The sequence below is a fragment of the Solirubrobacter phytolaccae genome (genome assembly GCF_027587195.1).
In the GTDB taxonomy this organism is placed as follows: Bacteria; Actinomycetota; Thermoleophilia; order Solirubrobacterales; family Solirubrobacteraceae; genus Solirubrobacter; species Solirubrobacter phytolaccae.
Genome location: NZ_JAPDDP010000012.1, coordinates 1 through 57,671, shown reverse-complemented (window position 1 = coordinate 57,671; position 57,671 = coordinate 1). Strand labels below are relative to the sequence as shown.

The window sequence follows — 57,671 nt, the reverse complement described above, 5'->3', positions numbered from 1 at the left end:
TTGTCCGCACCGATCGCTCCGAGCGCTCCCGTCACCTGCAGCTGCCGGATCAGCCGGGGGTTGTCGGTGACGACCATCAGGCGGCTGGCTGCCGCGTCCAGCGCTGTCGCGTAGCGAGCGAGGACGTCGGTGAGCGTGGCGCCGACGTCGTCGACGCCACGCAAGCGCAGGATCACCACGCTGCGGTCGGTGTCTGCCGTGACGTCGGGCAGCTGGTCTTCGAGCGCTCGTGCGGTCGCGAAGAACAGACTGCCGTACGGCTGCAGGACGACGATCTCCTGGCGGCCGATCTCGGCGGGAGGTTGCTGCTCGCGCATCCTGCCGTCGTCGCTGAAGACGAGCCGGCGCGTGGCCAGCCGTACGGACTGGCGGGTGATGTGCAGGAGGATGGAGGTCGCCACGCCGGCGACGACCGCGTACTGCACCGGTAGCACCACGGTCAGGGCGAAGGTGGTGATCAACACGGCGAGTTGGACGCGACCGGCCTGTGCGACGTTCGCGATCTGGTTGGGCTTGATCGTCGTCGCGCCGGCGACGATCAGCAGCGCCGCGAGCACCGGCATCGCGACCTGGGTGACCACGTCGCCGAGCACGACGACGACGAACGCCATGACTGCGGCGCCGATGACCAGTGCGAGCCGGGACCGCGCCCCGGCGGTCACGGCAAGCGATGTGGCTGACATCGACCCACCGACCGGCAAGCCCTGGAACACGCCCGAAGCAAGATTTCCGGCGCCTTGGCCGACGAAATCCTGCGAGCGGTCGCCGAACGAGCCGTCGGGGTTCGGCACACCGGCGGAGACGGCGGCTCCTTGGACGAGGCCGACGAACGCGAGCGACAGCGCGGGCACGAGTAGTCCGGGGATCTCGCCGAGCACCGGTAGCGTCGGCGTGGGCAGCGCGTTCGGGAGGTCCGCGACGTCGGCGACGGTGGCGACGTCAGTGCCGAGCGAGTTCAGCAACGCAGCGAGACCGGAACCGACAACCACCGCGACGACGAGGCCAAGCGCGCCGAGCCGGGTGCGACCGAGACCGATCACGAGCGCGACGGTCACCACGCCCACCAGCGTGGTGGCGAGGTCCACCCGCCAGAACGACACCAGGAGCGAGACGGCGTTCTCCAGTCGTCCACCGGCGTCGGGGTCGTAGCCGGTGAACGTCGCGAGCTGACCGAGGATGATGTTGAGCCCGACGGCCGTGACGAACCCGGTCATCACGGAGGTGGAGACGAACCGCAGAATCCGCCCCAGCCCGAGCGCGCCGGCGGCGATCATCACGACACCGGTCAGGACGGTCAACGTGAAGAGCGCGCGCGACGGGTCCTCTCGGCCCGCGAGGTCGACGTCGGCGACGATGATCGCCATCGCGCCGGTGCCCTGGATGGACATGAGCGCGGTACTCGTCAGCAGCGAGCCACCGAGCATGCCGAACAGATAGGCGTAGACGCCCGACACCGGGTTCACGCCCGCCAGGAGACCATTCGCCAGGCCGTCCGGCACGCTCTCGACACCGAGGACCACACCCGCCGTGGCGTCCTGTCGCAGCGTCTTGCGGCGTACCGAGCGTCGCAGGTCGCGCAGCGGGGCAAGCTGGCTCTTGAGCGGGAAGTCCACGTGCCTCAGCCGCGCCGCCGGCGGTCGGCCACGACCGGTCTCCGCGTCGTCCAGCCGTTCAGCACGGCCACATCGTCGTCGGGCCCGGCGCGCGCGTCCTCGCCCGCGAAGGGTGATTTGCCGATCCTCCCTTGCGGATGAGGCCGGCTCATGCCGAGGACGGCGTCGAGCGGCGGTGGCGGCACGACCTCGTGCGGACGAGAGGGTCGCGCTCAGCGATGTGAATGGTGGGCGACTGCCAAACAAACACAGGATCGCGACAATTGCCGACCTTCGATCCGGAAACCTCGTGACTGCGAGATACCTCGCTGGTCCTCAGCGGTCAGCGAACGTGTTAACGCGAGAGGCGCCGCTCCAGACCGGCCGGCCCTGAGCGACGCCTCGGAATGATCCCGCCCGGAGTACCTACCGAAAGCAGGAGCATCGAATGCAGCGTAACAATAATCAGCGCCGTGTGCTAGGGCGCGCTGGCATCGCTGTACTTATGGCCGGGGCGTTGGCCGCTGTGGGGGTTCCCGCCGCGAGTGCCGCGACCCCGTTCGAGGACTACGTCGTCATCAACGAGGTCGAGTCCGACGGCAGCGCGAACGACTACATCGAGCTGTACAACAACGGCCCGTCGTCGATCACGTTCACCAACGCGACGGTGTCCGACAGTGACAACTCCCACTACGTGACCATCAGCGGCACGATCGCGTCGGGCGGCTACTTCGCCGTCGACACCGACAACGCGTCGACGCCGGGCAACTTCGGCCTGGGCAACTTCGATTCGGCGCGGCTGTACGCCGAGGGGCAGACCCCGGTGTCGGGGAGCCCGATCGACTCGTACTCGTGGACCGCGCACGCGTCCACGAGCTACGGCCGCTACCCCGACGGCATCGGTGCCTTCGTCACGCTGAACGCGATGAGCAAGGGCGCCACCAACGCGTTCACGAGCCCGGGCAGCAACCCGAGCCCGGCCCCGTGGGCGGGCGTGGTGATCAACGAGGTCGAGTCCAGCGCGCCGAGCGGCGGCTACGACTGGGTCGAGCTGTACAACACGAACACCAGCTCGCGGAACATCTCCGGCATGGTCATCGCCGACGACAACAACGGCCATCAGGTGACGGTGCCAAGCGGCACCACGCTGCCCGCGTTCGGTTACGCGGTGGTCGAGGTCAGCAATCCGGCGAACACGGGCTTCTTCGGCCTCGGTGTCAACGACGAGGCGCGGCTGTTCGCTCCGGGCACCGTCGACGTCTCGACGGCGACCCCGGTCGATCGGGCCAAGTGGTTCACGCACTCGCCGACCACGTATGGCCTCGATCGCACCACGCCGACCCAGAAGGGCCTCTTCCGGACCACATCAGCCGGCACCAAGGGCACGGCGAACACGTTCGGCGCCCCGCCGGCGGTGCTCACCAGCGCTGAGGTCGTCATCAACGAGGTCGAGTCCGACCCGCAGGGCAGCCCGGTTCTCTCGGGTGACTGGATCGAGCTGGCGAACAAGACCGGTAGCGATCTGAGCATCGAGGGCCTGGCGCTGACGGACAGCGACCCGTTCCACACCTACACGATCGGGGCGGGCACGGTCATCCCGGCGCACGGCTACCTCGCGATCCGGGTCGACGACCCGTCGGTCAACGGCGCCTTCGGCCTCGGCAACGCGGACTCGGCTCGCCTGTTCAACGTAGGCGCCGACTTCACGACGGACACGCCGATCGACGCGACGTCGTGGACCGCGCACGCCGCCAACACCTGGGGGCGCTTCCCGGTCAACAAGACCGGGGCGTTCGCGAACACCGTGGGTCCCACGCCCAACGCTGCCAACTGATCGATCGCCGCGCCAGTCCCCGGGTGCTTTCCCGGGGACTGGGCGGGGCCGCTCACCGGAGCTTGACGGCGATCCGCTTGGTCGCGCTGGGCACCTCGTGGGACTGCTGCCCGCTGGGCTGCTTGTCGACCAGGTAGCGCAGCTCGGGCACGGTCACGGTCACGATCGCGCGGGTGCCGGTCTTCAGCCGCTTGGCCTTCGCTCCCAGCTTGAGCGTGGCCTGGCCGCGCCGGAGCGTGACTCGATACGTCGCCCGGATCCCGGCGACCTTCACCGTCACGCGCTGGCTGAGCTTCGCCGCTTCGATCCTGGGCGCCCGCACGGTGAGGCGCAGCTGCCGGCCGGAGCGGGTGACGACCTCGATCGCGTACCGCGACCGCACCGGCTCCCAGCTGAGGATCGTGGGTGGGCGCACCCCGCCGAACGGCGGCTCCGGCGCGCTCGCGATGACCGCGACGGCGGCGGTGGGAACCGAGGTGCGGGTCTTCGACTCGTAGCCGGGAGTGGTGCCCGTGACGCGCACGCTGAGCGTGAAGCCCTCGTCGGCGGCGGTCGCGGTGTAGGCCGCCTCGGCGGCGCCGGGGATCGGGGCGCCGCCGCGCAGCCACTGGTAGCGGAGCTCGGCCGCGGGCGACCAGGCGGCGACCGTCGCCGTCAGCCGGTCGCCGACGCGGGGCGCGACGATGTCGATGGTCGGCGCGGCGCTGGTCGCGAACGTGCCGGTCCCCGCCGTGCCGGTGAGACCGAAGCTGCGGTTGAACAGCGGAGCGCTGCTCGTGACCTCGAGCTGCGCGGACGACGTCACCGCACCGCGCGCTGGGGCGTAGCGCAGGGATGCGCTGCAGGCGTCCCCGGGCGCGAGGGTGATCCGGGCGCAGCTGCCCGGGTCGAGCTGGAAGTCGCCGGCGTCGCCGCCGCGCACCGAGAGCGCGTCGACGGGCACCGTCTTGCGGCCCGTGTTGGTGATCGTCGCCGTGCGCGGCGCCGAGGTCGTGCCGGGCAGCTGCTCGGCGAACGCTGCCAGCCCGGTCACGGTGAGCTGGTAGCCGAGATCGCCGGTGAGCGTGACGAGGTCCGTGCGGGCCTTCATCAGCGTCGGGATCAAGCGGCTGTCCTTGTTCACCATGTCGTAGTACAGCTCGTCGGTGATCGGGCCGGCCGGGACGAAGAGGTGGTCGTAGCCCTGGTCCATGATCAGCCGCACTTGGCTGCCGGGCTCGAGCCGTTCGGGCATGGCGCCGATGCCCTCCCAGGAACCGAGGGAGGCGCTGACGTCGGTGACGTTGGGGGGCAGCGGCTCGCCGCCGCCGAGCCGCTGCGGCTCGGTCGCCGGGTTGCCGTCCCAGTACCACAGCAACGCGGGCTGCAGGACTGCGGTAGGCAGCTCCTCCGCGGTGTACCTCGAGACGTCGTTGGTCAGGATCAGGTACTCGCCCGCCGCGTTGCGGCGCAGCTCCCGGATCGAGCCTCCGTCGAAGTCCAGCTCGATCGGCGTCCCGAACGTCGCGTGGCTCGCCTGCCCGCGCGTGAGCTGCTGGATGTTCGTCACCGGCACGATCAGCGCGTCGCCGCCGTTCTTGCGGCCGACGAGCGGCGCGCGGAAGCCGAGGTAGAGCGTCGTGCCGTCCGGGGCGAACTCCGCGCCTTCGATGTTGAAGCCGTCGGGAACGCTCGGGTACGCGCCCTCGGCCGAGCCCGCGGCGAAGCCGTACCGTCGGCCGTTCGCGGTGTCCCAGGCGATCAGGTCGCGGCGCAGCCCGCCATAGGCGCCGACCCGGGCGAGCGTCGCGTCCTTGCCACGGCCCGCGATCGTCGTCTCGTAGACCACGTGGCGCGAGGGCTGCACCTCGCCCTTGCGGGAGTTGCTCTGCGAGCCGAGCCAGAACACCGAGTCGCCGCTGCGCGCCGAGGCCTCGAAATCGTCCTCCCCCTCGCCGCCCGCGCTGTCGTTCGGGTTCTTCCCCGGATGGAACAGGGCGATCGGCACGCCGGATCGCTCGGCGTCATAGAGCCGGATCTGGCGGTGCTCGTCGCCAGCGATGAAGAGGTAGCCGTCGCCGGCGTCGATCGCGGTCGAGGTGTCGGCCGTCAGGTGCAGGTAGCGGCTGGTGGAGCTGGCCGCCTTCGACGCGTAGAAGTCGATCGTGTAGGAGGCCGTCGCGCCTCCCTGCCCGGTGACGGTCACCACGACCTTGGCGTTGCCGATCCGCACCGGGGTGAACGCCACCCGCCGCAGGTCCGGCGCGTCGCCGGCACGGACGGTCACGGCACCGGGGGCCGGGGTGTCTCCGAACGGTGACACACGGTTGCCGTTGCGGACGATCTGCGCGGTGACCTGCAGTGAGGCGGGATCGACGGGAGCTCCGTCGGCGCCGGTCTGGGCGACCCGCAGCTCGAAGTCGGGGTTGGTCGGGTCGCCGACCGTGCCGCTGTGCGGGTTGGAGATCTGCGCGAGGTTGACCGGGACGAGCGGCGTATCGCCGATCCCCCAGGACGGGATCACCCACGGCATCGGGACGATCGTCGGGGCCCCGGGATCGGCGGCGCGTGCGGCGTCGCCGGTGAAGAGTCCGCCCGCGATCAGTGTGAGTGTCAGCGCGGCAATGCCGAAGGGACCACGTCGACGTGACGGGCGCGAGCCCGCGCGGGACACAGGAGTGTCACCCGGGCAGGACGGAGCATCGGTAAACACGTCGGGGAGTATTACTTCCCGTCGAGCTTAATAGTGGGCAATAGCGAAGAAAATACAGGATCGAAACAACTACCCAAACCTGATTCGACAACCTCGGAGCCGTGGTCACAAGGTCGCTGGACCTTATGCAATCAGCGACTGTGTCCATCGCGAGGGGCGCCGCTCCAGATGACCGGCCGGCCGTGAGCGACGCCTCGGAATGATCCCGCCCGGAGTACCTACCGAAAGCAGGAGCATCGAATGCAGGGCAGCAAGAAGAGCAGTGTGCTGATGCGCACTGGTATCGCCCTCCTCACGACGGGGGCGTTCGCCGCCGTCGCGGTTCCCGCCGCAAGCGCCGCGACCCCGTTCGAGGACTACGTCCGGATCAACGAGGTCGAGTCCAACGGCAGCGCGAACGACTACATCGAGCTGTACAACAACGGCCCGTCGTCGATCACGTTCACCAACGCGGCCGTGGCCGACAACGACAACAGCCACGTCGTCACGATCAGCGGCACGATCGCGTCGGGTGGCTTCTTCACCGTCGACACCGACAACGCGTCCACGCCGGGCAACTTCGGCCTGGGCAACGCCGATTCGGCGCGTCTGTACGCCGAGGGCCAGACGCCGTCGACGGCGAGCCCGATCGACTCGTACTCGTGGACCGCGCACGCCTCCACCAGCTACGGCCGCTACCCCGACGGCACCGGCAGCTTCGTCACGCTGACGGCGACGAGCAAGAACGCGGCCAACGCGTTCACGAGCCCCGGGAGCAACCCGAACCCGGCCCCGTGGGCGGGCGTGGTGATCAACGAGGTCGAGTCCAACGACCCCGTCTCCGGCGCCTACGACTGGGTCGAGCTCTACAACACCAACACCAGCGCGCGGAACATCTCCGGCCTGATCATCGCCGACGACAACAACGGCCATCAGGTCACGGTGCCCAGCGGCACCACGCTGCCCGCCGCCGGCCGCGCGGTGGTCGAGGTCGACAACCCGGCGAACACGGGCTTCTACGGCCTCGGCGGCAACGACGAGGTGCGCCTGTTCGCGCCGGGTAGCGTCGACGTCTCGACGGCGACGGCGATCGACCGGGTGAAGTGGTCGACGCACGCGCCGACGACCTACGGCCTCGATCGCAGCTCGGCGACCGTGAAGGGCATCTTCCGGACCACGTCGGCGGCCACCAAGGGCACGACGAACACGTTCGGCGCGCCGCTGCCGGTGCTCACGAACGCTGAGGTCGTCATCAACGAGGTCGAGTCCGACCCACAGGGGACCCCGGCCTTCGCCGGCGACTGGATCGAGCTGGCCAACAAGACCGGCAGCGCTCTGCTGATCGAGGGCCTGGCGCTCTCGGACAGCGACAACACCCACACCGTCACGGTCGAGGCGGGCACGGTCATCCCGGCGAACGGCTACAAGGCGATCCGGGTCGACGACGTGGCCGGGATCAACGGCGCCTTCGGCCTCGGCGGCGCTGACTCCGCGCGCCTCTTCAACGCGGGCGCCAACATCGCCACCGACACCCCGATCGACTCGACGTCGTGGCTCTCCCACGCCACCAACACCTGGGGGCGTTACCCGACGAACAAGACGGGGGCGTTCGCGAACACCGCGGGGCCCACGCCCGACGCCGCCAACTGATCAGGGCCAACTGATCGCAGATCACGCGCCTCACGGCGCACCGCGGTAGCAGCACATGGCCTCCGGCTCCCGGTCCTTCCCGGGGCCGGGGGCCGTTGGCCTACCCAGCCGTTTCACCCACAACCCACATCACCACTCAGGAGCTGTTCACGGATGACCATCGCCCATCACGCCTCGCAACGACCTTCATGGAGGGGAGGAAGTCAGCTCCTAGTGATCTTGGCGATGACCGTGTTCCTGCTCGCAGGGCTTACCTTCGGCGCCTCCGCCGCGCAGGCCGCCGACGTGAACGTGCCGGACGCGAACCTCAAGGCGACGCTGAACGCCGGGATCGCCGCCGCCACCGGCACCACCCGCACGCCGACGCAGGCGATCACCACCGACGACGCACGCGCGGTGACGACGATCGAGCACTACGGCTTCGACGCGAGCGCGGCGATCGGCTCCTTCCAGGGCCTCGAGGCGTTCACCAACCTCACGTCCCTGGCGATCTACAACACGGACGGCACCGCGACGGACCTCGGCCCGATCGGGGCGCTCCCGCGGCTCAAGGACCTGGTCCTGTCGGGCGGAATCGTCCAGGACCTGCGCCCGCTCTTCACCGGCGCTCCGCCGCTGGAGTCGTTGAACCTGGGGGAGCTGCCGATCGCGACCCTTGACGGGATCGGTTCGCTCAGCGGGCTGAAGACGCTGGTCCTCGGAGGAGGACCCTTCAACCCGAACAGCACGCTGCGCGACATCTCGCCACTCTCCGCCCTCGGCAGCCTCACCAGCGTCACGATCGACGGCGTCTCGAAGCTTCGCGACGTGTCGGCACTGGCGTCGTCGAAGGACACGATCACGTCGCTGCAGGTCAGCAACACCGAGGTCAGCGACGTCGACTTCCTCGAGGGCTTCAAGCGTGCCACCAACGTCAACCTGTACGCCAACCGGATCGAGGACGTGTCGGTGTTCTCGAAGTTCGACGCGAGCTACGCGCTGCCCACGACCGCCGGCAGCACGCTCGATCTGTCCAGCAACCGGATTCGGGACTTCTCGCCGGTGGACGGCTTCCGTGCCATCACGGGCTTCAAGCCGCTCTCCTTCCAGGGCGGGTACCAGGACATCTACGTCGGTGCGCTCGATGCGGGCAATGGCGTCGACGTGCAGCTCAAGCCGGGGCCCCAGAGCAACGGCAACCCCGGTGCCGTGCCCCGCGCCCAGCTCCCCGCCGTCTACAACGCGACGACCGGCCGGCTGACCGCCGGCGTGGGGGCGGCCTCGGCGCTGGTGTCGTCCAGCGGCGGCGGCGGGGAGTGGACGGTGCACTTCTCGGAGGCGGCGGACCGCGTCGAGCGGCTGCGGATCAACGAGGTCGAGTCCGACGGTGACCTCCGCGGCGACTGGGTCGAGCTGTACAACCCGCTGAGCGACGCGGTCGACGTCTCGGGCGTGGTCGTGTCCGACGGCGACGACGCGCACAAGCTCGCGCTCCCCGAGGGGACGAGGATCGCCGGCAAGGGTTACAAGGCGATCGTCACCGACGCGGCGGCCACGCCCGGCAACTTCGTCCTCGGGGCGGTCGACGCGGTGCGGCTGTTCGCGCCCGGCACCACCGACCTGGGGGCGGCGACCCCGTTCGACTCGTACGCCTGGACGCAGCATGCCGCCACGACCTCCGGTCGTACCGCTCCCGGCGCGGGCGTCTGGCGGACGACCCGCGAGAGCACCTTCGAGTTGCCGAACACGTTCAACCCCGAGCAGGTGGCCCCGACCGTCGCGCTGAGCGGCGCGACGGAGAGCATCGACGGGCAGGTCGCGGTGACCGCGACGGTCAGCAAGCCCGGCGGCGCAGGGGTGGCGGGTGACGCGACCGGCGGCGTGGTGTTCACGGTCGACGGCCAGCAGACCGCGCCGATCCCGGTGCAGGACGGCGTCGCGCGGCTGAACCGGACGCTGGAAGGCACCCCGCAGGGCAGCGCACACACGATCACCGCCCGCTACGTGAGCGGCGGCGTCGCGGACCCGTACGCGGACTCCGCGACGTCGGCCGCGCACACCGTGACGGTCACGATCCTGGAGTTCGCCGGCACGGAGCCGACGATCCCCGCGACCGTGCAGCTCGGCCAGCCGGTCACCGTGACCACGTCGAGCATCACCCCGGCCCCGGACACGATCGGCTACCAGTGGCAGGACTCGGCCGGCAACGACATCTCCGGCGCGACGCAGGCGAGTTACACGCTGGATTACAGCGTGAACGGCAGCCCAGGCTTCCGGCAGGTCTACCCGTCCGGCGCGGTGCGGGTGAAGGTGACGGTCGCGAAGGCGGGGTACCGCACCAAGACCTTCACCACGGCGGTCATCACGCCGGAGCCGTGGGCGCTGCTGACGACGCCGGCCGCGACGTTGAGCACCGGCGCTCCGCGGATCGGCGACACGATCACCGCGTCGCACCCGGAGTGGACGTCGCCGCTGACGGCCAGGTTCGCCTGGTACCGGGTCGGCTACCAGTACGAGTGGCTGCGCGACGGGCAGCTGATCACGGGCGCAACCGACTCCGTGCTCCCCGTCATCAGAGAGGGCGTCACCGGTGGCGGTCCCAAGGTCGTGTCCTACACGGTCACGCCCGCGGACGAGGGCCACAGGATCGCACTCCGGGTCCGTGGCGGGGGCAGCTTCCCGGCGCTGGCGAAGGAGGCGACGGTCGACTCCACGGCGACGGCGGCGGTCGCCAAGGCGCTGTTCACCGGCACGCCCGCGCCGCTGGTCGACAAGGCGAGCCCGACGTTCGGCGACACGCTGACCGCGTCGACCGCCGCGTGGGCGCCGGCGGCCGCGTTCACGTACCAGTGGCTGCGCGACGGCCAGCCGATCGACGGCGCCACGAGCGCGTCCTACAAGACGGTCGTCGCCGACGTCGACCGGACGCTGAGCGTCGAGGTGACCGGCACCGCGACGGGCGTCGAGACGAAGAAGGTCGTCTCGGCAGCGACCGCGAAGGTGCAGCCGAAGCCGTTCGCTGCCGCGCCCGCGCCGGTGATCGACGTCGCGTCGCCGAAGCCCGGTGACCGGCTGACCGCATCGGTCGCCGACTGGTCGCCGACCGTGGACCTGGCGTGGCAGTGGCTGCGTGACGGCCAGCCGATCGCGGGCGCGACCAGCCCGTGGTACGTCGCCACGGATGCGGACCTGGGTCACGCGCTGAGCGTGCGGGCGACCGGCCGCCTGGCCGGGCACGCGGACCGATCGGTGGAGTCGCCGGCGACGGCGAAGGTCCAGGCGCCCACGGTCCAGGAGCAGCCCAAGGTCGATCCCCCGAAGGAGCAGGTCAGCCGACGCGTGAGCGCGAAGTACCGGGTCGCGGTCACGGCGTCGAAGGGCAAGACGCTGAAGCTCACGGTGTCGGCGCCGGGATTCGCAGCGGGTCAGCTGCCGGTGCGGGTGACGTTGAAGGTCGCCGGCGTCAAGCAGGCCTACACGGTCCGGCTCAAGGACGGCAAGGCGACGCTCAAGCTGGGCGCGCGCGCCAGCCGGGTGAAGACGGGCAAGAAGGTCGCGGTGTCGGTGTCGCTGCCGGCCAGCAGCGCCACGTCGACGAGCACCACGGCGACGCAGGTCATCACCACCACCTACGCGGCGGCGAAGGCCACCGCGAAGGTCACCGTCCGGATCCGCTAGCGGCGAGTCCGTGGTCCCCGGCCCGGTTCGCCCCGGGCCGGGGACCGCATCTGCCGGTCCCGGCCGACTCTGCCGCTCGCGGGCAGCGTCGGCGTTCCATCCCTCGAGGAGTCCCGATTTCGATGTTCCCCCTGCTCGTCCCCAGCGCCGCGCGCCGCCTGCTGAGCGTCGTGCTTCTGGCGGCTGGTCTTGCCCTGACCGCTGCCCCAGCCGCGTTCGCGGCCGACGCCGATGTCGTGGCCATCCCCGACCCGACCCTGAAGCGGGGGGTGAACGCGGCGCTGGGCGCCGCGCGCGACCCGGCCCAGGACGTGACGGTCGCCGAAGCGCAGTCGCTGAGCGCGCTCACCGTGTCCGGCGACCCGGGCGTCGGTGAGCTGTCCGGCCTGGAGGCGTTCACGGGGCTCCGGACGTTGAGGGTCGTCGCCGCGCGGCGGCTGACGGACGCGAGCCCGCTGGCCGCGCTGCCGCTGACGACGCTGACGATCACCGGCGGCGCGCTGCAGGACACGCTCGGCAGCGTCGGCCGGATCACCACGCTGACGACGCTGAACCTGACCGATGCCGGGCTGTTCGACCTGACGCCGCTGACGGCGCTGAGCAACCTGCGGACGCTCGAGATCCCGCAGAACCGGATCGCCGCGCTCGCGCCGCTCGCCGCGTTGCCGGGCGTAACCGCGCTGGACCTCAGCGGCAACCGCATCGTCGACATCGCGCCGCTCGCCTCGCGGCCGAACCTGGCATCGCTGGCGCTGAGCCGCAACCGGATCGAGAACGTCGGTCCGCTGCAGGGCTACGGCAGCGGCCGGCTCGGCACGACGACGGGCGCGCTGAAGCTCGACGGCAACCGCGTCGCCGACCTCTCCGCGTTCCGGCTCTTCGCGATCAAGCCGGCCTACGGCGAGCAGCAGGTGTTCGCGGGCGCCTACCGTGCCGGCGGTGTGACCGTCGCGCTCAAGCGGGGCGACGGGAACGCGATCATCACCCCCGGCAATCCCGGCGAGGGCACCTATGACCCCGCGAGCGGCGTGTTGACGCTGTCCGATCCGGCGCAGTCGAGCATCGGCCTGGACCCGTCGTGGACGGTTCAGCTGTCGGACGCGCCGAAGGATCCGGTCGTGCCCGGCGTCGCGATCGCGGGGGAGACGCTCCGCGCGGTCGGAGGCAGCGAGACCAAGCCGTTCTGCTTGCCGCGCTACCAGTGGCAGCGCGAGGGGGTCGACCTGGCCGGCGCGACCGCCGCGCAGTACGTGCTGAGCACCGCCGACGTCGGCAGTCGCATCACGGTGCGGATCGCGTGCGGCGACGCGGAGGGGACCTCCGCGCCGACCGCGGCGGTCGCGGCGAGCAGCGGCACCGGCCCGGTGATCGTGCCGAGCCAGAGCCAGCAGACCGGCGTCCCCGGCGACCCGACGAATCCCGGCGTCACGTTGACCGTCGGCCAGACACGGGCCGACGGCAGCCGCGTGGATCCCGCGACGCTCGTCGTGGAGGTCGCCTCGCAGACCAACACCGCCCTGCTGCCCGTCTCGGGCGTGCGGATCAGCGGCGGCGGTGGGGTCCGGCGGGTCGCGTTCGAGCCCGCGAACGGCCGAGGCTCGGCGATCGTGAACTTCCGCGTCCGTGGGGCGGACGGTGCGACCGCGAACGTGAGCGTCAACTACTACGCCTCGGTGCGGACCACGCCGACCAGCCGGGTGCTGATCGGGCAGGGCGACTCCTCGACCGCGCTGGACGCCGGCGACGGCTACCTGTTCGTGGCCGACGACGAGCGCAGCGACATCGGTCTGTTCCACGCCGAGGTGTCCGGGCCGGCGGTGTGGACCTCCGAAGAGCTGCAGCCGAACGAGATCGACTTCGAGGCTTCGGCCCGCAAGGGGGACACCGCGTACTTCCTCGGCTCGCACGGCAACAAGAAGGACGGTGATGTCGAGGTGAGCCGGCACGTCGTATACGCCACGAGGGTGACCGGCAGCGGCGCCGACGCACGCTTGGAGAAGCTCGGCAAGTACGTCGGCCTCCGCCGCGACCTCGTCGCGTGGGACGACGCGCACGGCAAGCGGCTCGGCCTCGCGGCGGCGACCCGCGACGGAGTCGTGCCCGACCGGGCCGACGGCTTGAACCTGGAGGGCGCGGAGTTCTCTCCCGACGGTTCGGCGCTGTACCTCGGGTTCCGCTCGCCGGCGATCCAGGTCGACGGCGAGTACCGGGCGTTGATCGTGCCGGTCACCAACTTCGAGCGCCTGTTCTCCGGCGGCGCGACGACGGCGACGTTCGGCGAGCCGATCCTGCTGGACCTCGACGGCCAGTCGATCCGGGAGCTGCGCAAGAACGGCAAGGGGCAGTACCTGATCATCGGCGGCACCCCGGGGCTGTGGAGCTCGCAGAGCGCCCAGTCGCTGTTCACGTGGACCGGGCACCCGGAGGACCCCCCGGTCAAGCTCGAGACCACGGTGACCAAGGACCTCGAGCCGTTTCACACCACCAACGCCGGCGCGTGGGAGGGCATCGGCGCGCTGCCCGACGACCTCGCCGAGGGGCAGCCGATCCGGCTGATCATGGATCAGGGGTACGACGCGCTCTACGACAGCGAACGCGAGAACAAGAAGACGGAGTACGCCCTGCGCAAGGCGCGGACCGACCGCTTCACCCTGCGTGGCAACCTCGGGCTGAAGGCCGACGTGACCGCGGCGATCGAGTTCGGTGACCAGGCCGCGCAGACCGTCGGCGCGCCCCGCATCGTGACCGTCACGAACACCGGGTCCGAGCGGGTGCGGGTCAGCAGGGTCTCCGTCCGTGGTGAAGGGGGCCAGGAGACCGACTTCCTGATCGCGGCGAACGCGTGCGCGTACATCGACCCCGGCCCAGGCTCGTCGTGCGAGATCAAGCTGCGGTTCGCCCCGTCGTTGCCGGACGCCGTCCGCTCCGCGCGGTTGGTGATCGAGAGCAACCTGCCCGGCGGTGACCGGACCGTCGCGCTGACCGGTCGCGCGAGCGCGCTGCCCACCGACGAGCCCGACAAGCCAGACGTCTTCGGCGCGCCCGGCCCGACCGGTCCGGTGGGACCTGCCGGCCCGGCGGGCCCGTCCGGCAAGGACGCCGCGATCACGCGCGTCTTCACGAGCTACGCGGTGAAGCTCGCGGCCGCGAGCGGGAAGAAGCTCTCCGTCCGCGTCACCGCCCAGGGCGTCCCGGCCGGCAAGCTCAACGGCGCCGTCACCGTCAAGGTCGCGGGCGTCGGCGACTACCGGGCCAAGCTGAAGAACGGCACGGCCACGATCGCGCTCGGCACGAAGGCCCGGCGGCTCAAGCGCGGCGCGCGGGTCCGGACCACGGTCACCCTCCCGCGGCTCGCCTACTCCGAGACGCAGGGCACGGCCACCACCGACACCACGGTCGCGAAGACGACCTGGAGCACCGCGGTCAAGCTCCGGTAGTCCTGCCGGCATTCCTGGGCCCCTCGTCGTCAGCGGGGGGCCCGGGGGCGTCCGGCGACGAGCGTCGGGTCGACGGCGTCCCAGATGGTTCGCAGCTGGCTGAGCTGCTCGTCGCTGAGGCGGTCGAGGAACCGCGCGCGGACCTGGGTGAGGTGCGCGCGGTTGGCCGACTGCAGCACCTCGCGGCCGTGGGGGGTGAGGGTGACGTGGACCGCGCGCCCGTCCTGCGCGTCTCGCTCACGCGTGACGAGCCCGTCCGCCTCGAGCTGGGCGACGACGCGGGAGACGCCGTTGTGGCTCATCAGGACTTCCTGGGCGAGGTCGCTCATCCGCAGGGTCTTGGTCGGGGACAGGCCGAGTTGGATGAGGACGTCGTAGTCGCTGCCCGAGAGCCCGTGGGAGCTTCGGAGCTCGGCGTCCAGCTCGCGCTGGAAGCGGACGCCGGCTCGCAGCAGGCCTTGCCAGGCTGCGAGCTCGTCGTCGGACAGTCGGTTGGCGGACCCGCGCCGGGGCACGCGCGGAGGATACGGCCTTGCTACTGGGGCTTCGGGGCGAAGAAGCGGTAGAAGAGCAGGCCGGCGTCCAGGTCCTGGACGGCGGTGATGTAGAGCTGGGCGAAAGCCTCCTGCGCGGCGGCGCTCGTCAGCGGGCCGCCGTGGACGGCTTCCATCCCGATGTCGCGGGTGAGCTGCTCGACGGCCGCGCGGGCGTCCTCGTCGCCGACCCACAGGTTGTGGGGTGGTTCCGGGGCGTTCTGCGCCTGGTCGAACAGCTTGCCGAAATTGAGGTTGAAGGCCTTAGCGGTCGGGCCGTTGGTAGTCGCCTTGACGAACTCGGCGATGGACGGCTGACCGTCGGGGAGGTCGCCGTCGCCGAGGCGGTTGGTGGCGTCGATGACGAGCTTGCCGCTCAGGCCGGTGACCTGCGACAGGGCGGCGGGGACGGAGGCGGAGGGGACGGCCAGCAGGACGACGTCGGCGCCTGCGGCGTCACCGCCGTCACGGCCGAGTTCGGTGACGTCGTGGCCGGCGGACCTCCAGAGGCGGGCGAGCGTGCCGCCGATCGTGCCTCGGCCGATGGTCGTGATCTTCATGACGAACAGCATAGTAGATGCGTCTGCAACGACATATATGACCTCCCGGGAGTTTCATTGCTGACGCTCTGTCAGTGGTGAGAAGGATTTCTCGCAAGGGCCGCGATCGGTGAGCGTTGTTGAGCCCATGGACAGTCACCCGAGCCCCCGGGTTTCGCATGACGCGCCCCGCATGGTCGAAGCCGTGATGGCCGATCCGGACGGCATCCGGATCGTCGCCCAGCCGATCGTCGATCTCGTGACCGGGCGGATCGTCGGTCACGAAGCGTTGTCTCGGTTCGACCGGCGGCTCGGATGGGGGCCGCAGCAGTGGTTCGGCTGCGCGCACGCGTGCGGGCTCGGGGCCCGTTTGGAAGCGGCGGCCATCGACGCGGCGTTGTGCGTCCCGGACCGTCCCGCCGGGACCTACCTCACCGTCAACGTCAGCCCTTCGACGCTCGGCACCCGCGCGCTCGGCGAGGTCCTGCCGTGCGACCTCAGCGGCCTGGTGTTCGAGCTCACCGAGAACGAGTCGATCTCCGCCGACCCGACGCTGCCGGCGACGCTCCGCGGCTATCGGCGCCGCGGCGCGCAGTTCGCGCTCGACGACGTCGGCTCAGGCCATGCGCGACTCGCCGACATCGCCCTGCTCGCGCCGGAGCTCGTCAAGCTCGACCGCAGCCTGATCACGAGCCTGGACGACGATCCGGCTCGCGCGTCAGCCGTGGAGGAGCTGGTCCACGCGGCGCTGTCGACCGGCGCGCAGGTGTGCGCGGAAGGCGTCGAGACCCTGCAGCAACTGCGCTGGTTGCACCGCGCCGGCGTGACCCACGTCCAGGGCTATCTGCTGGGCCGGCCGCACACCGGCTGGGCCGCCGACTCGCCCGCGCTCGACGGACTCGTCCAGCAGGCGAGGACCCCGGCGCTGCTGAACCGGTTCCAGACACCCTCGCCCCAACGGCACGACCGCTTCCGCGGCGGACCGTCGAGCTGGACGGGGCGCAAGCCGTGGCGCCTCATCGCGGCATCGTAGGTCGAACGACGCGGGCAGGCGTGGAGGCACCTGCCCGCGAACCGTCGTGACGCGTCAGCCGATCGGCGTGACCGAGAAGTCGTCGACGAACATGCCGACGCCGTTGCTCGGCCCGTCCTCGCGGAGGACGATCGTGCTCTGGTTGTTGTGGGCCATGAAGACGCCGGAGAATTCCTTCCACTCCGGTGTGCTGCGACCGGTCCCGTCGGCGGTCAGGACGCCTTCGAGCTGGGGCGCGCCGACCCAGTGATAGGCAGCGAAGTAGAGGCGGTTCTGGTCGGCTCCCAGACCGGGCCGGGCCGCGTACTTGAACGTGATCCGGTACTGGGTGTAGGCGGCGCTCGGGAAGGTCGCCTTGAGGCTGCTGCCCTCGTTGGCGTCGATCTCGATGTACTGCTTGCCGGACGCGGCACCGGCGTAACTCTGCAGCTCGATCGGGCGCCCGTTGACGTCGGTCCAGCCGGGCACGTTGGTGCGGAGGTCCCAGGAGTTCGCCGGAAGCGCCGGCTCCTCGAAGCTGCCGTTGGTGAGCATCGACGGCGGGTTCGGCGGGTACCAGGTGAGGGTCACCGAGGGGAGCGCGGTGCTGGTCTTGACCGAGCCGCTGCCCGAGCCGCCACCGCCGCCGCCCGCGCCGCCGTTGAGGCCGCCGCGGCTGACGCTCTTGGGTGAACCGCCGCCACCGCCGCCGTAGACACCGCCGCCACCGCCGCCACCGCCGGAGAACTGGTACTGGGGCATCATGCACTCGTAGCGGACGCACTGCCCTGCGGAGCCCTCGCCGCCATTGCCGCCCTGGCCGACCGTGCCGGCGCTGCCGTTGTAGGAGCCGCCGCTGCAGTTCGTGCCGCCGCGGCCGCCCGAGGGCGCCTTGCCGGCGCCGCCGCCGCAACCGTCGACTCCGCCGGGCGCGTTGGCGCCGGCGTCGCCGCCGACGTTGGACGGGGCGCCACCGCCGCCGCCCGGTCCGGTCGCCACGAGCGTGCCGCCGGGGACCCGGCAGGGGTCGTAGTACGGCGACTCGCGCACCGTGGTCGCGCCGCCGCCACCGCCGCCACCCTTGCCGTCCGGGCCGTGGCCGCCCCAGCCGCCGCCGTTGGCGCCACCGCCGCCACCGGTGGGGCCGTTGGCGTCGCCGCCGGCGCCGGCGATCGTCAGGCACAGATCCGCGTACCGGGTGGTCGTCTTGACCTCACCGCCGAGGCCGCCGCCGGTGCCGTTGCCGGCACGGCCGCCGCGGGCGCCGATCGCGGTCACCTCGATCGGTCGGGTCGACTCGATGTCCCAGCCGTGCACGCCACCCGTCGCCGTGAAGGTCTGCGAGCACGCGTAGGACCCGGCGTTCCAGCCGCAGCTCGGATTGATCTTGTGGATGGTCGCGGCCTGGGCCGACGTGGCGCTCGCCGCGAGGGCTGCGGCGAAGAGCGCGACGCTGACACCGCGCTTTCTGAAGGTCAACATCGTGTGCACTCCGTTGCGGTTGTGAGGTGGACCTCGTGTCCACCGCCATCACGATGCCGCGCCGCCAATGCCCCGACAATCGGGAGCGTCCCTGAGACGCGTCCCTGATCTTTCGTCTCAGGGGGTGTCGTCGAGCACTTCAGGGAGCGCGCGCCGCGACCCGACGCCGAGCTTGCGGAACACATGGCGCAGGTGCGTCTCGACGGTCTTCTCGCTCACGAACAGCGCTTCCGCGATGCCGCGGTTGGTCTGTCCCGCCGCGGCCAGCTCGGCGACGGCGCGCTCGCGCTCGGTGAGCGCCTCGCCGCCGCTCGTCGCCGCCCGCCGCGGGCGTGCACCGGCGGCCAGCAGCTCCTTGTGCGCGCGCTCGGTGACGGCGGTCGCTCCGCAGCGCTCGGCGAGGCCGTAGGCGGCGCGCAGCGGTTCGCGTGCCGCGCCGGGGCCGCGCTCGCGGCGCAGCGCGGTGCCGAGCTCGAGGAGCGCGCGGGCGTGCTCGAGGTCGGCGCCGGAGCGGGCGAGTACCTCGACGGCCCGCTCCAGCCCGGCGATCCGCTCCTCGGGGTCGTCGGTGAGCAGCGCGACGGTGCGCTGCGCCATGCCGATCGCGCGCGGCGACTCGCAAGCCTCGGCGAGTCGGAGCTCCTCCTCGGCGAGCGGCCGGGCCTCGTCGCGGCGATCGAGCGCGTCGAGCGCGAGCGCGGCCTGCGAGCGCCACGCCAGCGGGGCGGGACCGGACCAGCCGAGCGCGAGCTCACGCTCCCCGACGGCGAGCAGCCGCGCCAGCCCGAGCTCGCGGTCGCCCTGCTGCACGGCGAGCACCGCGTGCGCGAAGTCGAGATGACGAGCGAACAGGCTGTCGCCGTCGGTGGGGGTGAGGGCGACGATCGGGTGCGGCGGCTCGCCCGTGCCGATCGCGACCCAGATCAGCCCGGCGACCGCGGGCAGCAGGTACGCCGACGGCGGTCCCGTCTCGTCGTCGGGGTCGAGCGCGGCGAGCGCGTGCCGGGAGGCGTCGTCGAGGTGCCCGCGCCGGTAGGCGAGGAACGCGCGCTGCGCCGTGACGCTGGCGGCGAGCTCGGCCCCACCGCGGGCGGCGGCGACGTCCGCGAGCGCGTCGAGCTGCTGCTCGACGAGGTCGTAGTGGTCGCTGAGCAGGAACGCGTAGGCCGCGAGCAGCCGGACGTGGCGGCCGAGATGCGTCGGACCGGGGTCGACCGCGACACCGGCCGTCGCCAGCTCGAGCACGCGCGTCGCGGGCTGGCCCTGACCGGCGGCCTCGACCGCGTGCGCCGCCTGCAGGAACTGGGCGAAGAAGGCGTCGTCGGACGGGCGCGGCCAGCGCTCACCGGGCGCACCGACGCGCCGGCGCGCCTCGTGGCTGACCGTGGCGGCAGCGAGCAGCTCGAGCTCGATCCGCAGCTTCAGCGACTCGTCCTCGAGCGTGGCGCCGACTTCCTCCAGCAGCTCGACGGCCTCGCCGCCCGCGGCGGCGAAGCGCAGCACGCGGCTGAGCGTGACCGTGGCGGCGACACGCTGGGCGGGCGTCCGCGCGAGCTGCACCGCTTCGCGCAGATGGTCGACGGCATCGGGTTCGCGCGCGAGCACCTCCGCCCGGCCGAGCGCGAGCAGCAGCTCGCAGCGCACGTCCGGGTCGCCGGTCTCCTGCAGCGCCCGCGCGAGCAGCCGCGTGGCCACTTCCGGCACGCCGCGGCTGAGCGCGGCCCGCGCGGCGGCCGCGAGGGTGGCGAGCGCCCACGGCTCCTCGCGGACCGGCGGCGCGAGCAGGAGCTGCGCCGCGACCTGCTCGGGCCGCGCACCGGCGCGATGGAGCGCGAGCGCCGCGCGGCCGTGCGCGATCCGCCGCTCCGGCGCGGGGATGTCGTCGTAGAGCGCGGTGCGCACGAGGGGATGCGCGAACCGCAGGCGATGGCCGTCGTCGGCCGGCGCGCTGGGGGCGTCCGGGTGCCACGCCGAGGACGCGCTGGGCGTGTCCGTCGCTCGGCGCGGCGTGGCGGCGCTGGGCGTGTCCGTCGCTCGGCGCGGCGTGGCGGCGCCGGGCAAGTCCGTCGCGCGGCGCGGTGGCGAGTCCGCTCCGACGTCGTCCGCGGCTCTGCGCCGTGGCGTGGAGCCCGTGTCCCGCGCGGCCGTGCGGCGGTCGGCGAGGATGTCCGCGCGGACGAGCGCGGTCGCGGCCGCGGTCGCCACCTCGAGCGGCTGGCCGGCGAGGTCCGCGACGACCTCGACGCCCGCCTCGCCGAGCGTCGCGAGCGCGCGGGCCAGGGCTCCGGCCTCAGGCGGCAGCGACTCCAGGCGCACCACGACGGCGGTCGTCACGCTGCTGGGGGAGAGTGTCCGCACGCGCTCGCTCGCGTCGTGCCCGGGCTCCATGCCCTGCGCGCGCACCTCGCGCACGAGCTCGCCGACCAGGAACGGGTTGCCGTCGGTGGCGCGGTGCACGGCCTCGGTGAAGGAGGCGTCGCCGGCCGTCTCGAATGCCTCCGAGACCCACGCCGCCACCGCGTCCTGGGACAGCCGCGCGGGACGGAGCACGCGGGTGCTCACCTCGGCGAGCAGCCGGAGCAACGGCCCGCCGCTCGGTCGCGACGCGATCACCAGCAGCACCGGCAGCCGGTCCAGCCGGGTGGCGAGGTGGCGCAGGAACTCGGCCGACGCGTCGTCGGCCCACTGCGCGTCGTCGACCACGATCAGCAACGGCCGCTCGCGGCTCAGGTTCGCGACCAGCCAGAACAGCCCGTGCCGGCGCTGCTGGCGCACGGCATCGTCGACCACCGCCTCGCGCGCAAGCTCGAGGTCGAAGAGCGGCCGGGCCGCCGCCGCCGGCCCGGCGAACCAGCGCTCCAGCTCGTCCGCGCCGCCCGTGAACACGAGCGGCTCCAGCAGCTGTCCCGCGATCCCGAACGCGAAGTCCCCTTCCAGCTCGCTCCCGCGGGCCCGCAGCACCCGGAGCCCGGCCGTCTGCGCGCGCGTCTCGAGCGCGGCGAGCAGCGACGTCTTGCCGATCCCCGCCGGACCCTCGATCATCAGCACGCCGGGCCGGCCCGCGGCCAGGGCTTCGAGTGAGCCGGCGATCGCGCCCAACTCGGCGTCGCGCTCTCTAAGTGGGGCGCGGCGGTCCGGCATCGGCGCGCGGCAAGGTAGCACGCAAACGCGCCAAGGCGAACCCGCTGGATCTACTGGACGACGACGTCGGCGAGCACGACCCGCTCCGCCTTCACGTCCGTGCGGTCCTTGATCTCCTTCAGGACCGCCGCCTTGATCCGCCTGCGGCCCTTCGTCGTCATCAGGTCCGTGTCCACGGCGCCCGTGAGCGTCGTGGTGATGACGTCGCGCACGACCCCCTCCTGGAGCATCGCGCCGTAGCCGCTCGGGCGCGTCGGGGCGAACGTGTTGCCGCCGTTCGCCGGCACGGTCGACGTGTCGTCCGACGCCAGGACGAGGCCGACCTGCAGCCTGGCGAACCGGCCGTCGGCCAGGTTGACGAGGAACTCCTTCTCCAACATGTACACGCTGCCCTCCACCTTGGCCTTGACCTTGGCCGCTGTCGGGACGGGCGCCTTGTCGACCACGTACGTGTACACGCCGCTGGCGGCCACGACCGCGATCGCGATGACGAGGATCAGCCTGTTGAGCATGGCGTAACGCGCCTCCTTGCGTCGTGACGGCTCCGCCTCTGCTGACACGCCGTCACTTATTGCATCGGTGCGGGCGGTTCAATTCCTGACGTTGGACGCAATCAGTCGACAATAGGGCGAGGACCCACTGCCGTCGAGGACGCCCTCCCAGGGGACTCTCCGACCGGGCCGAGGGCGCGGTAGGGCAGCCACTAAGTCTTCGTGCGTTTGCCGCCCCGTGCGGATCCGCCTGAACCCCCTTGCGGTCGCTTCCCCTTGCCCTTCCGGTCTGACGACTCGCCCTGCGGTGCCGACGGTTGCGTCTGACCCGTCGGCCACGCATGCGGGAGAACCCAGGTCCTCGAGTCCTTGGCGACTGTGTAGTCATCGATCTCGGTCCGGTTCCCCCCTTCCTTGAGCTCGAGGGGTCGCAACACGACGGTCACGGTGACGGGAAGCTGGTACTCCCAGCCGTCGGGCGCGAGGATCGGCCCGTAGGTGACGGTCGTCTCGTAGTAGATCACCTCGCCGGCCCTGAGCTTCGTAGCGGCGGCGGTCTCGGGCGCACGCATCCCGTGATCGCCGGTGTTGAACGTTCCCAGCAGCGGAGCCAAGTTGGAGTCGACGTTACCGCCGCCGAGGCTGCCGGCCACGAGGTGGCCCGCGACGATGTTGCCCGCGCCCCACGGTGCGAATGCGGCGATCAGATGCCGTTCCAAGAGCCGGCCATCGGACTCTTCGCCTGAGAGGATCGCTCCCGGCATCGCGGTGATGATTCCGGAGCGCACGGCGCGGCGGGTGTCGATCTCTGCCTCAGGGGGGAGCGCGTAGTTCTCCTGGCTCAGCGTGCCGAAGTCTCGCGCTTTGGCGGGCAGGAGGTTGCGCAGTGGTTGCTGGGGGTCTAGAGGGTTGGCAAGCCCGGCGAGTTGGTTCGCCTCCGCGAGCAGGGCAAGTCCGATGGACCGTCTCAGGCCGCGCTGATCATTCACGCCCTTCGAGTCGTCGCTGAACAGCGGGGTATGCCACGCCAGCAAGGTGAAGATCCGGTCGAGCAGTGGCGCATTGGGGGCAGCGTCGCGATAGGCGCCGTCGTACTTCGACGCGAACGAGACGAGCGGTCCGAGCTGGTTCTTCTGGGCAATCGCGAGTTCCTGGAGCACCGGCATCAGCCGGGCGCTCTTCTTGTACTCGCTCTCAAGCTCACGCACACGCTCGACGTACGCGCTTCCGGCGGTTGAAGAAGGTTCCGCGGCGATTCGCTTGAGCTCTGGGTGCAGCGTGTCATAGGTGGTCGACCTATCGCGCGCCTCCTTGCCAGGGAGGGAGCCCGTGTAGTCGGCCGTCTGTCGCGCGTGGAGGGCCTCGAACAAGCCGTCGAATCCGGGCTTACCTGCCAGGTACTGCTTGAGGATGTAGGTTGTCGAGCTCTCCGCAGAGATCCCGGGAGCCGCGCGGATCCCAGCCAGGAACGCGTTCCGCATCGCCTGTTCTTCGGGGTCGTGCATCGGCCCGATTGTCGTGTCGAAGGCCTTCGCGGCAGACTTCACCCACTCGGGCTCGGGCGCGGGCTCGGCGGAGGTCGCCGGGGGCTGCGGTAGCGGAGGGTCGGTCGGTGGAGTGATCTCCGGCGGCTGCGTCGGAACCGGAGGGGTCCCAAGACCGGCGGATGATGGGGTTGGCGGGGGAGGCTCATGTGTGTCCGATGCCGGTTCATACATACGAGCGAGGCGCGTGCGAGCGAGAGCCGCTGAAAGGGCTTGATCGTGCGCGCTCAGCGCTGGATCGGTGCTGCGCTCGCGTGGGGTCCACCGGGTCCCGCGATCGGGGCGCCCAGCTGCGGCGACGCCGCCCGCGGCACGGTTCCCGGCATTGCGCTGCAGCGCGAGGAACGCTGACACCCGTGACGATGGTCCCGGCGCGGGGAGCGGGCCCGCGGGTGTCGCGGCCAGCGAGGAGACACAGGGCCCGGCCGGCACGCCCCGTTCGGCAGCGCTCATGCGCAGCCGCCGAGCAGAGTGGTGCGCGAGCGGGCCACGAGCGTGCGACGCTCACTCTTCACAGCGGGACACATGAGTGCTTTAACTACACGAACAATAAGTGTTGATCAACCTCTGATCATGCCTCGCGCACGGTGGCGAGCTCGCCGAACCCGTCACCGCACGCTGCGAACCGCCGCTACCGGTGCGGCCACCCCGAGGCGAGCCACCACGGCAGCCACTTCCACCAGCTGTGGTGGTGGTCTTCGCCGCTGGAGCCGCCCGCCGTGACCGTTGTGGTCGCGCTGCTCGTGTTGTTGGACGGGTCGGCTTCCGGGGTGGTCGCGGAGACCGTCGCCGTGTTGACCACGAGGCGGATGACCATCGGGCTGCCGAGCGGTGTTGACGAACTGCATGGCGTTGAACCCGTTGTCGTACTCGACCTGCAGCGTGGTGTTCGCCGCCTACGCCGCCGTGCAGTCGGCGCTCGGCCGGCACGTCACCAGCGAGTTGGCGGCGATCGTGATGTCACCACGCGGGCACGCGACGACGACAACCCGACCGTGGAATGGTGCGTTCCGAAATCAGGTCTCGAAGCACTGGGCGAGGTCGGACCGGTATGGGGCAACTCCGGGCCCGAGGCGGTGTGCAGTCCGGTGAGGACGACCTGCAGCATCTCCATCACCAGCGACACGTCGCCGAACGTGATCTCCGGCCGCAGCGCGCCCGCTTCCTTCGTCCGCGTGGCCGAGTCGCAGCAGGCTGCAGAACATCTCCCACGGGTCGCCGGCCTCCGCGAGCACCGCCTCGATCACGGCGTCGGACTTGCGCAACCCGTCGAGCGAGAGCTCCTGGAGCAGGTGCTCGTTGTTCGTGTAGACGCGGTACAGGACGCTCATGCCGACGCCCGCGCGGCCGCTTGCCCGTCATGGCACGCGAGGCTAGCTGTCCCCCTTCAGCAGCTGCTGGTCCATGCTGCTGAACGTCCAGCTCTCGCCGGTGCGGTCGAAGCGCCAGTTGACGTCGAAGCGGTCGTCCGGCCACGTCGTCGGCACCTCATCGCCGTTCGTCACCGTGGCCTGTTTGACGATCTCCTGGACGATGTCGACGAGGTTCGTGGATCCCGAGGCGCTCCGACAGCGGCTGCAGCGTGAAGTAGGTGCGGTGCGCCGGGTCGACTGTCTTGGGCGTGGAGTAGTGGATCTTGGGCGTGACGTCGTCCGGCCAGGTCGCGAGCGCGAGCTCCAGCGCCTCGCGGTCGGCTTCTCGCCGTGGCGGATCATCAGCAACGTCGTTGGCTTCGCCATCGCGCACCTCTCGAGGTCGTCGGGGTCGTCACGCTCAGGCGCGGATGCGCACCGGGGTGCCCGGGACGATCTCGCGGGCGAGCCTGCGCAGCGCGCGCAGCGGGACCCGCACGCAGCCGGCGCTGCCGGTCCCGGGGCGCGCGGCCGGCGGGATCCCGTGCACGGCCAGGCGGGACGTGCGCGCGGGCGTGCCGAAGGCGGACAGCGCGAGGACCCACGCGCCGTAGGTGCCGCCGAAGCGCTCGCCGCGCAGCCGGTCGGTGACCTGGTAGGAGCCGAGCGGCGTCGGTGTGCCCGCCGCGCCCACGACCACGCGGGTGCTCCAGGTCCTGGCTCCGCCGTAGACGGTCAGGCGCTGCGCCGAGCGGTCGATCACGACGCGGCGCGCGACGTTGCGGGCCGGTTTCGTGCGGCGCTCCTCGATCCAGCCGACGCCGCTCGACGTGTCGAGCGCGGCGACCTTCAGCCACGCGCCGCTGCGCTCCTGGACCCACAGGCGGGTGCGACTGCCGTACGGCGTGCGTGAGCGGACGCTCGTGACCCGCCGCCCGCCGGGCGTGGCGTGCACGGTCACGGAGCGGCGCCGCAGCCAGACCGTCTCCACCCCGGGCGCGACGGCGTCGGCGGTCTCGTGCAGCTGCGGCCAGGCGACCGCGACGGTTGTGCCCGTCGGCTCCGCAACGGCGAGCGGCGGCCGCTGCTCGCCGCACCCGAAGAGCACGGCGGCCGACGCGACGATCGCGACGACGCGCCGACCGTGATGCTGGCGAGCCATACGCCCCATCATGACCCTTCGGGCCCGACCCGGTGGAAAACCCGATGGACACGCGTGCGCGGACCGTCGATCCTGTGGGCATGACTCCGCCCTTCGCGGTCATCCAGGAGCTGCTCGTCGTGCTCGCCGGCCTGGGGTTCGTGTGCCTCGTGACGGCGATCTTCGTGGTCATCGCGCGGTTCGCGGCGCGCAAGGTCCTCTCCGACGACGACGGCTCGTCCCTCCCGTAGGCGCGGCCGTCCTCCCGATCGTGGAGGATGGTCCCTCGATGAGCTGAGGGGGAGGGACGCGTGAGCACGGTCGCGAGCGAGCCGGTCGGGGTCGACAAGGGGCTGCGGCGGGATTCGGTCGGGTTGCTGGCGAGCGTCGTGCTCGCGCTCTCGTCCGTCGCGCCCGCGTACGCGTTGACGGCCACGCTCGGCCCGACGGTCGGGGAGGTCGGGGCGCAGATGCCGGCGACGTTCCTGGTCGGGTTCGTGCCGATGCTGCTCGTCGCGTATGCGTATCGGCGACTCAACCAGGTCGCGCCGGACGCGGGGACGTCGTTCACGTGGACGACGAAGGCGTTCGGGCCGCACGTCGGCTGGATGTGCGGGTGGGGGCTGCTGATCGCGACGATCATCGTGCTGTCGAACCTCGCGGGCGTCGCGGTGACGTTCTGGTACCTGTTCCTGGCCGAGGTGCTGGGCGACCCGTCGATCGCGACGTGGGGGGACGGGAAGCTCGTCAACGTCCTCACGTGCCTGGGGTTCATCGGGCTGGCGACCGCGGTCGCGTACCGCGGGATGACCGCGACCAAGGGCGTGATGTACGTGCTCGTCGCCGTGCAGATGGCGGCGCTCGTGCTGTTCGCGGTGATGGCGATCGGCAAGGCGACCGGCGGCGACGTGCCCACGGCCACGGACTTCGAGTGGGCGTGGCTGAACCCGTTCAGCGTCGAGTCGTTCTCCGCGCTGGCGACCGCGCTGTCGCTGTCGATCTTCATGTACTGGGGGTGGGACGCGGCGCTGTCGGCGTGCGAGGAGACGACGGGCAGTGAGCGCACGCCCGGGATCGCCGCGCTGCTCTCGCTGCTGATCCTGGCGATCACCTACGTGGTCGTGGCCGTGGCGGCGCAGATGTACGCGGGGACCGGCGGCGAGGGCATCGGGCTCGGCAACCCGGACACCGAGGAGAACGTGTTCGCCGCGCTGGCCGCGCCCGTGCTCGGCTCCACGGTGGGGCTGGTGCTGTTCCTGGCGGTGCTCGCGAGCTCGGCCTCGAGCCTGCAGACGACGTTCGTGCCCGCCGCCCGCACGATGCTCGCGATGAGCCACTACAAGGCGCTGCCCGGCTCGCTCTCGCGCATCCATCCCACCCACGGCATCCCGAGCTACGCGACGCTCGTCTCGGGCGTCGGCACCGCGATCTTCTACGCGCTGATGTCGCTCGCCAGCGAGAACGTCCTGGTGGACACGATCCTCTCGCTCGGCCTGATGATCTGCTTCTACTACGGGCTGACCGCGTTCGCGGCGACCTGGTACTTCCGCCACGAGGCGCGGAAGGACCTCAAGTCGCTGCTGCTGAAGGGCGTCGCGCCGTTCCTGGGCGGTTTGACGCTCGCCGCCGTGTTCGTCCGGCTCGTGATCGACACCGTCGACCCCGCGTACGGCAGCGGCGGCTCGATCTTCGGGCTCGGCACCGTCTTCGTCCTCGGCGTCGGCGTGCTCGCGCTCGGCGCCGTGTTCATGCTCTTCTGGCAGACGCGCGCGCCCGCGTTCTTCCGCGGCGAGGTGCTCGAGCGCAGCTAGGGGCTCTTGACGGGTTCGTGGATCAGGTCCTCGATGGCGCGCACGAGCCCGACCCAGCCCGAGAAGGCGCGCGGGTCACCGCCGTCCTCATCGCGGACGTGACCGGTGAGCGCGGCACCGTCGAAGTGCAGCTCGAGATGGATGCTGTGGCTGGGATCGGTCATCGGTGCGCAGGACGATCGAGCACCAGCGTCCACGTCACATCTCGGTGGACCCGAGACGCGCACCCTAGGATTTCGTCGTGCTGCTGGAACGCGAGAGCGAGCTGGAGACGTTGCGGACGCTCGTGCGAGCGGCCACGGAGGCCGGTTCCGGCCTCCTGCTGATCGAAGGGCCCGCGGGCATCGGCAAGACCCGGCTGCTCGGGGAGACCCGGCGCGAGGCGCAGGCCGCGGGCCTCACGGTCCTCCACGCGCGGGGCAGCGAGCTCGAGCAGGAGCTGGCGTTCGGCGTCGTCCGCCAGCTCTTCGACGCCGCGGTGTCACCGCCGCTGCTCGAAGGTGCCGCCGGTGCGGCGCGCGAGGTCTTCGACGGCCCGGCGAGCGGGGTGGCCGGGGAGGACGCGTCGTTCGCGATCCTGCACGCGCTGTACCGGCTGACGGTCAACCTCGCCGACCGCGCGCCGCTGCTGCTGCTCGTCGACGACCTGCAGTGGGCCGACGAGCCGTCGCTGCGCTGGCTCTGCTACCTGATCCGCCGGCTCGAAGGGCTGCCGGTCACGATCGTCGGCGCCACCCGCGCGTTCGAACGCCAGCCCAACGCGCACCTGATCGCCGAGATCGCCCGTGACCCGCTGACGATCTCGCTCGCGCCGCAGCCGCTCAGCGAGCAGGCCAGCGGCGCGCTGCTCGAGGACGGCGCCGACCCCGCGTTCACCCGCGCCTGCCACGACGCGACCGGCGGGAACCCGCTGCTGCTGGTCGAGCTCACCAAGACGCTGCGGTCCGAAGGCGTGCCACCGCTCGCGAGCCAGGCCGCGACCGTGGACGCGATCGCGCCGCGCGCCGTCTCCCGCGCCGTGCTGGTGCGGATCGGCCGGCTGAGCGCCGAGGCCGCCGCGGTCACGCGGGCGACCGCCGTGCTCGGCGACGGCGCGTCGCTGCCGCTCGTGGCCGCGCTGGCCGAGCTCGACGAGACCGTGGCGGCGACCGCGGCCGGGGAGCTGATCGGCGCGGAGGTGTTCGCCGAGCAGCCGGCGACGACGTTCGTGCACCCGCTGATCCGGACGGCCGTGCACGAGGACGTGCCCGCGCTCGAGCGCTCGCTCGCGCAGGAACGGGCCGCACGGCTGCTGCGTGAGCGCGGGGCGTCCGCCGGCGTGATCGCCACGCACCTCGTGCACGCGCCCGAGCGCGGGGAGGCGTGGGTGGTCGACGTGCTCGAGCAGGCGGCCCGGGCCGCGCTGCGCGCCGGAGCCCCGACGTCCGCGGTGAGCTACCTCAGCCGCGCGCTCGCCGAGCCGCCCACCCCCGAGCGCCGCGGCCCCGTGCTGCTCGCGCTCGGCAGCGCCGAGCGACTGCTGCACTCCAAGGTCGGCGACGACCACCTGCGCGAGGCGATCGAGCTGACCGAGGAGCCGATCGCGCGCGGCACCGCCGCGCTGCTGCTCGCGAACGGGATGCTGACGGCCGGCCAGGCCGACGAAGCCGTCACGCTCGCCCGCCGCGTCACGGCCGAGCTGCCGCCCGCGGCCGACCTCATCCTCGCCGGGTTCGAAGTGCTCGAGCTGACGGCGCCGCTGTTCGGCGGCAGCGATCCCGTCGGCCCCGAGCGGTTCGCTGCCCATCGCCGGCTGCCGCTTCCGCCCGGGGACGGGGCGAAGCTGCTCGCCGCGGTCGCCGCCTACCAGTGGGCCTTCTCCGGCGGAGCGGCGGACGAGTGCGCGGCGCTCGCGCTGGCCGCGCTCGAAGGCTGGGACCTCATCCGCGGCGGCCACCAGCTCCCGTCGGTGTCCGCGACGATGGTGCTCGTCCTTGCTGACCGTCCCGAGACCGACGACGCGTGGGCCGCGTTCGTCACCAAGGTGCACACGAGCGGCTCGATGTGGTTCAAGTCGGCGATCAGCCTCTGCCAGGGCTACACGCTCCTGCGCCGCGGCGAGCTCGACGAGGCCGAGACGTCGCTGCGCGCCGGCATCGAGGAGCTCGTCCTCGGCGAGGCGCGGGGCAACGGCCGCGGGGAGATCGCGTCGTGGCTGGCGGCCGTGCAGCGCGAGCGCGGTGACCTGCGCGCGGCGCGCGCCGAGCTGGACGTCGTCCCCGAGCCCAGCGACGCCTCCCAGACCGCGCGCATCTGGCTGGACAGCCACGCCGAGCAGCTGATCGCGGAGCAGCAGTACGAGCAGGCGCTGCGGGTGGCCCGCGACGGCCAGGAGCGCTTCGGCCCGATGACCGCGATCGACACCCCGTTCCGCGCCCATCAGGCGCTCGCCCTGCATCACCTCGGGCGCCGTGACGAGGCGCTGGAGCTCGCCGCCGAGGAGCTCGAGATCGCCCGCCGCTGGGGCGCGCCGTCGATCCTCGCGCGGGCGCTGAGCGTCATGGGCACGGTCGCGCGCGAAGCCGGGCTCGAGCCCCTGGAGGAAGCGGTCGCGCTGGCGGCGCCTTCCCGGCTCGAGCACGCGAAGGCGTTGACGGAGCTCGGCGCGGCGCTGCGCGCTGCCCGCCGGCCGACCGACGCGCGCGACCCGCTGCGGCAGGCGCTCGAGCTGGCGGACGGGCTCGGGGCCGGCGCGGTCGCGAGCCGGGCGCGCAGCGAGCTGTACGCCGCCGGCGGGCGTCCGCGCACGACGGCGCTCCGGGGCCGTGCCGCGCTCACGCCTTCCGAGCTGCGCGTCGCCGAGCGTGCCGCGGCCGGCGAGACCAACCGCGCGATCGCGGAAGCGCTGTTCGTGACGCCCAAGACGGTCGAGCTGCACCTGCGCAACGCCTACCGCAAGCTCGGGGCCCAGAGGCGGAATGAGCTCGCTGCGCTGCTCGAAGACGGGGACGCGCTCACCGTCTGAAGGGGGCGTCTCAGCCTCTCCGTGTCCAGAGTATTGCGGGTAGGGGGGCTTGAATCAAGCCCCCGGGTGTGCCTCATACTCGCTCGTCGCAATGCGACGAAGGGGAGAACAGATGGCGTACGTAGTGGGGCTCGACGAGGTCGACGCGACGCAGGTGGAGCTCGTCGGCGGCAAGGGCGCGAGCCTCGGGGAGCTGACGCGGATCGCGAGCATCGCCGTGCCGGCGGGGTTCTGCGTGACGACGGACGCGTTCCGTGCGAGCGGGGGGAAGGTGGTGGCCGAGGACGTCGCCGCGGCGATCGTCGGCCGGCTGGATGAGCGGACCGCGTACGCGGTGCGGTCGAGCGCGACCGCCGAGGACTCCGCGACGGCGTCGTTCGCGGGCCAGCACGACTCGTACCTGAACGTCGTCGGCGCGCAGGCGGTGCTCGAACGCGTCCAGCAGTGCTGGGGCTCGCTGTTCACCGAGCGGGCCGTGAGCTACCGGTCGCGCAGCGGGATCGACGAGCGGGACGTCGCGATGGCGGTCGTCGTCCAGGAGATGGTCGACCCGCACGCGTCGGGGGTCCTGTTCACGGCCGACCCGCTGAGCGGCAACCGCACGGTCGCGTCGGTGGAGGCCGTGCTCGGCCTCGGCGAGGCGCTCGTGTCGGGGCTCGTGAACCCTGACGTCTATAGCGTCCGCGACGGTGCGGTCAGTGGCGACGGTACCGCGCTCACGAGCGCGCAGGTGCTGCGGCTGGTCGAGCTCGGCCGGACCATCGAGGCGCACTTCGGCCGCCCGCAGGACATCGAGTGGTGCCTGGCGGGTGACGCCTTCGCGATCGTCCAGAGCCGGCCGATCACGACCCTGTTCCCGATCCCCGCGGTAGCCGCCGACGGCGAGCCGCACGTGTTCGTCTCAGTCGGCCATCAGCAGATGATGACCGACCCGATCAAGCCCCTCGGGCTGTCCGTGTGGCAGCTGACGGCGGGGCCGCCGATGCACGAGGCGGCCGGGCGGCTGTTCGTCGACGTCGCCCCGCGGCTCGCTTCGCCGGCCAGTCGCGCGGCCGTGGTCGAGATGATCCGCAAGGGCGATCCGCTGATCGGCGACGCGCTGGACACGGTCGTCGAGCGCGCGTTCGTCCCGACCGTCCCGGACCCGGAGCCCGCGGCCGGGCCGGCGTCCTTCACCGCGCCGGCCTCGATCGAGACCGACCCCGCGTTCGTCACCGAGCTGGTGGCGCGCAGCGAGGCGGCGATCATGGCGCTCGAGCGCGACATCCAGACCCACTCCGGCCCGGAGCTGTTCGCGTTCCTGCGCGAGAACCTCCAGGACCTGAAGGCCGAGCTGTTCGCGCCGCTCAACGGCCAGGTGATCATGGCCGCGATGGAGGCCACGTGGTGGCTCAACGACCAGCTCGAGGCGTGGCTGGGCGAGAAGAACGCGGCGGACACGCTGACGCTGTCGGTCCCCGGCAACGTCACGGCCGAGATGGGGCTCGCGCTGCTCGACGTCGCCGACGTGATCCGGCCGTACCCGGAGGTGGTGGCGTTCCTCGAGGACGTGTCGGGCGACGACTTCCTCGACGCGCTGGCGACCCTCGACGGCGGGCCGGCGGCGCGCGACGCCATCCAGGCCTTCCTGGCCAAGAACGGCATGCGCTGCATCGGCGAGATCGACCTCACGCGCCCGCGCTGGGCCGAGCACCCGTCCGCGCTGCTGCCCGCGATCCTCGGCCACGTCAAGCACTTCGAGCCGGGCGAGGCGGAGCGGCACTTCGAGCACGGCCGGCAGGCGGCGGCCGCCAAGGAGCGCGAGGTGCTCGAGCGGCTGCGCGCGCTCCCGGACGGCGAGGCGAAGGCCGCGGAGACCAAGCGGATGATCGACCGCGTCCGGACCTACACGGGCTACCGCGAGTATCCGAAGTACGCGATCGTCAACCGCTCGTTCGCGTACAAGCGGGCGCTGCTCGCGGAGGCCGCGCGGCTCGTGGATGCGGGCGTGCTGCACGCCGTCGAAGACTGCTTCTGGCTGCGCTTCGAGGAGCTCGAATCCGCCGCGATCACGCACCGGGCCGACCACGCGCTGATCGCCGAGCGCCGGCGCGCGTTCGCGACCTACGAGGCGCTCACGCCACCGCGGGTGCTCACCTCGGAGGGCGAGGCGATCAGCGGGTCCTACGGGCGCGAGGACGTGCCGCCGGGCGCGCTCGTCGGCCTGCCCGTCTCGACCGGCACGATCGAGGGCCGCGCGCGCGTGATCCTCGACATCGCGGACGCGGAGTTCGAGCCCGGCGACATCCTCGTCACCGCCTACACCGATCCGGGCTGGTCACCGGTGTTCATCGCCATCAAGGGCCTGGTGACGGAGGTGGGAGGCCTGATGACCCACGGCGCGGTGATCGCCCGCGAGTACGGCCTCCCGGCCGTCGTCGGCGTGGAGCACGCCACGCAGCGCATCCGTGACGGGCAACGCATTCGCGTGCACGGCACGGACGGCTACGTAGAGCTCCTCTAACGCTTGAGTGAGACCGAGAGCGTGCGGGTGGTCTTCTGGCCACCCGCGGTCAGGACGACCTTGACCTTCGCGGTCGCCTTGCGGCCCCGCAGCGCGCGGTAGGCGGCGGCGGTCAGCTTGACGCGGACCGTGCCCTTCTTGCCGGCCGCGAGGGACTTGGGCGCGGTCACGGTCAGCGTGTAGGTGCGCCCGCCGATCTTGACCTTGACGGTCTTCGGCGCGGTGATCGCGCACGCCGCCGAGCCGCACGTGAGCGACAGCACGCTCGCCTGGCGCTTGGTGGAGACCTTCGCCGACTTGGGCGCGCTCCACGTGGGGGCACGCGTGGGCGCCGGGGCGGCGATCGGCGTGGGCACCGGCGCCGGGTTGGCGACCGGCGGCGGCGTCGTGCCGCCGTCGCCGGCCGGCGGGTCCTCCTGCACCGGCGCCTTGACGGTCACCGAGACGGCGCCGGACGCGATCGCGCCGACCGCGTTGGTGGCGATCGCCCGCACGCGCGTGTTGGACACCGGGTTCGCCAGGACGAACGAGCTGCCCGTCCCGGCGTCGGCCCAGCGCGTCGTGCCCGGCGCGCGCGTCTGCCACTTCAGCGCCGGCGCGGCGTCGCCGGTCGCGTCCGCGGTGAACGTCGCGGCGGCGCCGGGCTCGACGACGACGTCCTGCGGCGTGGCCGTGAACGTCGGCGTCGTGCCGACCTGGCCCAGCCGCGCGATCCGGCCGCTGCGCCAGACCGCGTACACGTCGCCGTCGGGCGAGGTCTCCAGGTCGGCCAGGGTGCCGTCCGGGGCGATCGTGTCGACGAGCTTGCCGTCGCGGATCACCGACAGGCCGGTGAGCGCCTCGTTGGCGACATAGATCGTCGAGCCGTCGCCGGCCACGGTGATGAAGCTGCCGCCGATCCCGGTCGCGATCCCCGGGACCTGCGTCTTCTCGTAGCCGCCGCCGCTGCGCTTGACCGACCACAGCCGGCGCGTGACCTTCGGGTACTCCGAGTAGTCCTGCTCGACGAAGTAGAGCGTGCCGTCGGCCGTGAAGCCCGGGGCGGTGACGCCGTCGGTGCCGGGGAGGTCGGTGACCGAAGCGGTGCCGTCGCCGAGCGTGACGCGGCCGACCGACCGGGCCGAGAACTGCGCGTAGACGAAGATCGAGCCGTCGTCGAGCACCGCGAGGTTGTCGTAGCTCTGCGGGAGCGTGTACGCCGTGCGGACGCCGTCCTTGAAGCGGGAGAGCTGGTCGTCCTTGACGGTCCAGATCGTCCCGTCCGGCGTGCTGTCGAGCGCGTTCGACGCGCCGCTGCCGAAGGGGCTCGAGAACGTGGTGTCGACCGCGAAGACGCCGCCGGTCTCCTTCACGCGCTGGACCGACGCGTCGACCGTGTACGCGTCGCCGGTGGTCCGGTCGACCGCGACGTTGCGGGGGTGGAAGGCGTCGGCCACGGTCCACTTGACCGCGGCGATCGAGCTCAGGTCGCTCTCGCGCAGCGCGGTCAGCGACAGGCCGTCATAGGAGGAGCTCCACACGCGGTCGCGCTCCGGGTCGAACGCGAGCGCGCCCGTGCCGTTGCCCAGCGTCCCGGTCACGACCTTGTCGAACTGCGGCGCGCCCGGCTGCGACCAGGACTCGATCTGCGGGCGCCCGCCCGGCCCGTCGTAGCCGAAGCTGACCGGGTCGAGCGCGGTGCCCGAGGTGTAGAAGCCGGCGAACGCGGGCGCGCCGGCGGCGGTGAGCGCCTGGGGGAGCGCGGGCCACGCGGTCTTGCCGTCGGCGATCGCCGGGGTCTTGTCGGTCAGGTCGATGTCGCTGACCCGCACGTTCGGGAACTGCGTGATCTCGGTCGCCTCGAGGCTCGTCTTGGACGCGACGTTCGCGTACAGCGACGAGCCGTCCGCGGTGACCTCCACGCGCGGGTCGCTGATCTTCAGGTCCAGCTGCCCGGCGTGGCCGGTGAAGTGCACCGCGCCGGAGAGCTGGACGACGGTCGCGCCGGTGAGCGGGTCATAGGCGCCGCCCTTGATCGGGAAGTGGTACGTGCCGTCGGGGTTGACCGAGGCGCCGTCTTCGACCGCGATCGCGCCGTGGGCGATCGGCCCGACCGCGTAGCTGCGGAACGAGGCCTTCACGCCCCAGTCCGCGCCCGCCCCGCTCGTGATCGGGACCGGCTCCTGGGCGCTCGCCGTCGCCGCCGGGAGCAAGGCGCAGAACAGCGCGACCGGTGCGAGCAGGCGCCGGCCGAGTGACTTCTTGGTCATCCGTTTCGATTCCTTGGGCCATCCGGGGCGGACCTGCTCCGACCCGGGAGTTAGGTAACCCTAACAAGGGGAATACGGCGGCCTTGAACGACGTCTCGATGGTTGAAATCGCACCGTTTTTGCGGGTAACCTGATCGCGTTTGCGGCCATTGGCCCGCCCTTCCCCCGACGAGGAGTCCCGATGAGCACCACCGAGTCTGCAGCGGACAACGGCGTCAACGTCCAGGCCCTGCTCGACGCCCGCAACGCCCTGACCGACGCCCCGGAGGCGGCCGAGTTCACGTGGCGGGCGACCAACGAGTGGCTGCGCGGCACGCACAGCAAGACCACGATCCAGCAGTACAGCGGCCTCGGCGCCGACCACGAGCACAAGTCCGTCTTCAGCTACAACGCCGACCACCCGGAGGTCTTCGCCTCCGAGGACCTCGCGCCGACCCCGGTCGAGTTCCTGCTCGTCGGCCTGGCCAGCTGCCTCACCGCCGGCGTCGCCGCCGTCGCGCAGAACCGCGGCATTCAGCTCGAGTCCGTCAAGGCGACGGTCGAGGGCGACATGAACATCCTCGGCATCCTCGGCGCCGACCCCGAGGTCCGCAACGGCTACAAGAACATCCGCGTGAACTTCGAGATCGAGGCCGACGCGGACGCCGACGACATCGCCGCGCTCGTCGCGCAGTCGCAGAAGCGCTCGGCGGTCTTCGACGCGCTGACCAACCCGACGAACGTCACGGTGACGGTCAGCTGACCGGCATCACACGCATTCCCGTCGTCATCGTCGGGGCCGGGCACTCCGGCCTCGCGGTGAGCCGGGTGCTGTCGGAGCAGTCGATCGAACATGTCGTGCTCGAGCGGGGCGAGGTCGCCAACACCTGGAAGACCGAGCGCTGGGACTCGCTGCGGCTGCTGACGCCCAACTGGCTGACGCGGCTGCCGGGCCTGGAGTACGACGGTGAGGACCCGGACGGGTTCATGGCCGTCGACGAGCTGGTCGCGTTCCTGGAGCGCTACGCGTCGCACGTCGAAGCGCCCGTGCGTACGGGCGTCACGGTCACGTCGGTCTCGCGCGTCGAGGACGAGTACCTGGTCGAGACGGACGCCGGCCGCTGGCAGGCGCCCGCCGTCGTGCTCGCCAGCGGGCCGTTCAACCGCGCGCACGTGCCCGCGGTGGCGGCCGAGCTCCCCGCTCGCCTGGACCAGCTCACGCCGGTCGACTACAAGCGGCCGGACCAGCTGAAGCCGGGGCGGGTGCTCGTCGTCGGTGCCTCCGCGACGGGCTTGCAGCTCGCCGACGAGCTGCTGCGCTCCGGACGCGAGGTGACCGTGGCGGTGGGCGAGCACGTCCGCATGCCGCGCACCTATCGCGGCCGGGACATCATGTACTGGCTGGACGAGCTCGGCCGTCACGACGAGCGCTACGACGAGGTCGACGACCTGGTCCGCGCGCGGCACGTCCCGTCGCCGCAGCTCGTCGGCACGCCGGATCGGGTCGACCTGGACCTCAACGCGCTGACGGACCGCGGGGCGGAGCTCGTGGGTCGGCTCGGCGCGGTCAACGGCACCACGGCCGCGTTCGCCGGCTCGCTGCGCAACGTCTGCAACCTCGCGGACCTCAAGCTCAAGCGGCTGCTGAACACGATCGACCAGCAGGGCGGCTTCGACGCGGGTCCGCGCCCGGAGCCGACGCGGGTCTCGGACGACCCGCGCGTGTTGATCGACCTCGCGGGCTACGACACCGTGCTGTGGGCCACCGGCTTCCGCGCCGACTACACGTGGCTGGACGTCGACGTGCTCGACCGCAAGGGTGAGATCCGCCACGCCGGCGGCGTCGTGAAGGACGCGCCCGGCCTGTACCGCGTCGGCCTGAACTTCCTCCGCCGCCGCAAGTCCAGCTTCATCCACGGCGCCGAGGACGACGCGCGCGACCTCGTCGAGCACCTCGCGGCCCGCCTCACGGGAAGCCCCGTCTAGCTCGTCTTGAGCTCGATGCCGATCTCCTCGGCGTCGAGCTCCGCGAGCGCGGCGGTGAGCACCGGGGCGCTGAACGCGCCGTCGTCACGGATGTCGAGCAAGGCCTCGCGGCGGGCGGCGATCGTCGTGTGGGGGGCGAGCAGCGCGTCGAGCCGCACGCGCTCCTCGGGATCGATGCGCTCGGGCGCCGGGCGGACGACCTTCACGACGCGGGGGAGGGTCCCGCCCTGGAGGATCAGCGAGCCCGCGGCGACCAGGAACGCGATCAGGATCAGCAGGGAGCGTTGCGGCGTGTCCTCGGGCAGCGTCTGCGCGGCGGCGAGCGTCACCGCGCCGCGCATCCCCGCCCACACGACGACCACGCCCTCACGCCAGCCGAGCGGCGCCGCGAGGAAGTAGTCGATGTCGGCGAGGCTCCGGCGGATGCGGAGGTTGAGACGCTCGACTGCGGCTTCGAGATCGCGCGTGCGGCTGCGGCGGACGAGCTTGGCCATGAACTCCGGGTCGCGCTCGTCCAGCTGCGCCTGCATGGTCATGGCGTGCGGCTTCATCCGCTCCCCGCGACGCGCACGGCGACCCAGCCCGACCAGGAGCGGAGCGACGTAGGCGGCCCGGATCAGCAGCGTGAGCGCCAGCGCCGCAGCGGCGACCGCGGCCGCCGTGCCGACCTGGCCCTCCGCCTCGTCGACGATCGACGACAGCTCCAGCCCCATCACGAGGAACACGCCGCCCTCGAGGATCAGCTCGACGGTGCGCCAGTTCTGCGCGTCCGACAGCCGGTGGCGCGCGGAGAGCCGCTGCGGCGCGTGCTGGCCGGTGGCGAGGCCCGCGACGACCGCCGCGACCAGCCCGGACGCGCCGATCTCCTCGGCGGGCACCGCGGCCAGGAACGGCACGGTGAAGGAGAGCGCGGTGTTGACCGCCGGGTCCGACACGCGGGCGCGGACCCACACGTTCGCGTGGCCGACGACGAACCCGATCGCGGTGGCCGCGGCGATCGCGAACGCGAAGTCCCCGAGCACCCCGCCGACCGACACCGACGCCGCGGTGGCCGCGATCGCGCTGCGCAGGATCACCAGCGCCGTCGCGTCGTTGAGCAGGCTCTCGCCCTCGAGCACCGCCGTGATCCGCCCGGACACGCCGACGCGCTTGACGATCGACGTCGCGACCGCGTCGGTCGGGCTGACGATCGCCCCGAGTGCGATCCCCCACGCGAGGCTCAGGTCGGGGATCACGAGGTGGAAGAACACCCCGAGCGCCAGCGCGCTGAGCACCACGAGCACCACGGACAGCCCGCGGATCGCGGTGAACTCGCGCCGGAACTCCATCGACGGCATCGAGACCGCCGCGGAGTACAACAGCGGCGGCAGCACGACCGTGAGGATCCACTCCGGCTCGATCTCCACGTCGGGTACGAACGGCAGGAAGCTCACGCCGATGCCCGTGAGCACGAGCAGCAACGGGGCGGCCACGCCGACCCGGGGCGCGACGGTCGACGCCGCGGCGATCGCCAGCAGCCCGAGGATGACGACGATCAGCGACTCGGTCACGCTGACGGGTGTACCCGAACCGGGCTGCCGGTGCGGTCCGCCGTTAAACGACGAAGCCCGCCGCCGCGCGGAACGCGGCGACGGGCCTCGAGGTCAATCCACTACGGGGTCGTCGTCGACAGCGTGAACGTCAGCGACTTGCTGTAGTTGCCGGTGCGCAACGGCTGCGTCGCGCCGATGTGCTGGCTGAACGTGACCGTGATCGGGTCCAGGGACACCGGGCCGGTCCACGCCGACTTGGAGAAGCCGACCTGCAGCGCCTCCGAGAGGGTGTAGGCGCCGTTGGCCAGGAACGCCGGGTCCGGCGTGACGCTCAGCTTCGCGTCACCGGCGGTGCTGGTGACCTTGGCGCCGGTCGTCGTCGTGTACGTCTTGTCCACGTTCGGCAGGAAGGTGCCGAGCGAGGAGGACGGCTGGTCGAACGTCAGGCCCAGCGTCGCCGGCACCGAGCCGGAGATCGTGTGGTCCGTGGAGACGCTCGCGCCGAGCTTGCCGACGCGGACGTTGCGGAAGAACACGTCGTCGCCCGAGCCGTGCATCTGCAGGCCGATGCGGCCCTGCTTGAGGTCGGACACCGGATCGTCGTCGATCCACTCGTTGATCTTCACGCCGTTGAGGATCACGATGATGCGGTCCTCCTTGACCTGGATCTCGTACGAGTTCCACTGACCGGCCGGCTTGAGGACCGCGTCGCGGGCCGCCGCGTCGGCGGCCTGCTCCAGGTAGATCGCGCCGGTGGTCTGAGCGGGGTTGTCCGTCGGGTCGATCTGGATCTCCTCGCCGTTGTTGATCGAGGTGTCGACCGTGTTCGCGCCCGTGTCCGGGAAGCCGACGAACACGCCGGAGTTGTCGTCCCCGGGCATCATCCAGTCGAGCTTGAGGGAGTACGGGGCGTCGTAGTCCTTCTTGGTGTACATCAGGCCGAACCCGCCGACCGACTTGTAGGTGCAGCCGTCGCGGACGAAGCGCCCGGAACCGCTGTACTGCCACTTGTCGGCGTGCATCGTGTCGCTGCCGTCGAGCAGCATCTCGTAGCCCGACTCGGGCGTGTAGAGCGTGGTGCACGGCGGCGCCGGCGGGGCCTCGGGCGGCTCGCTGACCGTGAAGGCCTCGAACGTCGCCGTCTCGCTGCCGGTGCCGTTGTAGGCGGCCACGCCGACACTCGGGGAGCCGAGGCCGCCGGCGTCGAAGCCGTCGCCGATCTCGGTCCACGTCTGGCCGTCGTTGAGCGAGTAGCGGCCGCGGATCATGCCGTCACGCGCGTACATCTGGAGCGTGATCGCCTTCTGGGCGTTGGTCGGCAGGTCCGCGTTGGCGTACCCGCTCTGGCGGCCGAGCTCGGTCGTCCAGGTGCCGTTCGGGCGGCGCATGACGACGACCTTGGCCCAGGCGTTGTTGCCCGCGTAGGCGATGAGGCCGGCCTGCGTGTACTCCTTGTTGCCGTCGATCGACACCTTCGTCGTCGTGGCCCAGCTGCCGTCGGTCGGGCCCGGCTGCAGGATGACGTTCTTCGCCGACACCGTCCCGCCGGTGATGTCGCCACCGACCGCCTTGATGTTCAGCTTGCCACCGCTGAGCGAGTAGCCGGTGGTGTCCTCGTTGAGGACGGTCGTCCAACGGCACTTGTCGAGCGAAGTGCCCTCGAAGTCGTCGTTGGCGGCGACCACGCCGCACTGGAGCGGCTCGTTCTGCTTGACGTCGACGTAGTCGAGGTTGACGTTGCCGTCGTCGCCCGTGTCGTACTTGAACATGACGTCGTTCGAGCCGGCCTTCAGGTTGAACGACTCGGTGATCGTCCGGTAGACCTTCCAACCGGTCGAGTCCGGGAACGTGACCTTCTTCTGGAAGACGCCGTTGACGTACAGGCTCAGCTTCTTGTTGCCGGCGAACGGGTTCGGGCCGTTCGCGAAGCCGATCGTGACGTCGGTCGCGCGGTCGGCGAGGGCGTTGACCTTGACGGTCGTGCTGGCGCCCACGTTCTGGTAGCCGCCGACGTAGCCGAGGCCGCTGTAACCCGCGTGCTCGGTCTGCGCGTTGGCGCCGCCGGCGAGCGTGCCCGCCTCGGCCTCGTACCGCGTCGTGCCGGCCGGGGCGAACCGGACGTTGTCGAGGTTGACGTTGCCGTCGTCACCCGTGTTGTACTTGAGCTCGACCGTGTTCACGCCCGCGGTGAGCGCGACCGTGTCCAGGTAGTAGCCCCACGTCTTCCACGTGCCCGTGGACGGCAGCGTGATCGTCTTGGGGGTGCCGTTGACGATCAGCGTCAGCTTCTTCGGGCCCTGGAACGGGTTCGGGCCGTTGGCGTAGTGCAGGGCCATGCGGTAGTCGCCGGCCTTCGCCATGTTGGCCTCGATCTTCACGGACGACGCGCCGGCGGTCTGGATGCCGGAGACGAAGCCGTTGCCGGTGAAGCCGGCGTGCTCGGTGTCGACCTTGGCGCCGCCGGCGAACGTGCCGTCCTCGAGCTCGAAGAACCCGTCGCTCGCGGGAGCGACGTAGCCGGGCAGCGTGTTGAGCGTGTACCAGGCCTCGGTGCTCAGGATCTCGGAGCCGTCAGCCGCGGCGAACGGGCGCGGGGAGCGGACGTAGACGACCTTGTTGGGCTCCAGGCCCGCGATCTTGAGCGTGACTTCCTTCTTGTCGGCGGAGACCGTCGCGGAGGAGACGGTGAGCGTCTTCTCGCCGATCTTCGGGCCGCCGTAGTTGGACGTCGGCGCGTAGCCCCACGACTTGACCTGGTACTTCGTCGCCAGGTTGGCGAGCGTGGCGTCCGACACCGGCTTGGTGTAGGTGATCTTGAAGCCGCCGTCGACGAGCTCCATCTTCTGCATGTCGAACGTCGTGGTGCCGTTCGGGACGAGCTTCTGGAGGCCGTAGGAGAGCTTGCCGTTCTGGCCCCAGTTGCCGCCGCCGTGCAGGCCGCCGACGATGATCGAGCCGTCGTCCTGCAGCGCGATGTGCGTGATGCCGGCCTCGAGGCCCTGCGTCATGCGGAAGTACGCGCCCTGGTACTCGCCGCCGACCTTCTCGACGAAGGCGCGCTGGATGCCGCCGTAGGTGACGTCCGGGACCCACATCTGACCGGCGAACGGGCCGCTCGGGATGAGCATCGGCTGGCTCGGGGAGTTGCCGATCTCGTTGTGCGGGATCAGCACGGCGGCCGGGGTCGGCCGCAGGTTGTCGTAGCGGCCCGGCGTGCCGTCGGGCTCGGTCGTGTAGTGCCCGTAGAACTTGCCCGGCTGGACGTGCATGAGCTTGTTGGCCGGGAGCCAGGCGCCCTGGTTGTCCGTCGTCCAGATGGAGTCGTTCGGACCCCAGCCGATGCCGTGCGGGGTGCGCAGGCCGCCGGCGATGTGCTCGACCGTGCCGGTGTCCTTGCTGATCTTGATCTGCGTGCCGCGATCGAGCGAGCCCTGCGGCGTGGTGGTCGCGCCGCCGAGGTTGATCGAGACCGACAGGTTCGCGTAGAAGTAGCCGTCCTTGTACAGGAGGCCGAAGGCGAACTCGTGGAAGTTGTCGTCGAACGGCCAGCTCGCGATCTGCTGGCGGGCCGTGAACAGGCCGGCCGCGTTCGGGCTGGTCAGCTTGACGAGGCGGTTCTTCTCGGAGATGTAGATCTCGCCGTCGACGACCTTGATGCCCATCGGCTCTTTGAGGTTCTCGGCGAGCTTGACGCGCGTGACGGTGGAGGGGTTGGTGGCGGTCTTGACGCCGCTCAGCTTCCAGACCTCACCGGCCGCGGTCATCGTGCTCGGGCTGCCGTCCTCATCGCCCCAGGTGAGGACGAGGAGGTCGTCGCCCATCCACTCCAGGCCCGTGACCTTGGGCTCGAAGCCGTTCGGACGCAGGTTGACGAGGCTGTAGGCGGGGTTGACGCTGTCGAGCGGCAGGCCGTCGCCGGGCGAGTCGTTGTTGCCCTCACACTGCTTGGTGCCCGGGGCCGTGACGCGGATGATGCCGGAGTCGGTGGTGAGGGCGGAGTTCGGGACGATCGAGAAGGCCGAGTCGCCGGGCTTGCGCCAGCTCAGGTGCAGCTCCTGGTCGCCGCCGGCCTCGATGTAGTTGACGCGCAGCGCGTGGACGCCGGCGGTCAGCGTGACGGCGCCGTCCTTGTCCTCCGCGCCGTGGAGGCCGTCGTGGTCGATGACGAGGTTGCCGTCGATCAGCAGCTCGGAGCCGTCATCGCTGTTGAGGCGGAAGGTGTACGAGCCCGCGGTCGGGATCGTGATGTTCGCGATCGCGTGGACGAGGAAGTTGTCCGTCAGGTTGCCGAAGCCGGTATTGCCGGACCAGTCGATGTTCGGCTTGAGGACGTCGACGTTGGGCGTCGAGGCCGGCTTGATCGGGCAGATCTCCTGCGGTTGCGCACCGAGCTGGAAGATGCGCTGCGTGACCCCCGGCTCCTGGGGCGGGAGGGTTTGCGCCTGGGCAATCGACGCCATCGCGCCCAACGGCGCGGCGACACCGCACAGCAGCGCGATCCCGCGCTTCCAACGTGTGTGCATTCGTGCTCTCTCCCCCTCGAAAGGATCAACGTCGCAGGCCACTAATGCCTGCTTTATGCGCGATAGTACAGAGCCTTTCTGCGATCCTCAACGGCGCTTTTGCCGGGGATGTAGGAAAAGCCGCACCTTTCGACCAACGTACGACCTGAGTCGTACGCGGCCCTCCCCGAAAGATCAGCCTTGCGGCGCTTGTCCGCGACGATCGCCCGCGCCTAGCTTGCGGGGCGATGATCGAAGCGATCGACTTGACGAAGCGCTACGGCGCGAAAACGGCGGTGGACGGGCTTTCGTTCACGGTCCGGCCGGGGGTGGTGACCGGGTTCCTGGGGCCGAACGGGGCCGGCAAATCCACGACGATGCGGATGATCGTCGGGCTCGACGCGCCGACCACGGGCGCGGTGACCGTCGACGGCACCCGCTACCGGGAGCTGCCCGCGCCGCTGCACCGCGTCGGCGCGCTGCTGGAGGCGCGGTCCATCCACCCGGGCCGGTCGGCCTTCAACCACCTGCTGGCGCTCGCCCAGACGCACGGGATTACGCGCGCACGCGTGGACGAGGTGATCGAGCTGGTCGGCCTGCAGCCGGTGGCCCGCAAGCGCGCGGGCACGTTCTCGCTCGGCATGGGCCAGCGGCTGGGGATCGCGTCGGCGCTGCTCGGCGATCCGGACACCCTGGTGCTCGACGAGCCCGTCAACGGCCTCGACCCCGAGGGCATCCACTGGATCCGCACGCTCCTGCGCCGGCTGGCGAGCGAGGGCAGGACGATCTTCGTGTCCTCGCACCTGATGAGCGAGATGGCGCTGACGGCCGACCACCTGATCGTCGTCGGCCGCGGCCGCGTGCTCGCGGACTGCTCGACCGCCGACTTCATCGCGCAGGCGGCGCCCGCGGTCGTGCGGGTGCGCTCGCCGCACGCCGCGCGCCTGAGCGAGGCGCTGCGGGCCGAGGGCGTGACGATCGGCTCCGACGAGCCGGGCGTGCTCGAGATCGCCGGCCTGACCACCGACGTGATCGGCGAGCGCGCCGCCGCCGCGGGCGTCACGCTGCACGAACTCTCCACCCGGCACGCCTCGCTCGAGGACGCGTTCATGGAGCTCACGCGCGACAGCGTGGAATACGAGGCAGTCGCATGACTCGCGCTACGCGCTCGCATGCTTCGGCGAGAACTCGCCTGGCGGCTCCTTCTCGCGCCGCTACGAACTCGGAGATTGTGGCATGACCGCCGTCACCTACCCGCGCGTGATCGCGTCCGAGATCACGAAGCTGCACTCGCTGCGCTCCAGCCGGCTGTCGATGCTGATCGCGCTCGGCCTCGTCGTCGGGCTGGGCGTGCTCGTCCCGTGGATGAGCGTCACCAGCTGGCGCAACGGGTCGCCGACCGTCGGCTACGACGCCGTCGGGCGCACCCTCAGCGGGATCTACCTCGCGCAGATCGCGTTCGGCGTGCTCGGCGCGATGGTCATCACCGGCGAGTACGCGACCGGCTCGATCCGGTCCACGTTCGCCGCCGTCCCGCGCCGCCTGCCGGTGCTGTGGAGCAAGCTCGGTGTGTTCCTCGTCTCGACGCTGGTCCTCGGCACGCTCGCGAGCGTGATCGCGTTCTTCTGCGGCCAAGCGATCTTCGCCACCAAGGACGTCGACGCGGCGCTCGGCGACCCGCACGTGCTGCGCGCGGTCCTCGGCTGCGGGCTCTTCCTGGCCGCGATGGGCGCCCTCGGGCTCGCGCTCGGCGCGCTGCTGCGCAACACCGCCGCCGCGATCACGACGCTCTCGATGGTGCTGTTCGTCGTGCCGATCATCGTCGACCTCACGCCCAAAGGCGAGGAGATCGGACCGTACCTGCCGTCGGCGGCGGGCCTGACGATCACCCAGCTCGATCCCGGCGGTCCGCTGAGCGCCTGGGGTGGATTCGGCGTCCTGTGCGCGTACGTCGCCGCTACGATCGCCCTCGCCGCCTTCCTGCTGGTGCGCCGAGACGCGTGAACCGCCTGCCCCGTCACCCGCTGCTCGCCGACCTGCTGCTGACGCTGGTCGTGCTGGCGCTCGGCGTCAGCACCGCCCAGGGCAGCGACCGCTGGATCGCCGTCGCGCTCACGCTGCCGCTGCTGTGGCGCCGGCGCGCGCCGTTCGCGGTCTTCAGCGTCATCGCCGTCGTCGCGTTCGGGCAGTGGCTGGCGGCGGTCGATCTGTCCGCCGACTTCGCGCTGCTGATCGCCATCTACACGGTCGCGGTTCAGGAGCCGCGCGGGCGCGTGATCGCGGCGTGCGTGATGCTCGAGCTCGGCGTCGTGCTGGCGGTCGCGCGTTGGGCGGAGCCGTCGTTCGTGCCGAGCTTCGTGCTGCTCACCGGGATGGCGGTCGCCGCGGTCGTGCTCGGCCTGAACGTGCGCACGCGGCGCGCCTATCTGGCCTCCGTGGAGGATCGCGCCGCCCAGCTCGAGCGGGAGCGCGACCAGCAGGGCCGGCTCGGCGCAGCGGCCGAGCGGGCGCGGATCGCGCGCGAGATGCACGACATCGTCGCCCACAACCTGTCGGTGATGATCGCGCTCGCCGACGGCGCCGGGTACATGTCCGGCCAGGACCCGAAGCGCGCGGCGGGCGCGATGGAGCAGGTGTCGGCGACCGGTCGGCACGCGCTGGGTGAGATGCGACGGCTGCTCGGCGTGCTGCGGGAGGACGACGCCACGGCGCTCGCGCCCCAGCCCGGCCTGGCGGACCTCGACCCGCTGCTCGAGCAGGTCCGCGCGGCCGGGCTGCACACGACGCTCGAGACCGCCGGCGCGCCGATCGCGCTCGGCGCGGGCGCGGAGCTGACGGTCTACCGGCTCGTCCAGGAAGCGCTCACCAACACGCTCAAGCACGCGGGCGCGGACGCGCATGCCGTCGTCCGTCTGCGGTACGACGCCGACGGCGTCGAGGTCGAGGTGACCGATGACGGGCTTGCGCGTCCGCACGTGGCCGCCGCCGGAGATCCGCGAAGCGATCTCCAAGCCGAAGTGGGCACGCCCCGGCGTAGCCGGCCGCGCACACCAAGCGCCGGACAAGGCTTGACCGGGATGCGCGAGCGCGCGGCGGTCTACGGCGGCGAGCTCGAGGCCGGCCCGGCGCCGGACGGCGGCTGGCGCGTGCGGACGCGGCTCGGGAGCGCGGCGTGATCACGGTCCTGCTCGTCGACGACCAGCCGCTGCTGCGCACCGGCTTCCGCATGATCCTTGAAGCTCAACCGGACATGGAGGTCGTGGGGGAGGCCGCGGACGGCGAGCAGGCGGTCGCGCAGACCGCGGCGCTCGCGCCCGACGTGGTGCTGATGGACGTCCGGATGCCCGGGACCGACGGGATCGAGGCGACGCGCCGGATCGTCGCCGCGGGCAGCGCCGCGCGCGTGCTCATCCTCACCACCTTCGACCTCGACGAGTACGCGTTCTCGGCCCTGCGCGCGGGCGCGAGCGGGTTCCTGCTCAAGGACGCGCCGCCCGAGGAGCTGCTGGGCGGGATCCGCGCCGTCGCGGGCGGGGACGCGGTCGTGGCGCCGAGCATCACCCGCCGGCTGCTCGACGCCTACGCGCACCAGTTCCCGGACGCGCACGCGCCCGCGAGCCGCGACGAGCGGCTGAGCCCGCTGACCGAGCGCGAGCGCGAAGTGCTGCTCGCGGTGGCCGGCGGGCTCTCGAACGCGGAGATCGCCGCGCGCCTCGTCGTCGCCGAGGCGACCGTCAAGACGCACGTCGGCCGGATCCTGGCGAAGCTCGGCCTGCGCGACCGCGTGCAGGCCGTGATCTTCGCCTACGAGACCGGGCTCGTCCGCGCTTCCCAACGCTAACCCGCGACGGCCACCTGCGTGCTGTAGGTGCGGCCGGTGCCGGCGAGCTTGGCCTGCACGCGGTAGAGCACGTACGGCGAGCCCGCGTCCGGGCCGCGCATCGTGAACGTGAAGCGGCCGTTCTTGGCCACCTTGGCCGTCGTCCCGACGCGCTTGCCGGAGCACACGTTCACGCGCGTGAGCGTGACGGTCTTCGGCAGGCGCTTGAGGGCGAGCGTGCCGCTGATCTTCAGGCCGGAGCGCTTGGTGATCCGCAGGTAGCGGTCGTAGCGGAACGCGCGGCTGTGCTGACCGCCGACCCAGGCCATGTACGTGACCGGCTTGGCCTCGTTGCGCGCGGGGCCGCCGACGAGCGCCGTGAACGCGCCGTCCGGGCCGACCGTCGCCGTGCCGACCGCCTTGCCGGCGCGCTGGAGCGTGACCTGCTGGCCGGCGAGCTCGAGCCGGGCGATGCCTGTGACCCGCGCCTGGTTGCCGACCGGGGACACGTCGAGCAGGACGACCGGGTCGCCGCAGGTGCTGGTGGGGGTCACGGGCGGCTTGCGCTCGGCGGGCAGGACCACGGGCTCGCGGACCGTGACCGGGTCACACGTGCTCGTCGCCGACAGGTTGCCCGTGTCGCCGTCGTAGACGACCTGCCAGCGGTACGCGCCCGGCGCCGTCGGCGTGAACGGCTCCGAGGTCGCGGTGCCGTCGGCGGCGAGCGTGGCCTTGGAGGTGAACACCGGCGTGCCCGTGCAGGCCTCGCCGCGGTACAGGCGGAACTCGACCGTGGCGTCGGGCGCGGGCTCGAAGCGCGGGTCGATCTTCGCCGTGTCCGTGAGCGCGCCGCCGAGCGTGACGTCGTTGGACGGCGTGGACGTGACCGCGGGCCGCGCAGTGACCGTGATCGTCACCGTGGCCGGCGCCGAGTCGCCGCCCGCGTTGCTCGCGCGGTAGGTGAACGTGTCCGGGCCCGCTGCGTCGTCGGCGGGCGTGTAGGTGACCGTGCCGGTGGCGGCGTCGAAGTCGCTCAGCGTGCCGTGGGCCGGGGCGGTGACGATCGCGAAGGCCGGCGCCGTGAGGCTGTCGCAGTCCAGCGTGATCGTGCGGCCGCGGCCCGCGCCGGCGGTCGCCGTGACGGCGTCGCAGGTGGGCGCCGGCGGGTTGACCGTGACCTTCACGGTCGTCGTGTTCGACGTGCCGCCCTCGTTCGTGGACGTGTACTTGAACTCGTCCGTGCCGTGGAAGCCGGCGTCGGGCGTGTAGCGCAGCTTGCCCTCACGCAGGACGACGTCGCCGTCCTGCGGGGCGGTCGTGATCGTGATCCCGCCCGCACGGTCGCAGACGACGTCGATGTCGATGGCGGTCTCGAACGCGGTGGTCGCGCTCTTGTCCGTGCACACCGGCGGCGGCGCGAGCACCTTGACGGTCGCCTTGGCGGTGTTGGACACGCCGCCTTCGTTGGTCGTCGTGTAGGTGAACTCGTCGTTGCCGATGTAGCCGGCGGCGGGCGTGTAGCGCAGCGCGCCCGCGACGACGGCGACGGTGCCGTTGGCCGCAGTGCCCGCGGCGACGGTCGCCGGGGTCGCGCCCGTGCAGTCGGTGTTGAGCGTGATCGCCGTCTGGTAGGCGGTCGTGCCGGAGACGTCCTTGCAGACCTGCTGCGCGTTGAGGACCTTCACGGTCGCGGTCTTGAGCGTCGACGTGCCGCCCTCGTTGGTCGACAGGTAGGTGAAGTCGTCCGTGCCGGCGAAGCCCGCGTCCGGTGTGTAGCGGAGCTTGCCGGCGACCACCGAGGTGGTGCCGTGCTGAGCGCCGGTGCCGATCGCGATCGTGCCGGCGCGATCGCAGTCGGCGTCGATGTCGACCGCCGTCTGGAACGCGGTGGTGGCGCTGACGTCCTTGCACACCGGCGCGGGGGCGAGGGTCTTCACGGTCGCCTTCGCGGGAGCGGAGGTGCCGCCCTCGTTGGTGACCGTGTAGCTGAGCTCGTCGTTGCCGATGTAGCCGGTCGCGGGCGTGTAGCGCAGCTTGCCGGCGACCACGGTCGCGGTGCCGTGCGACGGCGTGGTCGCGACGGCCACGGTGCCGGTGCGGTCGCAGTCGATCGCAAGCTCGATGGCCGTGTCATACGGCGTGGTGCCGGACACGGCGAAGCAGACCGGGGCGGGCGCGATCACACGCACGGTCGCCTTGGCGCTGTTGGAGTCGCCGCCCTCGTTGGTGGTCTTGTACGTGAATTCGTCCGTGCCGACGTAGCCGGCCGCGGGCGTGTAGCGGAGCTTGCCGTCGACGACGGAGGTGGTGCCGTGGGCGGCGCTGCCGACCGTCACGGTCGCCGGGCCGGCGCCGGTGCAGTCGGCGTCGAGCGTGACCGCCGTCTGGAACGCGGTCGTGCCGGAGACGTCCTTGCAGACCTGCGGCGGGTTGCCGACGCGGAGCGTGATCTTGGCGGTGTTGGAGTCGCCGCCCTCGTTCGTGCGCTTGTACGAGAACTCGACCGTGCCCGAGTAGCCCGTCGGCGGCGTGTAGCGCACGAAGCCGCCGCCGATGTCGACGACCGAGCCCTGCGACGGGCCGGTCGGGAAGCTCGTGCCGTAGGAGGCCGCGCCGGTGCAGTCGGTCGGGAACACGAACTCGGTCTGGTAGGCCGTGGAGACGCTCACGTCACGGCACACGTACGGCGCGTTGTTGATGCGGAAGCTCGCCGTGCCGCTGCCCGCGGCGAAGCCCGGGGAGGCCGGGATGCTGCCCGTCAGCGTGTAGAGGCCGGGCGCCGTGTTGCCGGGGACGCCCATGTTCGTGGCGACCGAGCCGCCGGTCGGGGCCACGCCGACGCTGCCGGCCGCGCCGGCCGAGAACGTGAACGTGCCCGGGTTGTCGCCGCGCACCGGGCTGAAGCTGCCGCTCACGCCGACGTTGCGCGTGCTCGCCGAGAACGCCGTCACGACGTTGTTGACGCTGACCGTGGTCGCCTGCGTCTCGACGGCGCCGAGGTCGGCGGCCGCGTCACGCGGGAACCCGCGCTGGTCGGTCGCCGTCATGCTCTGGACGGTCGCCGCGTTGATCACCGGGCTGCCCGGGTTCGGCGCCATCGTCCGCACCGGGCCGCCGTAGTTGCCGAGCGCGGCGAGCTGCGGGTCCGCCGAGCCGACGAACGCGGGGGCGACGGTCGTGGTGCCGGCAGTCGCGGCGTTGGCCGCGCCGCTGGCGACGGTGGCCGGCAGCGCGCTGTAGAGCGCGGCGGCGCCGGCGGCGGTGACGATCGACTGCCGGATCGCCGTGGTGGCGGCGCGGGGGCTCGCCGAGTCGTAGCCGACGGTCGCGATCGATCCGCTGCCCGTGCCGCTGGTCGTGCCGACGCCGCCCGTCGCGGTGTTGCCCGCGACCGTCGTGTGCGTAAGGGTCAGGCTCCCGTTGAGGTTGAAGATGGCCGCGCCGAGGCCGTCGCCGCCCTCGCCCGCCGTGGCCCCGCCGCCGACGAAGGCCGCGGTGCTCACCCCGCCGGTCGCTTCGTTGCCGGTGAACGTGCTGTTGGTGGCCGTGATGGTGCCACGGTCGTTGAAGATCGCGCCGCCCATGCCGGCGCCGCCACCGCCCATGCCGATCAGGCCGGCTGCCCCGGTCGCGCCGTCGCCGCCGCCGAAGCCGCCGTTGCCGGCCGGCGCTCCGGCCACACGGCCGTCGCCACCCGCGCCGCCGCCGCCGAAGCCACCGTTGCCGCTGCGGTAGTTGGCCCAGCCGCCACCGCCGCCGAAGCCGCCGCTGCCGCCGCCGGAGGCGGGCGACGCGCCGCCGCCACCGCCACCGACGCCGCCACCGCCGGCACCACCACGGTTGCCGCCCGCGTTGACCGGCGGGGCGCTGCCGCCGCCGCCGAACGGGCCGCCGGTACCGCCGGCGCCCGCGCCGGTCTCGCCCCGTCCGCCCGCACCCGAGCCGTTGCCGCCGCGGACGCCATCCGCGGACGCGCCGCCGAGGCCATTCGCCAACCCGCCGCCGACACCGGCGTTCGGCTGGCCGCCGCTGGTGCCGTTCTCGTTGAAGGCGTAGCCGCCGCCTCCGCCGCCACCGCCGGGGGCCGCGCCGCCACCGCCACCGCCGCTGACGAAGTTCGGCAGCGAGCCGCCGAAACCGCCGCCGTTGTCGCCCTGCGTGTCCTGGCCGATGCCGCCGCCGGCGTTACCGGCGACCGTGCCGGCGTTGCCGCCGACGGCGCGGTTGCCGGACAGCGTCACGGCGTCGAGGTCGAGCGTGCCTTGGTTGTAGATCGCGCCGCCCATGCCGGCGCCGGCGCCGCCGAACGCCGAGCTGCCCCCGAGGGCCTGGCCGTTGGCGAGCTGGACGCGGCTCAGCCGCAACGTTCCCGGCGCGAGGTTCGACCGGCCGCCGGCGACGAAGAAGAGCCGCAGCCGCCCACCGGACCCGTTCTGGATGATCGCGCCGGTCGTAGCGCTGCCGGCGATCGTGATGTCGCTCGTGATCGCGGGCAGCGCGGTCGCGCCGTACCAGAAGTTGTTCGCGGCGTTGAAGGAGTAGGTGCCGGACACGTTGAGCGTGTCGGCCTCGCCGTTCCCGTTGGCCGTGTTGATCGCCGTGATCAGCGCGGCTGCATCCCCAGCTGGGACGTTGATCGTCCCCGCCTGAGCAACCGTCGCCGACGACGCCAACACTGCAGCGGCGACCGCCGCGACCCGACCTGAGAACACGCGCATAAGGCGACCTTACGGCGTTGTATGCAGTTGGCACACAAACGTTCGTCCAGTCCCAGCACTCCGGGATTCAGGGCTATGTGACGCCGTCAGGTGCCGAGCCGCTCGAGCAGGACCTTCTGGATCTCCGGGCGGAATCCGGAGGCCCTGATCAGCCCTTCCGTGCCGTTGAGGCCGAGGATGATGAGCGCGAGCACGTCGCCGGGGAACGCCCAGAAGGTCGCCTGGCCCGGGCGGGCGCGCAGGCCGGCGATGACGTCCCGCAGCACGGCGTCGCCGGGGCCCGTGTCGCGGGGCAGCAGGGCCACGACGTCGGCGACGACGGTCGCGCCGAGCCGGCGGACGATGTGCAGGAGCCGCATGAGGTCGTCGCGGGCGCCCTCGTCCGGGTCGACGGGGTCGTAGCCGAGGGCCACGGCCCGCTGTGCCCAGCGCTGCCCGACGTCCTCGCGCTCGGCGAGCACCCGCAGCGAGAGGATGTCGACGGCGACCGCCAGATCGCCGTGCTCGAGCGCGCGGGCGTACTCGGCGCTGCGCTCGTGGCTGGCGAGCTGCAGACCCGCGAACTGCTCGTCGGCGAGCTCGAGCAGGGCGCTCAGGCGGAACAGCCGGCGGCTGAGGTCGCGCGGGAGGTCGGCGGCCTTGTACCGGATCTCGTGGTCGACGGCCGCCCAGGCGTGCTGCATGACCGTGCGCACCTGGATCTCGGCCCGCAGGCCCTCGAACCGCTCCCACGGCTCCGTGCTCGGGAGGCTGACGATGTAGTGGTCGGAGCGGTAGCCGAACCGATCCGGCGGGTCGTCATGGCCGCTCCGGTTCGAGTTTCCCCAGTCGACCTCCAGCTCGCGGTCGATCAGCGCCCCGACCTCGCGCACGTCGTCGGGGTAGTAGACGATCACCCGCAGGCCGGCCAGGTCGGTGATCTCCTCGAGCGGGTCGGCGTACTTGCCCTTGCTCGTGATCTTCTCGCCGAAGCTCCGGACCGTCTTCGTCCGCGACTCGATCTGCGACAGCGCGATCGCTTCGCGGCCGATGCATCCGGCGAGGCGGTCGTGGAGCGCGATGCGGAACGCGTCGAACGTCTCTCGCCGACGGGCGTACTCCTCGCTCCAGTCCGTCCCGGAGCTCATGTCTTGAGAGATTGCTGCACCCGTCTAGAGAGTACGGGCGAGCGCGAGCATCTGGGCGTTCGTCAGCGCGAGCGTGAGCGTGTTGCTCACCCAGGCGGAGCCCTCGGCGGTCCGCAGCGCGACCCGACGGAGATGCCGGCCGTCGTAGTAGAGGTCGAACGTGCGCCCGCCGAGCGTGCGCTGCCCGTCGGGGGCGGCGAGGATCGGCGCGTCGGTCCAGTCGGTGGTCTGGATGCCGTAGTACTCGCCGACGCCGATCCGCACGGAGCGGCGCGTCGCGCGATGTGACGTGCCGCTCGCGTCCTTGATCCGGTACCGGCGCGTGGCCTGCTCCCGGATGGTGGGCAGGCGCGTCTTCGTCCGGGCACGCTTGCGCTTCGTCTTGGTCTTCGCCTTGGAGGACGACTGCGCCGCGACCGTCGGGTGCAGGAAGCGCCGCACCGTCGCCTTGATCGCGCTCGGCGTGGCGGTCACGTAGGACGGGCCGATCACGGCCGGGAACGGGATCTCCTGCACGGGCTTGTCGGCGGCGCCGAGCGCGAGCTTGGCCAGCGCGGTGACCTGCTTGGTGCCGCGGATGTCCGTGCGGGTGTGCTCACCCAGCAGGCGGATCAGCGTGTGGCGGTCGCCGAGCAGGTCCGTGACGCCGAACTGCGCGCGGGCCTGGCGCAGGAAGTCGTGCTGGCGGGCGGCGCGGACCAGGTCGTTGTCGCCGTGGCGGTAGCGCACGTAGTCGAGCGCGTCGGCGCCGCACAGGCGCTGGTAGCCGGCCTGGATGTCGATCGCCGCGAAGTTGGTGGCCGCGGTGCCGTCGTTGCGGTTGAAGTAGCGGCGGTCGACGTCCGTGTACACGCAGCCGAGCGCGTTCACGAGCGCGCGGAAGCCGCCGAAGTCGACGTCGATCACGTGGTCGACGCCGATCCCGAGCACCTCGCGCAGCGTCTTGACCGTGAGCGGGACGCCGCCGTACGCGTAGGCCGCGTTGAGCTTGGCGACGCCGCGGCCGGGGATCGTCACCTTCAGGTCGCGCGGGACCGACAGCACCGTGACGGCCTTCGCGCGCGGGCTCAGGCGCACGAGCATCATCGTGTCCGAGCGCGCGTTGTCCTTGGCCGTCTTGGCGCGATGGTCGGAGCCGATCAAGAGGATCGTCTTGCCGCTGCCGCTCGTCGGTCCGCCGCCGGTGGTCGTGGTGGTCGTGGCCGTCTCGCCGAGGTCGACGCGCGGGTGGACCTCGAGCGCGCTGGTCGTCGCGTGCAGCTCGTTCACGCCCACGGCAAAGACGCCGCCGACGCAGCAGGTGAACACGATCGCGCACGCGGCCAGCAGGCGACCGAGCGCGCCGCGGTGGGAGGGAGGCGCGGGCATCGAGGGACTACCGATGTGTCTCGGCGCCGCGCGCGCCGGACTTGAGCGTTCGCGAGCGACGTGCGCGCGAGGGTGGAGGGCGCTCGGAAGCCGCCGGGACCGGCGGCCCGTCCGGCGCGTCGAAGGTAGATTGCCGGGGGTGCCCGAGTTCACCCGCTACGCGCCGCCCGCCGGCTCGTTCATCCGCTCCTCGCAGCTCGGGACCACGCGGCAGTGGGTCGAGCCGTTCATGGCGCAGATCGCCCCCTACCTGGCGACGGCGCGCCAGCAGTCGACCTACATGCCGCTCGGCGTCCACGTCGGCGTCGCGCTGGGCGAGCACGAGGACCTGCTGAGCGGCAACCCGCTCGTGAGCCTGCTCGAGCCGCTCGCGATCGCCTTCCAGCTGCCGAACCTGCGCTACGTGTCGGGGACCAAGGCGCACGGCGACACGTGCACGCTGTGCATCGGCCCGGTCGGCGTCTCCGACGGGGAGCCGCACCTCTGGCGCAGCGCGCGCGGGCGCTGCGCGGACGTCAGCGTCAAGGCCCAGCGGGACTTCGGCTACCAGATCGCGACCCAGATCCCGCCCTCGCGCTGGGGCCCGTCCCACCTGGACCTGGCGATCCGCACCGGGCTCATGCGCGACTGGATCGTCACCTGGCGCCCGCTGGTCGACTCGCTCGTGGCCGTGCTCGGCCGGCGCCGCGAGCCGGGCCGGCGCGAGTTCGACGTCGAGGACGGCCGGGTCGTCTCGCTCGCGCTGCACCACGAGGTCGACGTCACGCTCGGCAACGCGGTCGACGTCGACGTGCGCTTCCGGCTGGTCGGCCGGGCGGACGGTCCGGCGCTCGACTACGCGGTCAAGAGCCCCGCCGGATCACCCGCCTGACCACCCGAACTCGACAAAGGTGATCGGGAATGCTAGTTTCCCGCCCGCTCCGTCCAAATGCCTGGTGTTGAGCCGGTTCAACGGACGTTCGAGACGAAAAACCTGAAAACCCGATCAGGTTGCTGTAGATTAAGCCTCCCGCGGCAGTTGCGCCGGGTCGAACGGAGGGGCAAGTCACGATGGAAACGGATCTGCCAACGCTGGCGACACTCGCCGCGGTGGCGCTCAGCTGGGTCGCAATCTGGTGGATGCGCAAGCGCGCGCTGAACTTCAGCGTCATCGCGCTGTTCGCCCTTGCGATCGGCATTCCGATCGGCCTCGTGGCGAAGGAGCACGTCGACGCGGTCAACCCCATCGGCCGGATCTACATCAACGTGCTGCTGGCCACCGTCGCGCCCCTGGTGCTGGTGGCGATCGTCTCGGCGATGACGTCGCTGGGCACGCTGGCCAAGCTCAAGAGCATCGGCCTGCGGTCCACGTTCTGGCTGCTGCTGAGCAATGCGCTCGGCGTCATCCTGGCGCTGGCGCTCGCGTTCATCTTCCGGCCGGGCGAGGGGGCGGACGCCAAGCTCGGCGCGGTCCCGGCGGACACGATCGCGGCGCAGGTGCAGTCGTTCGGCGAGGTGCTCGTGGGCTTCTTCCCGTCCAACGTGGTCGGTGCCTTCAGCTCGAACGCGATCATCCCGATCATCCTGATCGCGGTCACGATCTCGATCGCCTACCTGTCGCTCGCCGAGAAGCAGGGGCCGAAGGTCAAGCTCTTCGCCGACGGCATCGAGGCCATCAAGCTCGTCGTCTTCAAGGTCGTCAGCTACGTCATCCGGCTCACGCCCTACGCGATCGTCGCGCTCACCGCGCACATGGTCGGCATGAGCACCGACCTCGGCAAGAGCTTCACCTCGCTGCTCGGGCTGCTCGTCCTGGTCTGGGTCGCGTGCATGCTGCACACATGGGCGATCAACGCCGTGATCCTCAAGACGTTCGCGAACGTGTCGCCCGTCGCGTTCTTCCGCAAGATCTTCCCGGCCCAGATGACGGCGTTCACGACCCAGAGCAGCATCGGCACGCTCCCGGTCACGACGGGGCAGCTCACGCGCAAGGTCGGCGTGCACTCGGAGATCGCGCACTTCACGGCTCCGCTCGGCGCCAACATCGGCATGCCGGGCTGCGCGGGCATCTGGCCGATCATGATCGCGGTCTGGGGCATCAACGCGTACGGCCTCGCGTACTCGCCGGGGCAGTACCTGCTGCTGACGGTCCTCAGCATCGTCGTCTCCATCGGCGTGGCCGGCGTCCCCGGCGCCGCGACCGTGTCCGCCGCCACGGTGATGTCCGCGGCCGGCCTGCCGCTCGAGTTCGTCGCCGCGACGATCCCGATCGGCGTCATCGCCGACATGGCGCGCACCGCGACGAACGTCACCGCGGCCGCCGTGAGCGCCACGGTCGTCGCTCGTCAGACGGGCATGCTCAACGACGAGATCTTCGAAGGCCGCGCCGAGTACGTCGAGGAGGACGACCAGGGCGCGCCGCAGCCCGCGCAGCCGCAGCCGCAGCCGCAGCCCGTGGCGAACGGCTGGCCGGCCCAGCCGCAGCGGCCGTCGTACCCGCGGCCCGCGGCGAACGGGTGGCCGGCGCAGCCGCCGCAGCCCGTCGCCAACGGTTGGCCCGCCCAGCCGCAGCGCCAGCCCGTTGCGAACGGGTGGCCCGCGCAGCCGCAGCGCCAGCCCGTTGCGAACGGGTGGCCCGCGCAGCCGCCGCAGCCCGTCGCCAACGGGTGGCCCGCCAACGGCCGTCCTGCACAGGCGCAGCCCGGCGGGAACGGCTGGCCCGCCCAGCCGCAGCCGGTCGCGAACGGGTGGCAGCAGCAGCCCGCGGCGAACGGGTGGCACGGCCAGCAGCCGGTCACGAACGGCCGCCCGGCGCAGGCGCAGTCCGGTGGCAACGGCTGGCCTGCGCACTCGCAGCCGGTCGCGAACGGCGGTCCGGCGCAGGCGCAGTCCGGTGGCAACGGCTGGCCCGCGCAGCCGCAGCCGGTCGCGAACGGCTGGCCGCAGCACCAGCAGCCCGTGGGCAACGGGTGGCCTGCGCAGCCGCCGGTCGCGAACGACCGCCCGCAGCCGCAGCC

At 71.7% G+C, this 57,671-nt stretch carries 37 protein-coding genes (1 of these 37 running past the window's edge); 17 read left to right on the top strand and 20 right to left on the bottom strand.

Features of this window, described 5'->3' with window-relative positions:
- Positions 1 to 1,613 carry the 5' portion of a SulP family inorganic anion transporter gene (locus OJ997_RS08730; RefSeq protein ID WP_270024689.1) on the bottom strand. It extends 109 nt beyond the left edge of the window, so 1,613 of the gene's 1,722 nt are visible here — the first part of the coding sequence; the start codon lies at positions 1,611 to 1,613; the stop codon falls past the left edge of the window.
- A 505-nt stretch (positions 1,614 to 2,118) separates the two neighbouring features.
- Between OJ997_RS08730 and OJ997_RS08725 the strand changes: the two genes are divergently transcribed.
- Entirely contained in the window at positions 2,119 to 3,426 is a 1,308-nt protein-coding gene (locus tag OJ997_RS08725; protein ID WP_270024756.1) for a lamin tail domain-containing protein, read from the top strand.
- 52 nt (positions 3,427 to 3,478) lie between these two features.
- Here the strand turns inward: OJ997_RS08725 and OJ997_RS08720 are convergent, their stop codons facing one another.
- The gene (locus OJ997_RS08720; RefSeq protein WP_270024688.1) at positions 3,479 to 5,938 is read right to left on the bottom strand and encodes a hypothetical protein; all 2,460 of its coding nucleotides are present in this window, start codon (positions 5,936 to 5,938) and stop codon (positions 3,479 to 3,481) included.
- A gap of 450 nt (positions 5,939 to 6,388) precedes the next feature.
- Here OJ997_RS08720 and OJ997_RS08715 point away from each other — a divergent pair, with 450 nt between their 5' ends.
- The 3 genes from OJ997_RS08715 to OJ997_RS08705 all read left to right on the top strand — a co-directional run bounded on the left by OJ997_RS08715 (position 6,389) and on the right by OJ997_RS08705 (position 14,841).
- Positions 6,389 to 7,747, top strand: coding sequence for a lamin tail domain-containing protein (locus OJ997_RS08715; protein ID WP_270024687.1), 1,359 nt, complete (start codon positions 6,389 to 6,391; stop codon positions 7,745 to 7,747).
- Positions 7,748 to 7,978: 231 nt separating this feature from the next.
- Complete coding sequence (locus tag OJ997_RS08710; protein WP_270024686.1) at positions 7,979 to 11,404, top strand: leucine-rich repeat domain-containing protein; 3,426 nt, start codon at positions 7,979 to 7,981, stop codon at positions 11,402 to 11,404.
- A gap of 122 nt (positions 11,405 to 11,526) precedes the next feature.
- Positions 11,527 to 14,841, top strand: coding sequence for a hypothetical protein (locus OJ997_RS08705; protein ID WP_270024685.1), 3,315 nt, complete (start codon positions 11,527 to 11,529; stop codon positions 14,839 to 14,841).
- 29 nt (positions 14,842 to 14,870) lie between these two features.
- Here the strand turns inward: OJ997_RS08705 and OJ997_RS08700 are convergent, their stop codons facing one another.
- Positions 14,871 to 15,356: a MarR family winged helix-turn-helix transcriptional regulator gene (locus OJ997_RS08700; protein ID WP_270024684.1), complete on the bottom strand. Its 486-nt coding sequence runs from the start codon at positions 15,354 to 15,356 to the stop codon at positions 14,871 to 14,873.
- Between the two features lie 20 nt (positions 15,357 to 15,376).
- On the bottom strand, positions 15,377 to 15,934 hold the full coding sequence (locus OJ997_RS08695) for an NADPH-dependent F420 reductase (RefSeq protein WP_270024683.1): 558 nt from the start codon (positions 15,932 to 15,934) through the stop codon (positions 15,377 to 15,379).
- Between the two features lie 172 nt (positions 15,935 to 16,106).
- On the opposite strand from OJ997_RS08695, the gene OJ997_RS08690 reads away from it, so the two are divergent.
- Entirely contained in the window at positions 16,107 to 16,946 is an 840-nt protein-coding gene (locus OJ997_RS08690) for an EAL domain-containing protein (RefSeq protein WP_270024682.1), read from the top strand.
- A 54-nt stretch (positions 16,947 to 17,000) separates the two neighbouring features.
- On the opposite strand, the gene OJ997_RS08685 is transcribed toward OJ997_RS08690, so the two are convergent.
- The 9 genes from OJ997_RS08685 to OJ997_RS08640 form a co-directional block, all read right to left on the bottom strand.
- Positions 17,001 to 18,407, bottom strand: coding sequence for a carbohydrate binding domain-containing protein (locus OJ997_RS08685; RefSeq protein ID WP_270024681.1), 1,407 nt, complete (start codon positions 18,405 to 18,407; stop codon positions 17,001 to 17,003).
- Between the two features lie 117 nt (positions 18,408 to 18,524).
- The gene (locus tag OJ997_RS36535; RefSeq protein WP_272599527.1) at positions 18,525 to 21,548 is read right to left on the bottom strand and encodes a helix-turn-helix transcriptional regulator; all 3,024 of its coding nucleotides are present in this window, start codon (positions 21,546 to 21,548) and stop codon (positions 18,525 to 18,527) included.
- Between the two features lie 50 nt (positions 21,549 to 21,598).
- A complete protein-coding gene (locus OJ997_RS08670; protein WP_270024680.1) occupies positions 21,599 to 22,060 on the bottom strand; it encodes a flagellar basal body-associated FliL family protein in 462 nt (153 codons plus the stop codon).
- 191 nt (positions 22,061 to 22,251) lie between these two features.
- Positions 22,252 to 23,586, bottom strand: a complete 1,335-nt coding sequence (locus OJ997_RS08665) for a DNA/RNA non-specific endonuclease (protein ID WP_270024679.1) — start codon at positions 23,584 to 23,586, stop codon at positions 22,252 to 22,254.
- Positions 23,587 to 24,214: 628 nt separating this feature from the next.
- Entirely contained in the window at positions 24,215 to 24,400 is a 186-nt protein-coding gene (locus tag OJ997_RS08660) for a hypothetical protein (protein ID WP_270024678.1), read from the bottom strand.
- A gap of 199 nt (positions 24,401 to 24,599) precedes the next feature.
- On the bottom strand, positions 24,600 to 24,914 hold the full coding sequence (locus tag OJ997_RS08655) for a hypothetical protein (protein WP_270024677.1): 315 nt from the start codon (positions 24,912 to 24,914) through the stop codon (positions 24,600 to 24,602).
- A 42-nt stretch (positions 24,915 to 24,956) separates the two neighbouring features.
- A complete protein-coding gene (locus OJ997_RS08650) occupies positions 24,957 to 25,088 on the bottom strand; it encodes a hypothetical protein (protein WP_270024676.1) in 132 nt (43 codons plus the stop codon).
- Positions 25,072 to 25,329 (bottom strand): hypothetical protein, encoded by a 258-nt coding sequence (locus OJ997_RS08645; RefSeq protein ID WP_270024675.1) that lies wholly within the window; start codon positions 25,327 to 25,329, stop codon positions 25,072 to 25,074. Before OJ997_RS08645 ends, OJ997_RS08650 begins: the two co-directional genes overlap by 17 nt.
- A 27-nt stretch (positions 25,330 to 25,356) precedes the next feature.
- Complete coding sequence (locus OJ997_RS08640) at positions 25,357 to 26,097, bottom strand: L,D-transpeptidase (protein WP_270024674.1); 741 nt, start codon at positions 26,095 to 26,097, stop codon at positions 25,357 to 25,359.
- 80 nt (positions 26,098 to 26,177) lie between these two features.
- On the opposite strand from OJ997_RS08640, the gene OJ997_RS08635 reads away from it, so the two are divergent.
- Entirely contained in the window at positions 26,178 to 26,327 is a 150-nt protein-coding gene (locus OJ997_RS08635; RefSeq protein ID WP_270024673.1) for a hypothetical protein, read from the top strand.
- Positions 26,328 to 26,387: 60 nt separating this feature from the next.
- Positions 26,388 to 27,887: an APC family permease gene (locus OJ997_RS08630; protein ID WP_270024672.1), complete on the top strand. Its 1,500-nt coding sequence runs from the start codon at positions 26,388 to 26,390 to the stop codon at positions 27,885 to 27,887.
- Here OJ997_RS08630 and OJ997_RS08625 read toward each other — a convergent pair.
- Complete coding sequence (locus tag OJ997_RS08625; protein WP_270024671.1) at positions 27,884 to 28,051, bottom strand: hypothetical protein; 168 nt, start codon at positions 28,049 to 28,051, stop codon at positions 27,884 to 27,886. The genes OJ997_RS08630 and OJ997_RS08625 overlap by 4 nt on opposite strands.
- A 77-nt stretch (positions 28,052 to 28,128) precedes the next feature.
- Here OJ997_RS08625 and OJ997_RS08620 point away from each other — a divergent pair, with 77 nt between their 5' ends.
- Both OJ997_RS08620 and rph read left to right on the top strand, forming a co-directional pair.
- On the top strand, positions 28,129 to 30,891 hold the full coding sequence (locus tag OJ997_RS08620; RefSeq protein WP_270024670.1) for an ATP-binding protein: 2,763 nt from the start codon (positions 28,129 to 28,131) through the stop codon (positions 30,889 to 30,891).
- Between the two features lie 112 nt (positions 30,892 to 31,003).
- Complete coding sequence (gene rph / locus OJ997_RS08615) at positions 31,004 to 33,394, top strand: rifamycin-inactivating phosphotransferase (RefSeq protein ID WP_270024669.1); 2,391 nt, start codon at positions 31,004 to 31,006, stop codon at positions 33,392 to 33,394.
- Here rph and OJ997_RS08610 read toward each other — a convergent pair.
- Positions 33,391 to 35,643, bottom strand: coding sequence for an HtaA domain-containing protein (locus OJ997_RS08610; RefSeq protein WP_270024668.1), 2,253 nt, complete (start codon positions 35,641 to 35,643; stop codon positions 33,391 to 33,393). The two genes, rph and OJ997_RS08610, sit on opposite strands and share 4 nt — an antisense overlap.
- Positions 35,644 to 35,824: 181 nt before the next feature.
- Here OJ997_RS08610 and OJ997_RS08605 point away from each other — a divergent pair, with 181 nt between their 5' ends.
- Together OJ997_RS08605 and OJ997_RS08600 are read left to right on the top strand one after the other, a co-directional pair.
- A complete protein-coding gene (locus OJ997_RS08605) occupies positions 35,825 to 36,385 on the top strand; it encodes an OsmC family protein (protein WP_270024667.1) in 561 nt (186 codons plus the stop codon).
- A complete protein-coding gene (locus OJ997_RS08600; RefSeq protein WP_270024755.1) occupies positions 36,382 to 37,608 on the top strand; it encodes an NAD(P)-binding domain-containing protein in 1,227 nt (408 codons plus the stop codon). The genes OJ997_RS08605 and OJ997_RS08600 overlap by 4 nt, the downstream gene beginning before the upstream one ends.
- Here the strand turns inward: OJ997_RS08600 and OJ997_RS08595 are convergent.
- Both OJ997_RS08595 and OJ997_RS08590 read right to left on the bottom strand, forming a co-directional pair.
- A complete protein-coding gene (locus OJ997_RS08595) occupies positions 37,605 to 39,158 on the bottom strand; it encodes a cation:proton antiporter (protein ID WP_270024666.1) in 1,554 nt (517 codons plus the stop codon). The two genes, OJ997_RS08600 and OJ997_RS08595, sit on opposite strands and share 4 nt — an antisense overlap.
- Positions 39,159 to 39,259: 101 nt before the next feature.
- Complete coding sequence (locus tag OJ997_RS08590; RefSeq protein ID WP_270024665.1) at positions 39,260 to 43,663, bottom strand: 3-keto-alpha-glucoside-1,2-lyase-like domain-containing protein; 4,404 nt, start codon at positions 43,661 to 43,663, stop codon at positions 39,260 to 39,262.
- A 227-nt stretch (positions 43,664 to 43,890) separates the two neighbouring features.
- On the opposite strand from OJ997_RS08590, the gene OJ997_RS08585 reads away from it, so the two are divergent.
- From OJ997_RS08585 to OJ997_RS08570, 4 genes are all read left to right on the top strand, one after another.
- Positions 43,891 to 44,796, top strand: coding sequence for an ABC transporter ATP-binding protein (locus tag OJ997_RS08585; protein ID WP_270024664.1), 906 nt, complete (start codon positions 43,891 to 43,893; stop codon positions 44,794 to 44,796).
- A gap of 82 nt (positions 44,797 to 44,878) precedes the next feature.
- Positions 44,879 to 45,646 (top strand): ABC transporter permease subunit, encoded by a 768-nt coding sequence (locus OJ997_RS08580; protein ID WP_270024663.1) that lies wholly within the window; start codon positions 44,879 to 44,881, stop codon positions 45,644 to 45,646.
- Positions 45,643 to 46,818 carry a sensor histidine kinase gene (locus OJ997_RS08575; RefSeq protein WP_270024662.1) on the top strand — a complete coding sequence of 392 codons (1,176 nt, stop codon included), beginning with the start codon at positions 45,643 to 45,645 and terminating at the stop codon, positions 46,816 to 46,818. The genes OJ997_RS08580 and OJ997_RS08575 overlap by 4 nt, the downstream gene beginning before the upstream one ends.
- Complete coding sequence (locus OJ997_RS08570) at positions 46,815 to 47,483, top strand: response regulator (RefSeq protein WP_270024661.1); 669 nt, start codon at positions 46,815 to 46,817, stop codon at positions 47,481 to 47,483. Before OJ997_RS08575 ends, OJ997_RS08570 begins: the two co-directional genes overlap by 4 nt.
- Here OJ997_RS08570 and OJ997_RS08565 read toward each other — a convergent pair.
- The 3 genes from OJ997_RS08565 to OJ997_RS08555 all read right to left on the bottom strand — a co-directional run bounded on the left by OJ997_RS08565 (position 47,480) and on the right by OJ997_RS08555 (position 54,675).
- Positions 47,480 to 52,180, bottom strand: coding sequence for an Ig-like domain-containing protein (locus OJ997_RS08565; protein ID WP_270024660.1), 4,701 nt, complete (start codon positions 52,178 to 52,180; stop codon positions 47,480 to 47,482). The genes OJ997_RS08570 and OJ997_RS08565 overlap by 4 nt on opposite strands.
- A gap of 86 nt (positions 52,181 to 52,266) precedes the next feature.
- Positions 52,267 to 53,307 (bottom strand): GTP pyrophosphokinase, encoded by a 1,041-nt coding sequence (locus OJ997_RS08560; RefSeq protein WP_270024659.1) that lies wholly within the window; start codon positions 53,305 to 53,307, stop codon positions 52,267 to 52,269.
- Between the two features lie 24 nt (positions 53,308 to 53,331).
- Positions 53,332 to 54,675 (bottom strand): LCP family protein, encoded by a 1,344-nt coding sequence (locus tag OJ997_RS08555; RefSeq protein WP_270024658.1) that lies wholly within the window; start codon positions 54,673 to 54,675, stop codon positions 53,332 to 53,334.
- A gap of 139 nt (positions 54,676 to 54,814) precedes the next feature.
- On the opposite strand from OJ997_RS08555, the gene OJ997_RS08550 reads away from it, so the two are divergent.
- Positions 54,815 to 55,546, top strand: a complete 732-nt coding sequence (locus tag OJ997_RS08550; protein WP_270024657.1) for a hypothetical protein — start codon at positions 54,815 to 54,817, stop codon at positions 55,544 to 55,546.
- Positions 55,547 to 55,725: 179 nt separating this feature from the next.
- On the top strand, positions 55,726 to 57,671 hold a 1,946-nt coding region (locus OJ997_RS08545; RefSeq protein WP_270024656.1), incomplete at its 3' end, for a dicarboxylate/amino acid:cation symporter.

What these genes read in the sequence shown, in the direction of transcription:
- OJ997_RS08720 (WP_270024688.1), bottom strand. Translation starts at nt 5,938, where the DNA reads ATGCCGTGGGTGATCCCGTCCTGGGGGATCGGCGATACGCCGCTCGTC.
- OJ997_RS08715 (WP_270024687.1), top strand. Translation starts at nt 6,389, where the DNA reads ATGCGCACTGGTATCGCCCTCCTCACGACGGGGGCGTTCGCCGCCGTC.
- OJ997_RS08705 (WP_270024685.1), top strand. Translation starts at nt 11,527, where the DNA reads ATGTTCCCCCTGCTCGTCCCCAGCGCCGCGCGCCGCCTGCTGAGCGTC.
- OJ997_RS08695 (WP_270024683.1), bottom strand. Translation starts at nt 15,934, where the DNA reads ATGAAGATCACGACCATCGGCCGAGGCACGATCGGCGGCACGCTCGCC.
- OJ997_RS08690 (WP_270024682.1), top strand. Translation starts at nt 16,107, where the DNA reads ATGGTCGAAGCCGTGATGGCCGATCCGGACGGCATCCGGATCGTCGCC.
- OJ997_RS08685 (WP_270024681.1), bottom strand. Translation starts at nt 18,407, where the DNA reads ATGTTGACCTTCAGAAAGCGCGGTGTCAGCGTCGCGCTCTTCGCCGCA.
- OJ997_RS36535 (WP_272599527.1), bottom strand. Translation starts at nt 21,548, where the DNA reads ATGCCGGACCGCCGCGCCCCACTTAGAGAGCGCGACGCCGAGTTGGGC.
- OJ997_RS08670 (WP_270024680.1), bottom strand. Translation starts at nt 22,060, where the DNA reads ATGCTCAACAGGCTGATCCTCGTCATCGCGATCGCGGTCGTGGCCGCC.
- OJ997_RS08660 (WP_270024678.1), bottom strand. Translation starts at nt 24,400, where the DNA reads ATGGTCATCCGCCTCGTGGTCAACACGGCGACGGTCTCCGCGACCACC.
- OJ997_RS08655 (WP_270024677.1), bottom strand. Translation starts at nt 24,914, where the DNA reads ATGAGCGTCCTGTACCGCGTCTACACGAACAACGAGCACCTGCTCCAG.
- OJ997_RS08640 (WP_270024674.1), bottom strand. Translation starts at nt 26,097, where the DNA reads ATGGCTCGCCAGCATCACGGTCGGCGCGTCGTCGCGATCGTCGCGTCG.
- OJ997_RS08635 (WP_270024673.1), top strand. Translation starts at nt 26,178, where the DNA reads ATGACTCCGCCCTTCGCGGTCATCCAGGAGCTGCTCGTCGTGCTCGCC.
- OJ997_RS08625 (WP_270024671.1), bottom strand. Translation starts at nt 28,051, where the DNA reads ATGACCGATCCCAGCCACAGCATCCATCTCGAGCTGCACTTCGACGGT.
- rph (WP_270024669.1), top strand. Translation starts at nt 31,004, where the DNA reads ATGGCGTACGTAGTGGGGCTCGACGAGGTCGACGCGACGCAGGTGGAG.
- OJ997_RS08610 (WP_270024668.1), bottom strand. Translation starts at nt 35,643, where the DNA reads ATGACCAAGAAGTCACTCGGCCGGCGCCTGCTCGCACCGGTCGCGCTG.
- OJ997_RS08605 (WP_270024667.1), top strand. Translation starts at nt 35,825, where the DNA reads ATGAGCACCACCGAGTCTGCAGCGGACAACGGCGTCAACGTCCAGGCC.
- OJ997_RS08590 (WP_270024665.1), bottom strand. Translation starts at nt 43,663, where the DNA reads ATGCACACACGTTGGAAGCGCGGGATCGCGCTGCTGTGCGGTGTCGCC.
- OJ997_RS08585 (WP_270024664.1), top strand. Translation starts at nt 43,891, where the DNA reads ATGATCGAAGCGATCGACTTGACGAAGCGCTACGGCGCGAAAACGGCG.
- OJ997_RS08580 (WP_270024663.1), top strand. Translation starts at nt 44,879, where the DNA reads ATGACCGCCGTCACCTACCCGCGCGTGATCGCGTCCGAGATCACGAAG.
- OJ997_RS08565 (WP_270024660.1), bottom strand. Translation starts at nt 52,180, where the DNA reads ATGCGCGTGTTCTCAGGTCGGGTCGCGGCGGTCGCCGCTGCAGTGTTG.
- OJ997_RS08560 (WP_270024659.1), bottom strand. Translation starts at nt 53,307, where the DNA reads ATGAGCTCCGGGACGGACTGGAGCGAGGAGTACGCCCGTCGGCGAGAG.
- OJ997_RS08555 (WP_270024658.1), bottom strand. Translation starts at nt 54,675, where the DNA reads ATGCCCGCGCCTCCCTCCCACCGCGGCGCGCTCGGTCGCCTGCTGGCC.